39 protein-coding genes and 1 pseudogene (1 of these 40 only partly in view) are annotated in these 44,988 nt (G+C 55.2%); 16 read left to right on the plus strand and 24 right to left on the minus strand.

The window, feature by feature from the left end:
- Nucleotides 1-503, minus strand: partial view of a gamma-glutamylcyclotransferase gene (locus AC5EFR_RS04460; protein ID WP_493574754.1) — the 5' portion only. It extends 28 nt beyond the left edge of the window; 503 of the gene's 531 nt are visible here — the first part of the coding sequence; the start codon lies at nt 501-503; the stop codon falls past the left edge of the window.
- A 64-nt stretch (nt 504-567) separates the two neighbouring features.
- Here AC5EFR_RS04460 and AC5EFR_RS04465 point away from each other — a divergent pair, with 64 nt between their 5' ends.
- Both AC5EFR_RS04465 and AC5EFR_RS04470 read left to right on the plus strand, forming a co-directional pair.
- Nucleotides 568-1,527, plus strand: coding sequence for a DUF2125 domain-containing protein (locus AC5EFR_RS04465; RefSeq protein WP_493574755.1), 960 nt, complete (start codon nt 568-570; stop codon nt 1,525-1,527).
- A 51-nt stretch (nt 1,528-1,578) separates the two neighbouring features.
- The gene (locus tag AC5EFR_RS04470) at nt 1,579-2,856 is read left to right on the plus strand and encodes an acetylornithine deacetylase/succinyl-diaminopimelate desuccinylase family protein (RefSeq protein ID WP_493574756.1); all 1,278 of its coding nucleotides are present in this window, start codon (nt 1,579-1,581) and stop codon (nt 2,854-2,856) included.
- A gap of 81 nt (nt 2,857-2,937) precedes the next feature.
- Here the strand turns inward: AC5EFR_RS04470 and panC are convergent, their stop codons facing one another.
- The 3 genes from panC to AC5EFR_RS04485 all read right to left on the minus strand — a co-directional run bounded on the left by panC (nt 2,938) and on the right by AC5EFR_RS04485 (nt 6,108).
- Nucleotides 2,938-3,780, minus strand: coding sequence for a pantoate--beta-alanine ligase (gene panC / locus AC5EFR_RS04475; RefSeq protein WP_493574757.1), 843 nt, complete (start codon nt 3,778-3,780; stop codon nt 2,938-2,940).
- Nucleotides 3,777-4,622, minus strand: coding sequence for a 3-methyl-2-oxobutanoate hydroxymethyltransferase (gene panB / locus AC5EFR_RS04480; RefSeq protein ID WP_493574758.1), 846 nt, complete (start codon nt 4,620-4,622; stop codon nt 3,777-3,779). Before panB ends, panC begins: the two co-directional genes overlap by 4 nt.
- Nucleotides 4,623-4,710: 88 nt before the next feature.
- Complete coding sequence (locus AC5EFR_RS04485; protein ID WP_493574759.1) at nt 4,711-6,108, minus strand: DMP19 family protein; 1,398 nt, start codon at nt 6,106-6,108, stop codon at nt 4,711-4,713.
- 145 nt (nt 6,109-6,253) lie between these two features.
- Here AC5EFR_RS04485 and AC5EFR_RS04490 point away from each other — a divergent pair, with 145 nt between their 5' ends.
- Nucleotides 6,254-7,726, plus strand: a complete 1,473-nt coding sequence (locus AC5EFR_RS04490; RefSeq protein WP_493574760.1) for an ABC transporter substrate-binding protein — start codon at nt 6,254-6,256, stop codon at nt 7,724-7,726.
- Between the two features lies 1 nt (nt 7,727).
- Here AC5EFR_RS04490 and AC5EFR_RS04495 read toward each other — a convergent pair whose 3' ends face one another.
- Nucleotides 7,728-9,347: a GMC family oxidoreductase gene (locus AC5EFR_RS04495; protein ID WP_493574761.1), complete on the minus strand. Its 1,620-nt coding sequence runs from the start codon at nt 9,345-9,347 to the stop codon at nt 7,728-7,730.
- Between the two features lie 487 nt (nt 9,348-9,834).
- Here AC5EFR_RS04495 and AC5EFR_RS04500 point away from each other — a divergent pair, with 487 nt between their 5' ends.
- Complete coding sequence (locus tag AC5EFR_RS04500; RefSeq protein WP_493574762.1) at nt 9,835-10,536, plus strand: autoinducer binding domain-containing protein; 702 nt, start codon at nt 9,835-9,837, stop codon at nt 10,534-10,536.
- Nucleotides 10,537-10,618: 82 nt separating this feature from the next.
- Nucleotides 10,619-11,479: an acyl-homoserine-lactone synthase gene (locus tag AC5EFR_RS04505; protein ID WP_493574763.1), complete on the plus strand. Its 861-nt coding sequence runs from the start codon at nt 10,619-10,621 to the stop codon at nt 11,477-11,479.
- Nucleotides 11,480-11,611: 132 nt separating this feature from the next.
- Here the strand turns inward: AC5EFR_RS04505 and AC5EFR_RS04510 are convergent, their stop codons facing one another.
- Genes AC5EFR_RS04510 through AC5EFR_RS04520 form a run of 3 tightly spaced genes read right to left on the minus strand, consistent with a single transcriptional unit; the run spans nt 11,612 to nt 16,174 of the window.
- Nucleotides 11,612-14,653 (minus strand): efflux RND transporter permease subunit, encoded by a 3,042-nt coding sequence (locus AC5EFR_RS04510; protein ID WP_493574764.1) that lies wholly within the window; start codon nt 14,651-14,653, stop codon nt 11,612-11,614.
- A gap of 10 nt (nt 14,654-14,663) precedes the next feature.
- Nucleotides 14,664-15,710: an efflux RND transporter periplasmic adaptor subunit gene (locus tag AC5EFR_RS04515; RefSeq protein ID WP_493574765.1), complete on the minus strand. Its 1,047-nt coding sequence runs from the start codon at nt 15,708-15,710 to the stop codon at nt 14,664-14,666.
- On the minus strand, nt 15,707-16,174 hold the full coding sequence (locus AC5EFR_RS04520) for a MarR family winged helix-turn-helix transcriptional regulator (protein WP_493574766.1): 468 nt from the start codon (nt 16,172-16,174) through the stop codon (nt 15,707-15,709). Before AC5EFR_RS04520 ends, AC5EFR_RS04515 begins: the two co-directional genes overlap by 4 nt.
- Before the next feature lie 762 nt (nt 16,175-16,936).
- Here AC5EFR_RS04520 and AC5EFR_RS04525 point away from each other — a divergent pair.
- The 8 genes from AC5EFR_RS04525 (at nt 16,937) to AC5EFR_RS04560 (ending at nt 23,218) form a co-directional block, all read left to right on the plus strand.
- The gene (locus AC5EFR_RS04525) at nt 16,937-17,428 is read left to right on the plus strand and encodes an Arm DNA-binding domain-containing protein (RefSeq protein WP_493574767.1); all 492 of its coding nucleotides are present in this window, start codon (nt 16,937-16,939) and stop codon (nt 17,426-17,428) included.
- 70 nt (nt 17,429-17,498) lie between these two features.
- Complete coding sequence (locus AC5EFR_RS04530) at nt 17,499-18,074, plus strand: tyrosine-type recombinase/integrase (RefSeq protein ID WP_493574768.1); 576 nt, start codon at nt 17,499-17,501, stop codon at nt 18,072-18,074.
- Between the two features lie 193 nt (nt 18,075-18,267).
- The gene (locus tag AC5EFR_RS04535; RefSeq protein ID WP_493574769.1) at nt 18,268-18,516 is read left to right on the plus strand and encodes a helix-turn-helix transcriptional regulator; all 249 of its coding nucleotides are present in this window, start codon (nt 18,268-18,270) and stop codon (nt 18,514-18,516) included.
- 161 nt (nt 18,517-18,677) lie between these two features.
- Entirely contained in the window at nt 18,678-20,231 is a 1,554-nt protein-coding gene (locus AC5EFR_RS04540) for a hypothetical protein (RefSeq protein ID WP_493574770.1), read from the plus strand.
- A 148-nt stretch (nt 20,232-20,379) separates the two neighbouring features.
- Nucleotides 20,380-20,595: a hypothetical protein gene (locus tag AC5EFR_RS04545; protein ID WP_493574771.1), complete on the plus strand. Its 216-nt coding sequence runs from the start codon at nt 20,380-20,382 to the stop codon at nt 20,593-20,595.
- A 5-nt stretch (nt 20,596-20,600) separates the two neighbouring features.
- Nucleotides 20,601-21,437, plus strand: coding sequence for an HNH endonuclease signature motif containing protein (locus AC5EFR_RS04550; RefSeq protein ID WP_493574772.1), 837 nt, complete (start codon nt 20,601-20,603; stop codon nt 21,435-21,437).
- A 145-nt stretch (nt 21,438-21,582) separates the two neighbouring features.
- The gene (locus AC5EFR_RS04555; protein WP_493574773.1) at nt 21,583-22,152 is read left to right on the plus strand and encodes an ImmA/IrrE family metallo-endopeptidase; all 570 of its coding nucleotides are present in this window, start codon (nt 21,583-21,585) and stop codon (nt 22,150-22,152) included.
- A 10-nt stretch (nt 22,153-22,162) separates the two neighbouring features.
- Nucleotides 22,163-23,218, plus strand: a complete 1,056-nt coding sequence (locus AC5EFR_RS04560) for a hypothetical protein (RefSeq protein ID WP_493574774.1) — start codon at nt 22,163-22,165, stop codon at nt 23,216-23,218.
- Between the two features lie 360 nt (nt 23,219-23,578).
- Here the strand turns inward: AC5EFR_RS04560 and AC5EFR_RS04565 are convergent, their stop codons facing one another.
- From AC5EFR_RS04565 to AC5EFR_RS04620, 12 genes are all read right to left on the minus strand, one after another.
- Nucleotides 23,579-25,087, minus strand: a complete 1,509-nt coding sequence (locus AC5EFR_RS04565) for a hypothetical protein (RefSeq protein WP_493574775.1) — start codon at nt 25,085-25,087, stop codon at nt 23,579-23,581.
- 3 nt (nt 25,088-25,090) lie between these two features.
- Nucleotides 25,091-25,483: a hypothetical protein gene (locus tag AC5EFR_RS04570; protein WP_493574776.1), complete on the minus strand. Its 393-nt coding sequence runs from the start codon at nt 25,481-25,483 to the stop codon at nt 25,091-25,093.
- 89 nt (nt 25,484-25,572) lie between these two features.
- Nucleotides 25,573-25,905 carry a hypothetical protein gene (locus AC5EFR_RS04575; protein ID WP_493574777.1) on the minus strand — a complete coding sequence of 111 codons (333 nt, stop codon included), beginning with the start codon at nt 25,903-25,905 and terminating at the stop codon, nt 25,573-25,575.
- Between the two features lie 329 nt (nt 25,906-26,234).
- Nucleotides 26,235-26,651 (minus strand): hypothetical protein, encoded by a 417-nt coding sequence (locus tag AC5EFR_RS04580; protein WP_493574778.1) that lies wholly within the window; start codon nt 26,649-26,651, stop codon nt 26,235-26,237.
- 169 nt (nt 26,652-26,820) lie between these two features.
- The gene (locus AC5EFR_RS04585; protein ID WP_493574779.1) at nt 26,821-27,150 is read right to left on the minus strand and encodes a Rha family transcriptional regulator; all 330 of its coding nucleotides are present in this window, start codon (nt 27,148-27,150) and stop codon (nt 26,821-26,823) included.
- Between the two features lie 170 nt (nt 27,151-27,320).
- Nucleotides 27,321-27,590: a hypothetical protein gene (locus AC5EFR_RS04590; protein ID WP_493574780.1), complete on the minus strand. Its 270-nt coding sequence runs from the start codon at nt 27,588-27,590 to the stop codon at nt 27,321-27,323.
- Between the two features lie 303 nt (nt 27,591-27,893).
- Nucleotides 27,894-28,154: a hypothetical protein gene (locus AC5EFR_RS04595; protein ID WP_493574781.1), complete on the minus strand. Its 261-nt coding sequence runs from the start codon at nt 28,152-28,154 to the stop codon at nt 27,894-27,896.
- A gap of 697 nt (nt 28,155-28,851) precedes the next feature.
- Nucleotides 28,852-31,026: a DEAD/DEAH box helicase gene (locus AC5EFR_RS04600; protein ID WP_493574782.1), complete on the minus strand. Its 2,175-nt coding sequence runs from the start codon at nt 31,024-31,026 to the stop codon at nt 28,852-28,854.
- A 9-nt stretch (nt 31,027-31,035) separates the two neighbouring features.
- Nucleotides 31,036-32,346 carry an ATP-binding protein gene (locus AC5EFR_RS04605; protein WP_493574783.1) on the minus strand — a complete coding sequence of 437 codons (1,311 nt, stop codon included), beginning with the start codon at nt 32,344-32,346 and terminating at the stop codon, nt 31,036-31,038.
- Nucleotides 32,333-34,921, minus strand: a complete 2,589-nt coding sequence (locus AC5EFR_RS04610) for a TerB N-terminal domain-containing protein (RefSeq protein WP_493574784.1) — start codon at nt 34,919-34,921, stop codon at nt 32,333-32,335. The genes AC5EFR_RS04605 and AC5EFR_RS04610 overlap by 14 nt, the downstream gene beginning before the upstream one ends.
- A gap of 221 nt (nt 34,922-35,142) precedes the next feature.
- Nucleotides 35,143-36,111 (minus strand): site-specific integrase, encoded by a 969-nt coding sequence (locus AC5EFR_RS04615; RefSeq protein WP_493574785.1) that lies wholly within the window; start codon nt 36,109-36,111, stop codon nt 35,143-35,145.
- A complete protein-coding gene (locus AC5EFR_RS04620; protein WP_493574786.1) occupies nt 36,108-37,208 on the minus strand; it encodes a hypothetical protein in 1,101 nt (366 codons plus the stop codon). The genes AC5EFR_RS04615 and AC5EFR_RS04620 overlap by 4 nt, the downstream gene beginning before the upstream one ends.
- Before the next feature lie 628 nt (nt 37,209-37,836).
- Here AC5EFR_RS04620 and AC5EFR_RS04625 point away from each other — a divergent pair.
- From AC5EFR_RS04625 to AC5EFR_RS04635, 3 genes are all read left to right on the plus strand, one after another.
- Entirely contained in the window at nt 37,837-39,018 is a 1,182-nt protein-coding gene (locus AC5EFR_RS04625; protein WP_493574787.1) for a hypothetical protein, read from the plus strand.
- A gap of 279 nt (nt 39,019-39,297) precedes the next feature.
- Nucleotides 39,298-39,528 (plus strand): helix-turn-helix domain-containing protein, encoded by a 231-nt coding sequence (locus tag AC5EFR_RS04630; protein WP_493574788.1) that lies wholly within the window; start codon nt 39,298-39,300, stop codon nt 39,526-39,528.
- Nucleotides 39,521-40,828, plus strand: a complete 1,308-nt coding sequence (locus AC5EFR_RS04635) for a reverse transcriptase domain-containing protein (protein ID WP_493574789.1) — start codon at nt 39,521-39,523, stop codon at nt 40,826-40,828. Before AC5EFR_RS04630 ends, AC5EFR_RS04635 begins: the two co-directional genes overlap by 8 nt.
- A 6-nt stretch (nt 40,829-40,834) precedes the next feature.
- Here AC5EFR_RS04635 and AC5EFR_RS04640 read toward each other — a convergent pair whose 3' ends face one another.
- The 4 genes and pseudogenes from AC5EFR_RS04640 to AC5EFR_RS04655 form a co-directional block, all read right to left on the minus strand.
- Complete coding sequence (locus tag AC5EFR_RS04640; RefSeq protein ID WP_493574793.1) at nt 40,835-42,367, minus strand: site-specific integrase; 1,533 nt, start codon at nt 42,365-42,367, stop codon at nt 40,835-40,837.
- Nucleotides 42,368-42,379: 12 nt separating this feature from the next.
- A pseudogene (locus tag AC5EFR_RS04645) lies at nt 42,380-42,562 on the minus strand (DUF6538 domain-containing protein); the annotation flags it as partial.
- Nucleotides 42,563-42,790: 228 nt separating this feature from the next.
- The gene (locus tag AC5EFR_RS04650; protein ID WP_493574790.1) at nt 42,791-43,744 is read right to left on the minus strand and encodes an O-methyltransferase; all 954 of its coding nucleotides are present in this window, start codon (nt 43,742-43,744) and stop codon (nt 42,791-42,793) included.
- The gene (locus AC5EFR_RS04655) at nt 43,744-44,859 is read right to left on the minus strand and encodes an ATP-binding protein (protein WP_493574791.1); all 1,116 of its coding nucleotides are present in this window, start codon (nt 44,857-44,859) and stop codon (nt 43,744-43,746) included. Before AC5EFR_RS04655 ends, AC5EFR_RS04650 begins: the two co-directional genes overlap by 1 nt.
- Nucleotides 44,860-44,988 lie beyond the last annotated feature (129 nt).

The following is a 44,988-nucleotide window of genomic DNA, read 5'->3' on the forward strand; positions in this document are numbered from 1 at the left end:
GACAGCCAGTGCAAATCCGCATCGGGAACACCCAATTCGTCCAAATGGGCGGCAGTATTGTACAGATAGTCACAGTTTGGACCGCGCCCGCCATGGGCATGGGCAATAATCTGGGCCTGTTCTTCCAATGACAGCGCGCCGGTATATTGAACATGGTCCGGGTCGATCACATAAGACACCGCTTCAACCTGACGCCCGTCGCCCAATTGCACCTGCAACATGCGCTCCAAATATGCGGCGGACACCAGCTCGCGTTCACGTAAATACTCCAGAGCGCTTTCCTCGGTACCCGGCGCGGCGCGCAGGGCCAAGCCATCGCATTCCGCGGTGTCATGTTCGTCTAGCGCTAAAACCAGCCCCGGTTTTTCTTCGCTACCGCGATGGTGGATCGAATACATGCAAAAGCTACGCGCATAGCCATTCAACCGGGCCGGTTGGCTTTCCACCACCTCAAACCCAGGGTTCCACAAAAGCGACGCGTATCCAAATACCCAAAGTGTCATGGTCTGGTCCTTATTCACTCCGGGCTGTAAACACCATCAAGCAGGTTAGGAAAAGGGGCCAGCAATGAAACGGCTGATCATGATCGTGATTTTGGCTGCCTTTGGGTGGGCCGGTTGGTGGTTTCTTCAGGCGCAGACCCTACGCGGCCAAGTTGAAACATGGTTTGAAGATCGCCGTCAGGATGGCTGGGTCGCAACATACGCCGACTTTTCGGTCGGTGGGTTTCCCAATCGCTTGGACATGACGTTCGAGGATCTGTCCCTTGCCAATCCCGATACCAACATCCTCTGGGAAGCGCCGTTTTTTCAAATCCTGTCCCTAAGCTACAAGCCGGATCACCGCATTCTGATCTTTCCGGACTTGCAAACCGTTACAACCCGCAACGGCACTCACACCATCACCAGCGAAGGCCTTCGCGCCAGTGTGGTGTTCATGGACGGCGACCGCATTGATCGCGTCAACGCAGAAGCCACTGTTTTGAATTGGGGGGGAACGGCGCTTGCAGACACCAACGCCGCCCTGCTCAGGCAAGAGGATCAGCTCTACCAGTTTGCCTTTGTTGCCAAATCCATCGCCCGCGCCGAAGGCCGATTGACCCCTTTGTCCGAGGGCCGTGTTGACGACACCCAAATCAACTCCCGCATCACGTTTGACAAGGATTGGGCCATGTCGACGCTAAAAGACGGTCGGCCCCAACCCTCAAAAATTGATGTGTCCTTGATGTCTTATCAACTGGCATCACTGAACCTGAACTTGGCGGGACACCTTGATGTCGATACCCAAGGTCGCGCGTCTGGGGAACTCACCCTGCGGGCAGTGAATTGGCAGGATGCCTTGGAACAGGCCCGTGTCGGACAACAATTGCCCGGAAGCGTGACTGAAAAACTGGTCCAAGGCCTGACTGTCGTTGCCGGTCTCAAGGGTCGCTCCGATACGCTCGACTTGCCACTCAGGTTAATTGATGGGCAGATGTCTCTTGGTTTGATCCCACTTGGGTCGGCACCGCTATTGCAAGTGCCCTAACCCCTTGCACAAAACACGCATTGGGTGAACACTCCGCGCACGGAGGCACCTATGGACGATGGTATTTTCAAACGGATTGACGACAAGCGCGATGATTTGATCGCCCTGACTCAGGATTTGATCCGCATTCCGACGCTCAACCCGCCGGGTGAAAACTACCGCGACATCTGTGAATATCTGGCCAAACGCCTTGAAACACGCGGGTTTAGTTGCTCGCTTGTCCGCGCCCAAGGGGCTCCCGGCGATAGCGATCGCTATCCGCGTTGGAACATCATCGCCCGACGCGAAGGGCCGAAAACCGGCGAATGCGTGCACTTTAACTCCCACACCGACGTGGTCGAGGTGGGCCATGGCTGGACCCGTGACCCGTTTGGCGGCGCGCTTGAGGGCGATCTGATTTATGGGCGCGGGGCCTGTGACATGAAAGGCGGCTTGGCATCATCCATCATCGCCGCCGAAGCTTTCATCGAAGAACATCCAAATTACGCTGGGGCCATAGAAATCAGCGGCACCGCCGATGAGGAGTCTGGCGGCTATGGTGGCGTCGCCTATCTCGCAGAAAATGGTTTCTTTGATCCGGCGCGCGTGCAGCACGTTATTATCCCCGAACCTTTAGGTCATGATCGGATTTGCCTTGGACATCGCGGCGGATGGTGGGCCGAAATTGAAACCAAGGGTGAAATTGCCCATGGCTGCATGCCTTTCCTTGGTGATTGCGCCGTCCGTCACATGGGCGCGGTTCTGGATGCCTTTGAAGACAAGCTTTTCCCGGCAATGGCGGCCCGCCACACCGATATGCCGGTTATTCCTGACGGTGCGCGGCAATCAACGATGAACATCAATTCGATTCACGGCGGCCAACCCGAACAACCCGCCGACTACACCGGCCTTCCGGCACATTGCGTGCCTGATAGCTGTCGGATTGTCATAGACCGGCGGTTTTTGATCGAAGAAGGGCTGGAGGCAACACAAACCGAGGTCATTGACCTCCTGGAAGACCTAAAATCAACCCGCCCCGGATTTGACTATGACCTGCGCGAAATCAACCGAGTGATCCCATCCATGACGGCCAAAGATGCACCGGTTGTCACAACGGTTCACGCGGCGATCCGCGACGTTTTGGGGCAAGACCCGGATTATGTCGCCTCACCGGGGAGCTATGACCAAAAGCACATTGATCGGATCGGCAAGCTCAAGAATTGCATCGCCTATGGGCCGGGTGATCTTGAAATGGCCCATAAACCTGATGAATTCATTGCCGTAAAAGACATGCTCGACAGCACACGGGTCATGGCCCGCAGCTTGCAAAAGCTCTTGCTCACATCTTGAACGTGCCGTTTGAACGATCGGTCTGCGGGATGGCGGGTGGGGCGTCTTTCAGCTTGCTGAAACAGCGTCCCCGCCATCCGCTCAAACAGCAATATTGTCGATCAAACGCACCCCGGCCAACCACGCAGCCGCCAGCAATCGCGCCGGGCGTTCGGGTTTGTCCAGCGTCGAAAGATCATCGCAGGCACGCAAATCCAGATATTCAACCTCGGTGAACCCGGCTGCCAAAATCCGCTTGCGCGCCTCTATTCGCAATTCCGAAGCTGACCCTCCGGCCCGCAACCCTTCGGCCATGGCCTCCATCGCGTCTCCCAAGGCGGGGGCCTTGATCCGCGCTCTGTCCGAGAGCAACAAATTTCGCGACGACATCGCCAAACCATCCTCTTCACGAATGGTCGGGCACCCGACAACCTCGGTCATCAAATCGAGATCAGCCGCCAGCCGCGTCACCACCTGCAATTGCTGAAAATCTTTTTCGCCAAAAAACGCCTGATCCGCCCGCGTTTGGGTGAACAACTTGGTCACAACCGTCGCCACACCATCAAAGTGACCGGGCCGATGCGCGCCACATAATACATCCGTCAAGCCAGACACCGACACATTGGTCGCAAAACCATCCGGATAGATTTCCTCGGGGTTTGGCACATAAACCATATCCACACTGTGATGAGACAGCTTCTTGGCATCATCCTCTTCTGTGCGCGGATAGTTTTCCAAATCTTCGGGATTGTTGAACTGCTTCGGGTTCACAAAAATCGTAACGATAACCCGGTCACAGGCCTCTTCCGCGGCGCGCACCAAGCTTAGATGCCCTTGATGCAACGCACCCATCGTCGGCACAACGCCCACGCTCTCCCCGGCCGCTTTCCACTCTGCAACGCGGGATCGAAGTTCGGCTTTGGTACGAATAATCGGCGGGATCATTTGCCTGTCTCACTCTTCTTTTGCGGTGCGTCATCGGCAAAAAGGTGCTCTTGGGCCGGAAACGTCCGGGCGCGCACGTCTGCTGCATATTCTGCAAAAGCGGCCTCGGCTTGCTCACCTAGATTGGCATAGCGTTTAACGAACTTCGCCTTAAAGGCCGTGAACAACCCGATCATGTCATCCACCACCAAGATTTGCCCGTCACATCCCGCCGACGCGCCGATCCCGATTGTAGGGATGTCGATCTCGGCCGTCACTTCATCTGCAAGACTTGCCGGTACTTTTTCCAAGACAACGGCAAAGGCCCCCGCGTCGGCCACCGCTTTGCTATCCGCCATCAAGGCGTCACCGGCGTCGCCGCGCCCTTGAACTTTGTAGCCGCCAAGCGTGTTAATAGACTGTGGCGTCAGCCCAACATGCGCCATCACTGGAATGCCTCGCGCCACCAAAAACGCGATGGTGTCTGCCATGGTTACGCCGCCTTCAAGCTTGACGGCGGCGGCACCGGTCTCTGACATTATACGTGCCGCGTTGCGAAAGGCCTGTTCGGGGCTTTCCTCATAGGACCCAAACGGCATGTCGACGACCATCATGGCGCTGCGAAGCCCGCGGGCCACGGCTTGACCATGCAGGATCATCATCTCCATGGTCACACCCAATGTCGACGGCAACCCGTGCAAAACCATGCCAACACTGTCCCCAACAAGGACAAAGTCGCAATGGGCGTCCATCAGTTCGGCCATTTGCGTTGTATACGCTGTTAGGCTGACCAAAGGCTCGCCGCCTTTGCGGGCCCGAATATCGTCGGGCATTGGGGCCCGTTTCTTTGCTGTCGCGCTCATATCCGCGTCCTCCACGCAAGAATATTTCGCGCGGGTGTATCATTTGCTGCGCTGCAGAACCAGTGCGGATTTGTTTCGGCCCGTTACGTTAGCGCAATACCTCTATCGCATGGCTCTGCGCGTGGAAGGTTATTTCCGCCCGAGAAACCCGCGCAAGTTCCTGAACGTCCTCGCCAGTTAGCTCACAGGTCGCCTCTTGTGCTGTGACTTTATAGACCAACACGCGCCCCTTAACGAAATGCCCACAGATCAACGCGTCTTGCCCGTTTGGCAAACACCCAACCTTTAGAATGGTTAACGCCGGCACTTCATTTTGTCCCAACCGGGTGGAAAGCAAATGGATCGCTTCTCCGGCCCGCAATTGGGTCATCAGGGCGATCGCTTCCAAAAACTCTTCTTGGGGAACATGGGACAGTTGCCGACCGATTTCGGCCGGACGATAGGCTTGGATATCGTCCAAAGTCGCATCAAACCTGTTCTCTGGCAGGTGCGAATTATCGTGCTGAGTGCATTCATACAACGTCACGCCTTGCCCTTCGACCGGAGTCGCAAAACATGTCCCGCTTAACGTTTTGACCGAGAAGGTCATCTTCATTTCACCTTCGACCGACTTGTAGCTGCCATTTTCCAGCCGGACCAAGAAGTCAGGCGGCACAACGCGCCCGCAGGCCATTGAAACGCCAACCTGCAACGGATTGGACAGCTGTCCGGTCACCCCGGCGCAGGTCAAAATTGCCTTGCGATGCTGCAACAGCGGGTGCGCGTCAATCAGGTTTTGCATTTCACCTTGTAGCTCGTCATCCTCAACCACGATCAAATCGGGATGCATGGCCAACCATTCCGCTATTTTTGGACGCAACGGAGATTTTGTATTGAGAAGGTAGAACGGCTTGTCCAATTTCGCCAAAGCCGGATCAATGCCACCGTCAAATCCGGTTTGCTGTTTGGCCAGTTCAGGGTTTTCTTGCACCCACTTTTGCCCGGCGTGCGCCAAAAGAAGGTGATTTTCCTCGCCTATCGCCAACAAAGCCGCAATCACATCATCCCAGGTTTCGCCAATCAACGCCCCCGTGTTTCCGACAAATTGCGCGTGGCCACCATTTAAGACCTGAGCGAGGTAGTAGTCGCAATGAAAGGCCTGTCGAGCAACCGCATGGATCTCGGATCGTTTGAAAAGTCCTTGATTTGACAGTGTATTCACATAGTCAACAATCGCGTCAACCAAGGGGTCCGAATCCTCGGGCCACGCGTCAAAAGCCGACCTTGGAACGATGATGTCGGACGTGGGCTCAACGGGGATATCAACCGACGGCGTCGCGGCATCAGGATCGTTTTTTGCCCATTGTCCATCAGTTGCTGGCGGCACACCTTCGTGAGTGGGCTCCTGTCCACCCGCCGAATAGGGTCGTCCGACACCAGCGCGACGATTTTCAAAAGCATCACTTGCGGCGTCTCGACTGAAGGCGCGCTTGATCAATTCCAACATGAAAATACTCCGAATACTTACCCAACCGTTAACCTGGCATTGGGGCGCAACTTTGACGCGATGAGAACAATGCAAAGGCGGCGCTTGATTACCGCCCCAGTTGCGGCAACACTCTCCCCCATGCCTTACCCAAAGGGAGACACCCATGTCGCATTTTCGCAAAGCTTTATTGGCAGCCACGTTTTTGGCCGGGGCCGCTCAGGCTCAGCAAACTGATCTGACAATTGCCATCCAACTGGAACCGCCGCATCTCGACCCCACCTCCGCCGCAGCCGGTGCCATTGACAGCGTGCTTTACTCCAATGTTTTCGAAGGTCTGACCCGCTTTACGGAAACCGGCGCAGTTGTGCCTGGCCTTGCCGAAAGCTGGACCATTAGCGACGATGGGTTGATCTATACCTTTACCCTGCGCGGCGGTGTCACCTTCCATGATGGCACCGATATGAACGCAGGCGATGTTAAGTTCAGCCTTGATCGCGCCCGCGCCGAAGATAGCGCCAACGCGCAAAAGGCTCTTTTTGCCGGGATAGCCGAGGTCAACGCGGTTGATCCGCTTATTGTTGAGGTGATCCTTTCCAAACCCAATGGCAATTTCCTATTCAACTTGGCCTGGGGCGATGCGGTGATTGTTGCCGAAGACAGCATCGACGGCATCAAACAAACACCAATCGGCACCGGCCCGTTTAAATTTGCCGATTGGAAGCAGGGCGATAGCATTTCCCTTGCCCAGAACGACGCCTATTGGGGCGAAAAACCGGCCCTGACCGAGGCGACGTTCAAGTTTATCTCGGACCCAACCGCCGCCTTTGCGGCTATGATGGCTCAGGACATTGATGCGTTTGCGGGCTATCCCGCGCCCGAAAACCTCCCGCAATTCGAGGCCGATCCAAGGTTTCAGGTGCTTGTCGGATCGACCGAAGGCGAGACAATCTTGTCGACCAACAACCTCATGCCACCGCTGGACAATGTCCTTGTCCGTCAGGCCATTGCCCATGCTATCAACCGCCAAGATATCATTGACGGCGCGATGTTTGGCCTTGGCACCCCAATCGGCAGCCATTTTGCCCCGCATAACCCGGCCTATGTCGATCTGACCGGTAACTCAGCCTACGATCCGGAAAAGGCCAAAGCCCTTTTGGCCGAAGCCGGGTTTGCCGATGGCTTTACCACCACCCTCAAACTCCCGCCGCCAAGCTATGCACGTCGGGGCGGTGAAATCATCGCCGCACAGTTGCGAGAGGTCGGCATTCAGACTGAGATTAGCAACCTTGAATGGGCGCAATGGCTTGAAGAAGTGTTTCGTGGCAAAGATTTTGGTCTCACCATCGTGAGCCACACCGAACCCTTTGACATCGGGATTTACGCACGGCCCGAGTATTACTTCCAATATGACAACGCCGATTTCCAAACGTTGATCTCGGACCTGACCGGCACAACAGATGAGGCCGCCCGCAAAGAGATGATCGCCAAAGCGCAGACGATCATTTCCGAAGATTACGTCAACGGCTACTTGTTTCAGCTCGCTTATCCAACGGTTGCCGATGCGCGGCTTGAGGGGCTTTGGCTAAATCAACCGACCCAAGCCACCGACCTAACAGGCGTGCGCTGGACCGAGTAAACTAGGATTTGGCGGCGGCTTTGATCATATCCGCCGCCTTTTCCGCAATCATGATCACCGGCGACGCCGTGTTGCCCGAGGTGATGCGCGGCATGATCGACGCATCAATCACCCGCAATCCCTCCAGGCCCCGCACCCTAAGTTCGGTATCGACCACAGACATGTCATCGCTACCCATGCGGCAGGTGCTTACCGGGTGAAAAATCGTCGTGGCGATGTCGCCTACCGATTTCAACACCTCGTCTTCACTGGCCACAGAGGGGCCGGGCAAGATTTCTTCGGGCGCATGTGGGGCCAAGGCCTTGGCCGTCATGATTTGCCGCGCCTGTTTCACCGATTTCACCGCAATCGCTTTATCCGCCTCGGCAGAAAGATAGTTCAGGCGAATATCGGGTTGCTGATCCAAATCGGGGCTTTGGATATGACAAGAGCCGACGCTTTCAGGCCGTAAATTACAGACCGACATTGTGATCGCCGGAAACGGATGCAGCGGGTCGCCCAATTTGTCCGTCGACAAGGGTTGGACGTGATATTCGAGGTCAGTTGTGGCCTTGGACGGGTCGGATTTGGTGAAAATACCGAACTGGCTTGGGGCCATCGACATCGGCCCCGATTGCGTCAAGGCATATTGCATCCCGATCTTGGCCTTGCCCCAAAGGCTATTGGCCATAGTGTTCAACGTCTTGGCATTCTTGACCTTGTAAACCGTTCTGATTTGCAAATGATCCTGAAGGTTTTCACCCACCCCCGCGCTTTCATGGCGTGTCTCGATCCCAACCTCAGACAAGACATCGGTGCGACCAATCCCGGATAGCTCAAGTATTTTGGGCGAATTGATTGCCCCCGCTGCCAAAAGCACTTCGCCCTGTGTCCGGGCCTCCATCAATTGGCCCTTGTGGCGGAATTGAACGCCGACCGCGCGCCTGCCCTCAAGCACGAGATGATCCGTTTGCGCATGGGTCATGACCCGCAGATTAGGCCGTTTCATCGCCGGTCGCAAAAAGGCCTTGGCCGCATTCCAACGCACACCAGCCCTTTGGTTCACTTCGAAAAAACCGGACCCTTCGTTGTTGCCGTCGTTGAAATCGTCGCGTGGCATAATGCCAAACTCTTTAGCCCCCTCTTGAACCGCGCGCAGAATGTCCCAGTCCAATCGCTGTTTAGAGACCTTCCATTCGCCGCCACCGCGATGCATCTCACTATCGCCGCCGTGGTGGTCTTCGGATTTGAGGAAATAGGGCAAGACATCGTCCCAGCCCCAACCGGTATTGCCCATCTGCCGCCAGTTGTCGAAATCCGCCGCCTGTCCGCGCATATAGATCATGCCGTTAACCGAGGTGCAGCCGCCCAACACCTTTCCGCGAGGATAGACCAAGGAACGGCCGTTCAGACCCGGTTCCGCGGCGGTTTTCATCATCCAATCGGTGCGTGGATTGCCGATGCAATAGAGGTAGCCCACCGGAATATGGACCCAATGGTAATTGTCCGATCCCCCCGCTTCGAGGAGTAGCACCCGACGCGTTGGATCTTCGGTCAGGCGATTGGCAAGCACACATCCGGCCGTGCCAGCGCCAACAATGATATAGTCGAATTCACCGTCTAACTTTGTCGCCTGTGTCATAGGTCCCCAATGCTCCTCATCCCCTAGGGCAGCCGAGCGATTGAATGCCTTTCTTGCCCAACGTCAACGAGAGAGCAGGCCCGCGACTTGTGATACCCCACCCCCAATTTGAATGAGTTCAAGATCTATTGTTGACGATGCGATGTTTTGAACGCCTACGGTCCCGATCCAGTCGTGCAGATGCTCAAACGGGTGACGCATATCGTCATACGGTGTTTAAGGCGATACATGTCAAACCCCGATGCCAAACCAGACTGGGCGCAAGAAACCTTAACTCACGCAAAGCCACTCTGCGCTGAACTTGTCCAGCTCCTCGAATAAGCGACTTAGCCGGGCAGTGCGCCAAATTGCCCAAAAGTCAAATTTTCATCATTCCTAAACCAATCAGTTTTGCATTTATTGTTGCGTCCCGTGACATTTACGGGGACACTGGCGGAACAATTGGTATTGACGTGCCGGCCAAAGTGCACGGGTCAAGAGGAACCCTTTGTCCGTAATTGATCTCAGCAAGCTTCCCCAAGCCGAAGACAATCTTCGGGATTTTCTGGACTCTGTTTGTGAAACTCATGAACTTGATTTTGCGGCCTATGCCGGTGTTAACCCGGTTGCCCAATCTGTCCACGGCTTTGTGAATTACCCCGATGAATGGCAAACACTCTATGTAGATCAAGGGTTCCAATACAAGGACCCGACTTTGATCATGGCAACGCGCAGCATCGCGCCGGTGGATTGGCATAGGCTACGAAACGAGCAAAGTTTTCAATCGGTCTTTCGCGCAGCGCATGATTTTGGCATTTCCGAACAAGGTTTAACGATACCTGTGCGCGGACCCTTTGGGGATGTTGGTTTGTTTAGCGTGACGCGCGATTGTCCCGACGCAGAATGGAAGCTGCTCAAGAAGAAAATCCTGGGCGAGCTGCAAAACGCCGCTGTGCACCTGCATGACAACGTCGTTCACTCGCACGCTTTGACGCGAACGTTGACACATCCAACTCTCTCTGCGAGAGAATGCGAAATTCTCCAATGGACTGCCGCTGGCAAAACCCAGCAAGATATCGGTGATATTTTGAGCATCTCCAATCGGACTGTAGAAGTCCACTTGCGGTCAAGTCGCTCTAAACTGGGTGCTCTGACCACATCTCAGGCCGTCGGTCGGGCCATCGGAATGGGTCTTATTCATCCAAATTAACCATTCTACGGGATTTCCCCAATAGCGGAGGAAATCGAAAGCATGATCATCTCATACCTGGATAGGGTAGTGGAGAAGAACCATGATAATTGTCGTAGATGGCCTCAACAGAGATCGTTACAGCCGCCTTCTGGATGAGATGTATGCTCTTAGGGCACGGGTTTTTGGTAAACGCCTTGGTTGGGAAGTCGACATCAAGGATGGGAAAGAAATTGATCAGTTTGACGCGCTCGACCCGGCCTATGTGATTGGTGTGAACGATGACGGGCGCGTTGTGTCCTGCGTCAGAGCCCTTCAGACAACAGGGCCGCACATGCTGTCTGATGTATTCTCTGCAATCTTGGACGGAGAGCAACCGCTGCGCAGCCCAACACTTTGGGAATCGACACGGTTTTGTGTCGATACAGAGGCTTTGGATCGAGGAAAGTCTCGTAACTCGGTTGCCTATGCGACCTGTGAGTTGATGGCCGCGTCGCTTGAATATGCGCAAGAGTCGGGGATTTCGGATATTGTGACCGTCATCGACCCCGTGATGGACCGGGTGTTAAAGCGGTCGGATTGCGCCCCATACGGCTATGTGGGCAAAACCACTCCGATGGGCAAAGTTGCCGCCATGGCCGCCTTGTTGGATTGCAGCGACGAACGCATCAACAAAATCAAGGATTTTGCCGGAATTGACGGGAACGTTTTTATGGATGACGCGCAGGCGGCTGCCCTCGCCGATCCAGTGGAACCCACCATTGATCCTAGCATCCTTGAGGCGATTGTAGACGCCCGTGCCATGCCAGAGCAGGACAGCAATGACTTGCTTGAACAATATTGCCGCGACCAGGCGTCGGCCGCAAATTCGCGTGACGAATTGCTCGCTGCGAACCGGTTGGCTGGGGTTCTCTTTGAGGAAGGCATGATTTCGCGCCAGCGGCCAAAGTTCTTTGTTTGCTAAGTGCTAAGTGGTTAACAAGTGCAAACCCCCGGAGGAAACTCCGGGGGGTTTTGTTTTGAGGGCCTTTGATCTCATAGATCATCGCGTTGTTGGGTATTTTCCAAACTCACCCAAGACCCCTTTCGGCCCATTTTACGACTCTGCTGCAAGTCGGCGGCGTTCCTCCCGGCGGAAAAACACCATATAAAACACCGGAGCCGCGATCAAAGTTAAGACCGTCGCGAAGGCCAAGCCCCCCATGATTGTTACCGCCATCGAGACAAAAAATGCATCCGTAAGAAGCGGAGCCATTCCAAGGATTGTCGTGATTGCAGCCAACAAGACAGGACGCAGACGTGACACACAGGCCGTGACAATCGCGTCATTGAGCCCCAGCCCGGCTTCGCGTTGAAGATCAATTTCCTCAACCAGAACAATGCCGTTTTTGATCAACATCCCCGATAGGCTCAACAACCCCAAAAGCGCGGTGAAGGTAAACGGCAAACCAGTGCCAACCAAACCGATCACCACACCATTCACCGACATCGGCACCAAGAGCCAAATCACAATGGGTTGACGCAATGCGTTGAATAGCAAAATCGAAATCAGCACCATGATCAAAAGGCTTACCGGCAGCTGCCCGGCTAGGCTTTCTTGTGCATCACGGGAACTCTCAAACTCTCCGCCCCACTCCATTTTGTATCCTGGAGGGAGATCCATGGCCTCGATAGAGGCCCGGATTTGGCCGTGAATCGCTGCGGCGGTTTGATCCGGTGGAATGTCGGCCGCAACGGTGAGGGTCGTCACACGATTCCGTCTATGCACCAGTGTGTTTTGTACGCTGTAATCAAAACCATCCAAGACCTGTTCAATTGGCAAGACAACATTATTGCTGCTGGAAAACACCAGTTGATCCATCAGTGTTGTGTCCTGATCGCGTGGCGCGCGAACAATGATCGGAATGAGGCGTTCACGTTCCCGGAAGACCCCCGCTGTCGCGCCATCGCTGGCAAATAGCAACGTTCCCGCAACCTCTTCGCGGCTAACACCCGCCGTTTGGGCGCGATTGGTGGCATAGACAGGTCGGAGCGCCAGCTCTTGCTCGCGCCAATTGGTTCTCAGATCAATCAGCTGGTCGGAACTGTCTTGCAGAATTTCAATGGCTTCCTGACCCAATTGACGGAGAACTTTGGGATCACTGCCAGAAAATCGAACCGCAATCGGATCGCCGCCGCCGGGTCCAAAGACCAACCGCTTGGTGCGAAATTCACCTTCGGGAAATGCTGCACGACCAAAGGCTTCGAGCTCTGCTTGAAGGTCGGGAATGGCATCAATCGTTTCGGTGCGAATGATCAAATGCCCATAGCTTGGGTTGGGTTTTTCCGCGGAGTAGGTCAACATAAACCGCGTTGCCCCCTGCCCCACAAAGGTGGTGGTTGAAACGACATCGTCACGCTGAGCCAGCCAGTTTTCGACAACTTTCAGGTGCTCCGACGTGGTTTCAATCGAAGTCCCTTGCGGCAGTTTGTAATGCACAAAGAAAAGCGGCGTGTTCGAGTTGGGAAAGAACTGCTGCTTCATCAGGCCAAAGCCCGCGAAACATGCCACCGTCACCACAATCAACATCGGAATCACCAGCCACCACAGTTTGAGCGCCAATTCCAAACCCCAACGGTACATTCGAAACAGCAACCCACCATAGGCCTCACTGGTTTCATCCCCTTGCTGAAAGAAATAATGCCCCAGCAACGGCGTGGCCGTCAGAGCCAGAACCCAGCTAAGCATCAGGGAAATCCCAATAACCGCAAAAAGCGAGAACAGAAATTCGCCTGTGGCATCCGGTGATAAGCCAATTCCGGCAAAGGCCATGATGCCGATCACCGTCGCCCCAAGAAGGGGGATTTGGGTTTTCGAAGCCGCATCATCCGCCGCTTCGCGTGAGTTCTTGCCGTGCAACATTGAAATCTGCATGCCCTCGGCCACAACAATGGCGTTGTCGACCAACATCCCCATGGCGATGATCAACGCACCCAATGAAATGCGCTCCATCTCGATGGAAAAGAGGTTCATAAACAACAAGGTACCGACGACGGTCAGCAGCAAGGTCGTTCCAACAACCACCGCGGCGCGCCATCCCATAAAGAGGGCCAGAACCAAAACAACAATTGCAACCGACATTGCAAGGTTGACGAGAAAGTCATCAGAGGCGGATTCAACAACGTGATGCTGTTGATAAATCGAGTACTGCTCAACACCATAGGGGATGTCTTGGGTGAGTTCGGCAATCCGGGCATCAACACGGTGGCCAACTTCAACAATGTTTTCCGACGCAAGTCCGGCAATGCCAATCGTGAAAGCTTCTGTACCGTTGTAGCGCACTTTCAAACTTGGGTCGCTTTGCCGGTCTCTGTAAACGTTGGCAATGTCATAGAGATTAACGACAGTTCCCGCCGCACCAATCGACAAACCTGCAATTGCATCAACGCTATCTGACCCTTTGGGGGCCAGGATAATTGATTTAACACCGTCTGCATCCACGCTCCCCGCGTCCGAAACAGAATCCGCGGTGGCAATCGCATTTGAAATCGCTTGAGGCGGGATGTTTTGATGTGCCGTCAACGCCAAGTTCGGCTCGACAAAAATCGCCTCATCCGGCAAGCCCGACACCACAACATCGGCGACACCGTCAACCGCAAGCAATTCTCGCCGCAGATAGGTTGCAAGTTCATGCCGCTCGGCATCGGTGAACCCATCAACGGTGACCGCGTAAAAGATACCAAACACGTCACCAAAAGCGTCGTTCACATAGGGTTCGCTGACACCTTCGGGCAACCGACGCGCCGCATCGCGAACCTTGGCGCGCAACTTGGTCCAAACCTCCGGTAGCTCAGTGCCGTCGAACGTTGGCTTGATCTCTACTTCGATAATCGACAAGCCAGGATAGTTGATCGAGGTGATTTTGTCGACCTCGCCCATTTTTTGGATAGCGGATTCCAGAGGTTCGGAAACCTCAAGCGCCACTTGCTCCGCAGTCGCACCGGGATAGGTGGTCTGAATCGCGGCGACTTTGATGGTAAAGGCCGGGTCTTCTAGTCGCCCGAGCGAATAGAACCCCCAAATGCCCCCAAAGAGACAGATGAGCATGATCAGCCACGTATAAAGTGGCCGTTCGATAGATGCGCGTGCAATGTTCATTGTGCCAGCCTCAGTTCGCAAAACCGGTAAAGCGGCGGACCTTTTGGCCATCCGTTAGCTTGTGGGCACCTGTCGCGACAATTTCAGATCCATCTGCCAAGCCTGATGTCACGATGAACGTACCATTGTCCGTCGGCTGAACAGAAATTGGCGTGCGAGTGACCGTGCCGGTGTCGGCACCGGCCGGGGTGAACACCATAACGGCCACGCTATTGTTTGCGTCGGTCAAAAGTGCGGTCGTTGGCACCGGCATACCGATGGCGCCTTTCGCGTTTGCCCGTGCGCGCACCGTTACCGATGACCCTGGTAGAACTTGCAACCCCTCGGGCAAAGCCATTCCCAGTGTAATGCGAAAGGTCTGTCCGATGTTCGAGGCCTCGGCGTTATACTCGCGAAGCATCAGCGGATACTCTTTGTCGCTAGACGGAAAAATTGCCACGAATTCAACATCGGTGTTTTCAGACGCGCGTTGAAACAACAATTCCGGCACATCAATATCAATCCGCAATTCCGACATATCGTGGAGACGAACCACGGGGGTTCCGGCACTGATCGTGGTGAAATTGTCCATGTTGCGGGTTGCAATCAACGCATTAAAGGGCGCGCTCAATGTGGCATGTTCCAACGCGTAATTCGCATTGCGCACGGCAATCATGGACAAACGCGCTTGGGTTTCGGCGTCGTCTACTGTCACTTGACTAACGGTCGCACCACGCAAAGCCGTCAGACGCGCCAAAGTGCGATCCGCTTGGTCTTTTTGCAAAACCGCTTGATCATATTCTAGTTGAAACGGTTCGGTATCCAGCTTGGCAATCAATCCGCCTTTGGGCACGACACTGCCTTCGACGACCGGAAATTCGACAATTTGGCCGCCAATTTGGAACGCCAAATCTACCGATTGCTTAGCGACAACCTGACCATAGAAATGCCGGGTCAATTTTTGTGCCTGTTCTGTTGCAACGGTGAGCTTAACAGGCCTCACTGGATCGAAGGCGTCCTGGGACAGGCTCGGTGTTGCCAAGCTCATCAAAGCCAGGGCGATTGGAACGATTTTCACTCTTGAGGTCCTCTTGGCAGTCCAGTTTCCATAATTTTCGTTCGGATTTTCAGCGCAATTTCAGCAAACTGATGAATGTCGCCATCCGATAAGCCCGAGATTTCTCGAAAAAGCTCTCCGGCTTTGGCGGCCATTGTATGGCGAAGCTGCTGGCCGTCTTCTGTTAGCCAAAGCAACCAAGCGCGGCGGTCTGAAGGGTCTCGCTCGCGTGTGATAAGGCCTTTGGCCTCCAAAGTATCGGCCATGGCGGTCACAGTCGACGGAAGCGCCTGCATTTCGCGCGCCAAATCCCCCATGCGCCGCGGAACATCCAAGCATACCAACAAATGACGTTCCTGTTTTGACATCGAGGGTTCCAGCGCAATTTTGTCTGCGCATTCCTCGATCTTCCAGTAGAGAAGATAGATTCCCTCTAAAGCATTAATATCAAAAGAGTCTTCTGTGTAAGGTCGCTCGTCTGCCATAGTGATCCAACTTTCGCTGCGCCCCTTTTACTTCATTTTTTGAACCATTCAAGTTTTAAAACATCTGACAACCAAAGCTTTGCAAGAAATAGCAGCCAAGCTAGGCAAAATAGAGCTAACCAATTGTTATTAAATAGATTCAGGAAAATCCGCCCCGATGTGCTCACATCTTCCCCTGAACATATGGACTCCAATTGGCCTATGATTTGGTAAAACTGGTCGAAAAGTCACAGCCTCTTGAGCGGCACGGGCCTGCAAGAGTTAGGTCCAAAGACCTTGCCAGTCTTCGTTTACCACAGCGTCATTACAGTAGATTGGATCAGGAATTGTGTAAAAAAATCGAGTAAATTCCGACAGTCCATGCGTGGAAGTCGGACCAATTTACAATTATAAACTGACTATCAGAGGCTTACCGTCTGGCCCAGTAAAGCGTGGGTGGCGGAGACGAAGGGAGCGCTTAGTTTGTTTCAGGGAATTTCACTAAATCCCAAACTCCAAAATTCGACGTTATCTTTCAGCCGCTTACTTCGCAGAGAGTTTCAGGTGGTCTAAAATTGTTTCTGCCAATCCCGCGTTTTCTGTGGGGCTGAGTGTGGGGCTACGCAACAATCTTGCGCAATTTCGAGTTCGCCCTGCGCTCCGCCACTCAAGGTTCGACGGACACCCCAATTTCTGAGGCGGACACCCCTCATTGAATGGCGGACAGGTCGAATGTTCGACGGAGGCGGCGGGATTAGAACCTTGAATATAGCGGAGCCCCACATGGCTGGAAAACTCACGGCGCGCGGCGTCAGTACCATCAACGAACCGGGACGATATAGCGACGGAAACGGCATGATGCTGATCGTGCGTGCGACCGGGGCCAAAAGCTGGCTGCAACGGATCACCATTCACGGCAAGCGGCGTGACATTGGCCTCGGGGCCTTTCCAGAAGTGTCACTGGCTGATGCCCGTCGCTTGGCAGAGGACAACAAGCGTTTGGCGGCGGCTGGGGGCGATCCCTTGGCGACCAAACGAGGGGCTGCTCAGAAAGCCAGAGAAGAGGCGCAGGAGGGCCTGACATGGGCCGAAGCCTGCAATGAGGTTCACCAACTCAATGCGGGTAGCTGGAAGAACGCCAAGCACAGTCAGCAATTCATCAACACCTTACGCACCTACACTGCCAACATGGCCCGCCCGCCGTGTGTTCCAACGCATTCAGAAGGTGCTGTCTTGGGCCAGAGCGCAAGGGGCTTACCAAGGCTCGCCGCATGACACGATGGATGCAGTAAAGGCGGCTCTGCCAAGTCAGAAGCAGGTCGCTAAAGTATGACACCATCCGGCCATGCCATATATGGAGGTTCCCGAGTTCATCACTACACTGCGTCAGTCCAAGGCCCGTCCCACGACCAAGCTGGGGTTAGAGTTCCTGATCCTCTGTACCGCCCGGTCTGGCGAAATGCGTTTGGCTGAATGGTCTGGGGTCGATCTGGACGCCCGGTTGTGGACGATCCCTGCAGAGCGAATGAAGATGGGCAAACCACATACAGTGCCGCTCACAGAGCGCGCCTGTGCCATTCTCAGGGACGCCAAGCTGTATTCGGATGGTTCACCCTTGATCTTCCCCGGTGCCAAGCGCGGTCGCCCCATGTCCGACATGACACCCCGCAAACTGATGGCCGATCTTGGGTCCGCCTACGTGCCGCACGGGTTCCGCTCGACCTTTCGGGATTGGTGCAACGAGGTCGCAAGAGCGCCGCGTGAGGTTGCCGAAATGTGTTTGGCCCATAACATCGGAAACGCGGTTGAGCGCGCGTATAGCCGGTCTGACTTTCTGGAACGCCGCCGTGAGTTGATCGAGGCTTGGGGGGAATATGTTGAGCCGGAGAAGCCGACCAACGTGTTCAAGATATCGGCCTAGAAACCTAACCGCCCCCTCAACTCATGCACGTTTTGCCTGTGGTACTATGTGACCTAAAAAAACTTGGTGGAAAAATTTGCAATAACAGGGGTCTTGCGGTACCCATACATCATCGGAAATCCGTTCAAAGCCTCGTATCACGTCACTGTGCTACGCGGCTTTTTTTATGACACCTGACATATTGGAGTGTTCCATGTCTCTTGACCTAACCGCCCCGGCGGACCCCTTAAACTCGTTTCCCGCTGAGAAAGTCTTGCTAGATGCAATCGACCTGCAAGCCATTCTGGGGATCAGCAGAACGACCCTCTGGCGCATAACAAAGACTGGCGAGTTCCCCCAACAGATCAAGATCACCAAGAACCTGACACGGTGGCATCGGGCGGAAGTTGACCAGTGGATTGCGGACAAGGCGGCAGAACCACGTCAGGCCTCCATCAACTAAAACCGCAACCAAAAACCTGTGAGCCGCGAAAAGCGCTCGGTCTCTTCGGATGCCGGGCGCTTTCGCGTTTCTGAACCACCCCAAATGAAAAGGCCCGCCTCATTACGAGAGCGGGCTTTTCTTTGGCCGGCGTCGCAAGCGCCAAATCTGGAAGTATTAATATGAGCGTTATAACATCACACCCGCTGATCGGGCAACCCTGTCCGGCAAAAAAGAACCCAATTCCGCAGATAAAAATCCCTGACCATGAAGCGATCAAGCGCATCTGTAAAGAGTTCAAGGCCCAGCCGCCGTGGGTTGCCAAAAGCCCAGAGCGATATGGCTTCACATTAGCTGACAAGAAGGCCGACAGGTGGCGCAAGCTGCTGTGGCACACCAAGCGCCAGATCACCTCAGTGGAAGGTCTCAGCGCCACACAGAGGGCCGTTCTCGCAGTCTACACACACTTCGCCCCGATCCTGCTGAACGAGGCCGGAGCGTTCTTCCGGGGGCCGTCATCCGTAGCCCTGAGCGTGTTGGTAAAGGCGGCTCGGAAATCACCAGCATCGGCGAAACAGGCGCGGGCAGAGCTCGTTGAGCGCGGCCTGATGGCTCCGGTCCGCAGGTCCAAATTCGACGGAAACAAAACAAAGACGGAGTTTGTTGTGAACCACCCGAAACTAAGAACCCTTGGCCACCAGTGGGAAGACCCCACGCTTGACGCCCAGATCGAAGCTGCCCTGAAAGAATGGGATAAGCATGACCCATTCCGAGACATGCACGATAAGGCCAAGCCGCTGTATCTCGCGTTGGTCAAAAATCCCAAACTCACCAACGCCAAACTAACAAAAAAGCTGGGTGTCAGCCCCGCAACGTTAAAACGCATCAAGTCCGAGTTTGTAGCGGTAGGGGCAATGCACCCAGCGAAAGCAGTGGGATTTGCACCCACGATTAACCCTAGCTTCTTCCAGCCAACCAAGCATGAGGTTATCGAAGATTTCAACCCGATCGAGGCCGAAGAAATGGAGCGCGGAGAGGGGGGACAAAGCCCGGATCGCTCCGACCAAATCAAGAGTGAATTGGTGCACTCAGAGGGGGGCTCAAAGGGGGCTCAAAGCCCGGCCAGAAATTGGCCACTAAGATATATAAAGGGCGAGTTACCGGAAAATGCAGGTTTGGCGAATGATCCGAAGGTTGAAAGCCAGCCAGAGGATGGAGGCCAAAAAACTGATTTCTCCAACGACCCAGAGCAGCGCTCCAAACAGAGCCAGGCAGAAGTTGAAGAAACTGACCGCGAGTTATTCGATCTGGATGGCAGCGCCGCCGGCCCTCTGACTTGGGATGAATACAAGGCGCGCTTTGCAGTACGAGGCCGGTCCCTGTTTGCACTCCGGGCGATGGCCGCAAAGGCGGGTGTTGATCTACCACCGCTCAATCTGGCCGATGGAAGCACTCACGACGCAGTGAGCAAGCTTGAGCCAGTTGCCCCCTCCATCACAGCGCACGCCCAGCGCTACGATGATGGGACGCCGGAAGAACAAGAGGCATGGCGCGCGTTCAGAACCTTGCACTGGAATGCCGGCGTTCGTCCTGTTGCCGCGATCAGAGACATGGCACGTGAAGCGGGTTTGTACGTTCCCCCTTTCCGTGAGCCGCGCAAGACGCCAAGCCCGCGTGTGGAGCCGTTCAGTGAGCCTACAATGCAAAGCTGGGGAACTTGCACGGGCCACGTTTGAAGCGCCACAGCCCCGTACTGAGCCGCAGCCTGAGCCGAAAGAGGCCAAGCCAACGCCCAAGGCTGACACATCCCTCCGTGACGCTTGGGACGCTTTCAGAACCAAACACTGGAACGCTGGTGTTCGACCTGTTGCTAAGATCAGAGACATGGCCCGAGCAGAAGGGATAGAGGTTCCCGAGTTTGGCGAACCTGACCCATCCCGAACCCCCACTTGGCTTGCCGCTGACCTTAAGGCAGAACGCGCCGCAATCATCGAATACGAGGGAGGATTGAACCGGTCCGAAGCAGAAGCCCTTGCCTCACCATCCGGCCTTGCGCGCAACGACGCCCAGCGTGACGCCATGCTGGCCGACTTTCGGTGAACGCCATGTATCGTCCTGACCCATTTGCCGGTCTGTCGTTTGAAGAAATCGACAGCTATTTCAACCCTGAGCCGGGGCCGATGCCAAATTGGGTTGGGCGCTGGGACGCAAACAGCCGCCAGCACAGCCCGATGTGCCCTTGTTGGATTTGCGCCAAAGGGCGGGGAACAGAGCGTCACGAGGCACGCTCTCTAGGTGATTCTCACAATTCTCACCAAAAGCGCACACAGCCCCCCTCGCAGCCGGTCTCTGCCTCCTCTAGTGGTGTCCCAACCGAGATAGCGGCAAGGGGCGAGAACGAGCGACGAATTTCGATTGAATACCTGACGGGTTGCCTGAGCTACGATCCGGGAAACGGTGCGCTTGAATGGAAGCGTCGGCCATCCAGTCAATTCAAATCGGAAACCGCCGCCGACCGTTGGAACGATCGGTTTGCAGGGCAGTCCGCAGGGAACCTCAATGACGGTGGATACCTCACCCTTAGCCTCGGCGGGATTGGCCTGCTTGCACATCGTGTGGCATGGGCGCTGACAACTGGCGCTTGGCCCGAGGGGATCATTGACCACATCGACCACAACCGAAGCAACAACAGCGCCCGGAACCTACGGGACGTTTCGCAGGCTGAGAACAATCGCAACCTGAGCAGATTTGTCACCAACACATCGGGTGTGACCGGCGTATCATGGCACAAGGCAAGCGGAAGGTGGCGCGCACAGATCGGTGACGGCAAGCACCTTGGCACATTCGACAGCTTTGGCGGTGCAGTGGCAGCGAGGCAGAGGGCTGAGACGGAATTTGGGTATCACGCGAACCATGGCAAACATATTGAAATGCATAGCTAAAAAGCTCGAAGGTAGCGGCATTCGGCCACAAATCCCTTAAAATGGTGCCTGCCTACTAGAAAGGGGGGACTTATTTCGGTAGACACCAAAGGCACGAGGGACTGATTTGCCCACTATTTCTCCCTCGGCTGGTCGGGAGGATCATATGGCCGGTACTGTTTGTGAAGATCAAATGCATACAAATACCCATAAAGTTCAATATCTTGCACCAATCCCATGTCGAGCCACCAAGAAAGCTGTTATGGCATTTGCGGAGGATGTGCGAGAGAAGGTAGGAATTGCAAATGGGTTTCAGTTGCCCGACCTTATTCGGAGCAACGGTGGAAACATAGAGCAGATCGGGTTTCTCGACGACGATCAAACCGACGCAATCATCATCGAACCTGATGAGAGTTTTGTTATTCGTGTGTCTGCTCATACCGGCGTTTTGCGCGACAACTTCACCATTGCTCACGAGCTGGGCCACAAATTGCTCCATTGGCCTTTGGTTCGTCAATCGAACCCAAACTCTGGCATGAAAGCCACCCGTTGGGTGGACAAAAGAAGTGATGACTTGATCCGGTGCGAGTGGGAGGCAAATTGGTTCGCCTCGGCATTTCTCATGCCTGAAGAGCAGTTTAGGGACGCCTATGCGCGTGGTGTGGCTAGTGAGCAATTTGGTGTGACTGCATCTGCGGTAGAAGTTAGGGCAAAAACTCTTGCCACCATCAACTGACAGCTCGGACTTGAGATTTGAAGCTGCGGAATACCGAGTTCGACTGTTTCTTTCAGTCGATCTTAGTGGATCGACTGCCTTTAAGAATTCCAGTGCAGGAAAAGAAGTCGCAGACGGCGCGGCCCCCAAATGGGTGGGCGTTTTCCGGAAGTTCTACAACGAATTTCCGGTGATGCTTCAGGCTGACTTTCACAAGAACCGCAGTCAGCTAGTTGGTGATGACGAATGCCCGAAACTCTGGAAGGCTGTTGGGGACGAACTGGTGTTTTGCGGGTTAGTATCCAATCGCATGTCCGTCGCGAACGCAGTCAACTCATTTATTAGCACGTTGCATAATTACAGGAAAATTCTCGGGCAGCAGGATGTTCCATTGAACGTGAAGGGCGCAGGGTGGATTGCAGCATTCCCTGAGCCAAATAGAGCCATCCAAATGAGGCGCAATACCAATGGCCGAGAAATGCTCAGTGCATCCGAAGGCCTTGAGCAGGCTGCTGACAAAAATCCTTTTGACTATGATTTTCTTGGCAAGGCAATCGACACAGGGTTTCGGGTCGCCGGCATGGCACAGCCCGATCGTATGGTTCTAAGCGTTCAATTGGGCCAATTGCTCTCCAGCTACGGTGAAGGAGAGGCAAATTTTGGGCACTCAATTCGGATGGATAAACCCGTTTCGTTGAAAGGTGTAAATGGCGGAAGCCCATACCCAGTTTTGTACATTGATACTGTTAAACATCTAAAAACCGAAGGCTTATTACGACTTGAGCGAAGCCTTTTAGCGCAGAATGGAGCACCGGATAGTCGTGAGATGAACTCGTATTTGACCGAATATTGCAGGTCGAATAATACTGACGAAATAGCGTTAAGGGAGTGCGATACAAGTGCTTTAGTACCTGCTCCAACCAGCTACAACGAACACAAGCCTAAGATCCAAGCTCACCTAGAAGCAGAGCGTGATAGGGAAAGCCAATCTGAGGACGAAAACTTCGAAGATGGAACACTACCACAGGTTTCAAGTGGCGATACGCTCACGACAATTGGTACATCTTCCAACGGTTCGGAAACATAAGAGCAGCTCACTTTTCTGGCTCAGCCTTAACCACCCTCCCGTTCCAATCGACCTGAACCCGATACATGCGACCATCGCTGCCTTCTATGACGTGAGTGCCAGGTGCAAGCCTGCCATTGCGGTGAACGACAGACGGGCGCACGGTTTTTTCGTTTGAAGGTGGTGGTTTGGAAGCGTACGAGCGGGCTTCAACCGGGCGTGCCACAGGTGCATTGGGCTTGCCTCCGTTATCCCGCAGCCTTTCGAACTCAGTCATTGCTACTTGCCGTTTTCGAGCGTTGTCCGCGATTTCATCGTTTACTTTGGCCAAAGCGCCCAGAATACCCTGTGTGCCGCGGGCTTTTCTCTGTGCCGCGGTCTCTAGCATGCCGCTCGACGTAGCAGCCAACCAGACGGCAACAGGGTCAATCTCTTGCCCAGATGCGAGGCTCCCCCCACTTCACCGGCTGTGGCCGTGAGGCGCTGTGTGAACTGATCTATGAGCATGTCAGCAACGGGATGCCCAGCAAGATTGCGGGCAACGGCACCCTGTCCAAGCATTTCGAATGCCGCGACCACAAGACCACGCGCAGCACCGCGCTGAGAGGCTTCCCTTAACAGATTGAGATCAGTCAGCACACGACGAGCGTCGGACGGGCTTTCCAGACGAATGCCTTTCTCACGCAAGAGTTGGTCAGTGGTGGATGCATAGGTTGGAGCCAAACCTGTCGCCCCAAGGGCTAGGCTGGTCAACGCAGGGCTTCTTGTTGCCGCAGCAGTGCCAAATGCAGCAAGCACTGAGGGCGCAGCCTCTACGGCACTTTCAGCCGCGTATATTGGCAAGACGGGAAAGTTTTGAACAAGGGTGCTGGCAGTGTCCCGAAAGCCGCCATCGCTCTCTGCTAGATCGCGTTTCAGGTTCTCTGAATAGGCGGACATGGGTAGCTCCTGAGCCTGAGCAGTCAGTTCACCAGCGGCTTGAAGATTATTCAGGAGAGCGCTTTCCAACTTCGGCGTACCAATCTGTTGGTTTCGTTGCTTGACCTGTATCGCGTCTGAAAATGTACTGACCATCGACGCGGGATAACCCAAATCTGACAGTGCTTTGGCCGCTGCTTCGGGTGTGGTCACGTTCAGCCCTTCGGGTATCTCGGGCAGTCCTGAGAATTGCTTGAATGTTTCGGCAATCATTTGGTCGCCCATACGTGCATCTTGCAGCTGACGTGCGTTCAGATCGGCCATCGCGGTTGGCCCAGCTACGCGGGTGTTCAGAATGCCGCGACGCAAAGCCCTCCCAAGCGCTGTACCTTCAGGGTTAACCAAAGACGGATTGAGTTCGGGGAAATTCTCGTTTGGCTCCATCGCTGCCATAATGGCGGCTGATGGTTGATAACCGGGCGGCACAGGCTGACCGACCTTCACCGGAGCTGAAAAGGCGTCAACCTGTTGAACCAACGGGTTAGCTTCGGGGGCTGGCATTACTGCGCTCTTGAAGGCTTCGGCCCGCTGCCTTTCATCTAGTTCTGCGTCCTTTGTAAAAGGCTGGTAGGGCAACTGCTCCGCAGCTTGGCGCATAGCAGCGGTTGGATCATTTGGACCACCTATCGGTGCAGGTCTATTTCCTCCATTCACTGTGCCGGCCGATTGCCCTTGCACTACTCGAATGGCCGCTGACAAGCCCCCCGGCCGCATTTCCGGGCGCACAACCGACCTATCCGGTGCTTGCGCGGTAGGCGCAGACGCAAGACCCAGCTTCTCGTGAAGCATCGCAGGCGTCATACCCAGTTCCGAAAGCTCATTGCGGCTCAACCGATCCACAAATTCAACATCAGATAGTTCTGGCGCTATCTCGGCCTTTATCTCTCGAATGAGGTTGGCGGCAGCAATCATGTCTCAAGGCTCACTCTTTGGGCGCAGATCACGAAAGCGCTTGAGTTTGGCTTTGGGTTGCGACTTGGACTTCCGGCGAGGCTTGACCTTTGGCTGGGCTTTCTCCGGCAATCGCACGTAAACCTCATCCAAGAACTCATGCAGGCCACCGGGGGACATAAGCCATAGCTGATGATGATATGGATGCTGCCAGATGAGGTTTTCTCGCGCCCACTCCAAAGCATTCTCACCTGCCTTAATCACAACACCAATGATTGGGTAATCTTGTGAGAAGGTGCTTACAGCGTACATCAGCAAATAGTCATCGCTGACCACGGCAAAATGACCGGCCTCTGGCTGTAACTGCCGCTCCATATATTCCTGCCGATCTAACATTTGTTGCCTACGAGATTTCATCACCGGTTCCCATATTTGTTGATGCCGAACGGCTGCGACCGCCGCAGCATTTCATCAATGCTGACCTGTGGCGCGTCAGGTGCGTCAGTCTAGGCCACATGCGTTCTACTCTCTCTCAGCACTGCCTCAGCGGCTTTGACTTGCTCAACCATGGCGTCCCGGCGCGCACGATCTCGCGCCTCTCGCTGGGCCTGCTCCAGCGCTGCTTCCAGCTCACGTTGATTGTCCAGCACAGTAATTTCCCGCAGGTGTTCGAGCCGTTTGACCTCCAAAATATCATCCTGAGTAACTGCCTCAGACAGTAAGCCATCCAACCGATTGAGCCTTGAATTTCGCCGCATCGAAGGGGCCTCGGACGCTGGCACAACAACCGTCATGACCTGAAAGCCATTTTCTGACAGGATTTGTCGCTCATTTTGCAAACGCTCCCTGTCAGCTTTGCGCCGATGGGCCGTTGGCGGTCTGCCTCGCGGCTTTTTCTTGCCCGGTTTCTGTTTTCGCAACGACACTTGCCATTCCCTGTGTAAGCCCGTGAATTAATGGATTTGTACCATGAGCAGGCAGCGCAGTGCGCGCGACAATCGAGGGAAATGTCAGTCTAATGGGGGTTTGGAAACCGTTGAAACTTGAGTGAAATACTCTGGTGGCAGTAGGTGCCTCACCCTATGGGTCTCTCTGTGTGTGGGGGGTATGTGACAGTATGAGAGAAACAGCCTATTCCGGCCAAGCCAGATGATCGAGGCTCACGGCTTTAATCCCCGTTTGGGCATTCGCTCTGATCGTCTGTCAGCCCTGAGTGCAGCGCGCGCCACGATTGCTGTAGCATTCTCCTACGCAGCCGCTCTTGCCCCTCTGTGCTTGCATCAACCCGGTAGCTTTTGGTCATTTCACACCACCAGCCATAGACCACCAGCCCATCAACGTTGAACCCTCGAACCTCACCGACATGCAAGCGCCTCTGATAGAGGTGTTCGGCTGTCTTGGCCTCGGTCCAACGATCATCAGACTTGCCCCTGTGGGCCTCTATGCGCCTCTGAAACTCGACCTTGAGGCGTAGCTGCTCACTCCCCCTGGCATCACCAATGCGGGTCAGCAAGGCTTCCAGTGAGCGACGCTCAGAGGCACTTATGAAACGAGGGATTTGCATCCAACCAAACTGGCTAGCCAACCAGACCAAAGCAACTTTGTTTTTCAAAATGTGGTGTCGCCAGAGGACGCAGAGGTAAAAGAATATGGTACCTAAAAAAATCCGGGTCTGACGGGGGGGAGGTCTTTTGAAACCGATGGGGGGGGTGCCCCATTGCATTCACCACATCCCTTGCCAAGCCCATGCCCCCTTACCCCCTCTCAGCGGTGGGGAACTTGCCGGGGTCTCGCTCGGGATATTTCTGTGAGGTTGGTTGCTCTGGCTGGCTTGCAACAGCCGCCTCAAGCTCCTGCCAGCGGTCAACGATCCGGGCCGTGGCCTCGGGCGATAGCTGCGCCACCGTGATCATGCTCGTGCGCTTGTCGCAGAGATAGTAGCCCATTGGCCTGCCGCCGCCGGGAGTTGGCGTTTCCCCCATTGGGGGGATCGCAAAAATCCCGTTATCTGCAAGGCGTTCAATGGATTGCTTCACCTTGTCGTGCCGTTTGTCCAACAGATCGGCAATCTCTTTGCTCGACATGGTGAGCGGTTCGCCTATCACAACACATGGTACAAGCATCCAATACTCTCAGGGAACGCCGACCAAGCGGGTAGCCCAAAATCTAACGCATTCCCGGCCACATGAGGCAGTGGCTGTGTCTGAGCGGTGAGAGGCCAGATTTCACGCTCGGCCTGGCCTCAGGTTGGGCCTTAACCCAAGGTCGCCTCACCCGACGCCAATGCCTTTGCTGTTGGCGCGTCGTCAATCAGCCCGGGTAGATCGTCAGTCATAGCCCATGCTGCATCATCAGCAGCCCAGCGGCTTGCCTGTCGGGCCGCGTCATGGACTTCCTGAACGACATGAGCCGCCGCGGCCAACGCTTCCGTGCGCTCATGTAGAACCACACGCTGGCTGCGTAGAGCGGCCTTGATAGGGGCAGGCGTGTCGCTATCCGCCTCTAAGGCAGCAAGTGTTTCCACGGCTTCTGACAGGGGCATAATAGATGCGTTCGGGATGGTTGTCTGTGATCCTTTTACAGTGCTTGGTTGCGCCGATAAAAGAGCGACGGAAACCCACTCCGTCAACTGCCTTAAACTCAGGCAAGCTATTGGTTTTATGTTTTAAATCTGGAATGATTGAATGTAAGTTGATTTTGAAGTTAACCAGATCCGTGCCCGGTTGCCCCCCAAATCAACTGCCGCCATGCGAGGGTTGTCTTTGTTGCGCTTGCACCTGCGTTACTTACATCCAGTTTGGAGCCGCCCATAGGGTGCGACGATCTGTCAGACCCCACGATTGGACTTGAGGGAGAATGCCGGGGCGATCCGCTCCAGTGCACCCAAGTCTTCGCTCATGTCCTCAATCTGGATGGCCTGAGCCTTCAATCGCTCGTCGCGCTCGTTCAATGTGCGCTCAGCCTCGATCAGCGCCGCCGGCATGAGTGACGATCCACTGAGGGGCTTTGCGACCTCGGCCTCAAGCTCCTGCCAGCGGTCAACGATCCGCGCCGTGGCCTCGGGCGATAGCTGGGCCACGACGATCATGCTGGTGCGATTGTAACAAAGATAGGCGGTTAATGGCTTCCCCCCACCGCGAGTTGGCGGTTCCTCAGTTTGAGGAACCGCAAAACCCCCCCTTATCTGCAAGGGTTTTGATGGTGCGCTTCACATTGTCGTGGCGCAGGTCCACCATTGGCGGGAATGCATAAACCCCCTTATCTGTACCAAAGTTGCACGTCCACAGACTATGGGGTGCGAGAGGTCAGGCAGAGCAACGAGACCGCGCTGCGCTTCTGGATGGCCTAGCACGGGGGAACAGCCCGAGACTGCGTACCGTTCGCCAGCGGGCCAAGCAAGCGCAATCCGCCAGATAGCGTCCATCATGCTCCAACGCACCTATTCGACCTGATTTGCGCGATCTGCATAAATCTGACCTGTGCGATACTGGCAACAGTTCAATGTGTTGCAATGTGTGGGGCTAACCGTGGGGCTGCGTAATGCACCACCACCCTAACACGTTGTTTTGCAACAATATTTCATGGGATAGTGGCGGAGACGAAGGGAAATCCTACTTCAATCTGCCGATGTAACGATATCAGAGGGTTAGCTTGGACCACGCCCGAAGTACTTGCCCGAACTGTACCAGATGACTGTGCCATGGGAAGGGAATGTCGTCTGAAAAGACTCAACCGCCTTCGAGTTCGCAAAAGATACCCCAAAAAAGGAGACCAGACAGGATTCGCTATGTGCGACCCAACAAACCAGCGCATAGCTTTTGCAGACAACCTGTATCTACGCGCATGGAAAGCGCGTCTCGTCTCAATAGTTCGGGCGTCAGGTAAGCGTGATACTTCTCAAAAATCAGGTTCGGCGAATGTGCAAACAGATCGGGGGGCTCCGCGTTGGCCATTGCCGATAGCACCTGCTCCAAAGTGCGATCAGCGTCGCCTGTCTCAACCAGCAAAAACCCATCGTGCTGAGTAATCTGAAAACCTGATGCTCCCAGTGCCATAGCCAGTGTCGTCGTTTTGACTGTGCCGCAGCGCGTTGCAAGAATACATGCGCTTCCGCCCAATTCAACGAAAGACGCTACCGCGAACCCCTGTCGCGCATAGTTGGCGCGAGCCTCGCCAAGCAGGCGCAGAGCCGCTTGATCCATGTAGCTCGGCTTAAAATCCCCTTCGAGAATGTCGAACATCTTCTCGACAACACGATCATGGACCATGCCCGGATCGCCCCCGAATAGCGGCGGAACACCGGCCGTTGCGGGTTTCACGAGGATGACCTTTTCCAGATCGTGGATTTCCTGAACGACCCACCTGCGACCCGAGAATATCAGCAGCATTCCCGGTGTCAGGATATTGTCTATCGGCAATGTGCCCAGTTCTTTGCCATCGGTAACAAGGCGGAATTCCTCGGGCGTCTTGAAAACGGCATAGAAGCTGTAATGCTCGACAATTCGCTCGCCTGCCGCGCCGAGCAACAGCAACCCGTCAGAGGATTGTTCGATCAATTCAGCCTCGGGCCGCCCCATTGCCCGAAGAACGTCCAAAAACACCCCGATGTCTACCTGCCGGAACGGTCCCTCCTGACAAAGAATACGGTACAACCTGTTTGCCTGCGCACCACCGCGCTCGGCAATGACCGACAGGATTTGATGCACCAGTGTAGATAGATGCAGCGCCTCCGGTCTTGGAGGTTCGCACCAGCCCTCCAGCAACAGTTCGATCATGGCAATTGCGCGGATCAGGCCGAGCCGGAGTTGATCGACAAAGCTGCTTTCGCTATCCAATTTGGCCTCAACCGCATATTGGCGCAAGATCGCAGGCTGACCTTCGCGACGTCCCGAACGCCCCAGCCGTTGGCGCAGAGCTGCAACGCTGAACGGAGCACCCACCTGGGCCACACAGGCCACATCCCCGATGTCGATGCCTAGTTCCAGAGTCGAGGTGCACACGGCGGTTGTTGGAAGGTTCGCATCTTTCAGGCGTTTCTCGACAAAGTCCCGATGTTCCCGCGCTAGACTTGCGTGGTGGGGATAGAATTCCTGCGGCAGATGAGCCTTTTCACAGAGATTACGCAATCGGTCGGCATAGATTTCGACCCATTGTCGCGCTCCAGCAAACACCAAGTTGTCACTGCCACGTAGGTGCCTAAATAAGTGCTCCGATACCGCATCTGTGGCAGATGGCGCATTTTCATCCTCCCCGCCTGACACATAACCGCGCAACTGCAAGAGCAGTTCGGCCTCTCCACCTTTGGCCTCGATCAGCTTCACAGCCTCTGCACTGTCAGGCCGTAGGTATGCGCTCGCCATATTCATGTCGCCGAGCGTGGCCGACAGCCCGACACGCCGGATCGGACGCTTCACGGCTATCTCTAGTCGCGTCAGCAATGACCGCATCTGAACTCCGCGCTCGCTATCCAGAACACTGTGCAACTCGTCGATCACGACCGCGCGCGTGGCCCCAAACAGGCGCGGGATTTCCAAACCCCGGCGCACGAACAGGGCTTCGAGGGATTCCGGCGTGATCAACAAGATGCCCTTCGGCGCCTTTGTCGCCCGCGCCTTCACGCTGCCCGACACGTCGCCATGCCAAGGATAGACGGGTAAACTGGCCTCTCGGCAGATGTCTTCGAGCCGCATCGCTTGATCGGTGATTAAGGCTTTGAGAGGTCCGACATAAACCAAATCGAAACCGCTGCACTCCGCCGGATCATCCAGAACCTGCGAGATAAGCGGCAAGAAAGCAGCCTCAGTCTTGCCCCCAGCGGTCGAGGCCGAAACGATCAGGTCTGCTTTGCCATCCATGATAGCATGAACAGCATCCGCCTGTATCTGGCGTAATTCCCGCCAGCCTTTTGAGCGCACCCATTTCTGAACCGGACGCGCCAACTTGTCGAAGGCAGAACTCATGACACCAGATCAAAGCTTGAAACTGACCAAATCGTCATCGCCCTCGTCTGGCTGCGACCCGGTTGCCTCGTCAATATCGCTCATATCGTCGCCCTGATCGTCAGCCACATCCAGATCATCAATCAGGTCCGACCATTCTACACCGGGGTTTTGCTCAAGCACCGCAAGCAGGTTGACGAAAGCTGTCACGGTGTTGCGCGGAGTACGAAAATACGCTTCGCCTATCCGCTCAGAACAATGAGACATGAAGGCTTCCAGCGCGGAATCCGGTAAAGCCGCCTCTTCTCCCTGCATTACCCGGCGCACGTTTGCCAGCAGAACGAACAGATCTTCGGGGGTCAGGCTAGCCAGTCGAATGACCGGGCCGGAGAGGTCCACAAGGCCCTCTCGGGCAAACGTGTTTTCCGCCAGTCGTGATTGCAGCGCCTCATAACTGTAAAGTCCCCGGCGCGTGTTCATCAGAAACTCGGGCGTTCCGCCCATCAGGAAGCCAAGATTCTCGGCACTGCCTTGCAGAACATCGTTCAAGATGCGCAGGATTTGCTCGTAATTGGCATTGCGGGCCTGCGATGAGGTCAGTTTGTAGAGGTTCACCATCTCATCCATGCCCACAAGCAGCCCTTTATACCCGGCCTCTACCACAAAGGCAGACATCAGCTTGAGATGGTCATAAACACTGGCGTCATTGATGATCGTGCGCACCCCAAGCGCTTTGCGGGCGTCAGTACGGGTGGCAAACTCACCTCGCAACCAGCGCAGGGCCGAGGATTTCAACTCTTCATCCCCGTTTTCATGCCCCTCCCAATAGCGACGGATAACCTCCGCAAACTCGAACCCGCCGGTCATTTCCTCGAAATGGGCCAGCTTCTCACGGATCACATTGCCGGTAGGGAGATCGCGGGCTTCTGCCTCTCGATGGGCGGTTGATACAAATCGCTCCACAACACTTGCCAATGCCCCGCTATCAGGCTTGGTTCGGGTCGAAAGGTTCCGCGCCATTTCGGCGTAAAGCCCTCGGGCCTGCCCGCCGGTCGCGTGAATGCGGCGATCCGGGGCAAGGTCAGCGAACATCACCACCAGCCCTTTTTCCAGCGCAACAAGGCGGATCAGGTTCATAAAGAATGTCTTGCCCGAGCCATACTCGCCAATGATGAAACGGATCGCAGACCCACCATCAGCAAGGCGATCCATGTCCTTGACCAATTCCTCGATCTCGCGCACCCGTCCGACTTGGATATGCCGCAGCCCCAGCTTGGGCACGACACCCGCCCGCAGGGCCTGAACAATTGCATCGCGTTCACGGGGTTTAAGCCTCGACATGGGGCATCTCCTCTTCAAATTTCTTTTTCAATTGCGCGGCCAGATCGGGCGAAACGTCGTAACCATCATATTCATCCAGCAGGGTCTCATCATAGGTTTCATAGGCCCATTCATTGATGTCCTCGATGGCACCGGAGGCCAGAAGCCCCGCATCACGGCATAATTCCTCGAACGCCTCTTCCGTCCAATGATCCTGTGCGATCAGGGCTTTCACCAAATGCGAATGCTTGGCATTCAAGCCACCAAGAACCGTTTCATCTGGCTCGGCCACCTCCGACACTTCCGGTGTGTCGTCGAAAATATTCCCCAACACCGAAGAGACACGCGCAGTGTCGGATTGGATGGCAGCGATCCGAGCAGCATCCAGCTTTGGCGGCCCAGATGGGGCGTCATCAGGAATGGTCTCTCCCGCAACACCGGGCTGAGCGGCGCGAACACGTACGGGGCCGTCACTGACATCCCCGGTATGAAGGTCAGAATACACCAAAGCCGGGTCCAGCCCCAACGCCTTGTAAACCTTCTCAATCCCTGCAACCTCCTCGGATTGGATCACACCATCCGCATGGGCTGCTGCAATCAATGCCGACCTGACTCCCGCCATGGCCTCTGGCCCGGTGTCCTTGAGCTTGCGCCGGAGCAAGGTCAAGTCCGGTGCAACTGCCAGCATCCATTCCACATTCGCAGCAAGACGACGGCATTCCTGCCCACTCAACCCATCCACGTCCGTGGCCTTTGCCAGTAGCGATTTTCTTTCGCTCTCAGTGATCTGCCCGTCTGCATGAGCAACAAACGATCCTAGCGCAGCCTCGATCAGCGCAGCACGGTACTCGTCGGACACGTCCTCCAATTGGCCGACAGCTTCGCCCAGCTCAAACAGCACGACAGGCTCATCCAGCTTTGGTGAGCGCAGAGCGAAACGGGGGTCCGGGGCAAAACCATACCCGATCCGTGCCAGCGCATCCGCCACGCCTGTGAGGATTCGTTTGTTCAGTTTCTCTGGCCGCGAACCTTCGAGGCGTTCAACAACGTCCAAAACAGGGATCAAGCCGCCACTGCCAACACGATCCGCAGCCCAAGCCTTGAGGCTTTCCAGTTCTTCACTGGGAAACAGCTCCCACAACTCCTGAGGCAATAGGGCTTGTGCCTCTACGCTGCCCCGTCCATCGGGATTGCGGCCCAGATAGCGGCTGAGCTTGTCGAGATCGTCCATCGCCTCATCTGCGATCTCCTGTGCGATCTCGACAGGCTTCCTCAGGCCAGAGATGTCTGGCACCGTGGCCCCATTCACCATCGGTTCTAGCTGCCCCTGAAACTCGCTTGATGCGGCCTGATAGGTGGGCTTAAGCATCTTGCGCGGCTTGCTTACTTTTAGACCTTCAGGAAAACGTTCGTCGAAGCGCAGCCTGAAAAGTGCGCGAAACTCTTCGGCACAGCGAGTTGCCGGGGTGCGCAGGCGGCGTTCAGGATGGCACATCAACCAGCTCAGAACCCAATCCGCCGAAAGCAAGTCGCCGCGTCCCACACGCGCCCCGATGGCGACTTTGAGCGACAGCGGTAGATCCCAACCACGATAATCGAAAACCGGCTCATAAACCGCCTCATCATTCAACGAGATTTGCGCAAGCTGAATGAACTCCCCCAGATACCTCTGCACCGATCCGTTATCCGGGTAGAGTTTCATCAAACGCCGGACTTCCTGCAAAATCTCCTGCTTTTCAGATTCTGAGGGTTGGTCCAGAACGAAACGGCGCTCCAATCCATAGAAATAGAGAAACATGTAGCCCTGATCGTATGATGGATCGGAACGTCCACCTGCCAGCCAATCCAAATAGGTCGCCCGACACTGCGAGGGGATTTCCGAATAGCCGGGCCAATAGGGCATGTAGTTGCCTACCTTGTCGGTGCCATCACGGGCGACAGACAGTGAGGGGTCAATGTAGGCCCGGCACTTGTCCCGATAACCGTAGTCGTTCAAGCGCGGCGGTGTGCCGACATAGACCATTCCGCCAATATTTCTTCCGCCGACATCAACTGATTCCGATGACGGCACCCATCCGGTACGTCGCGTGGCTTTAACCGGCCTTGCTCTCTCGTGTTCTTTCCGGTCGGCTATCTGTGAGAGTTCCGATGACGACGCCCTACTTGCCTCTACAATGGCTGCATAGTCCTGTTTGGGCGGCTGATATTGTGGGTTAGTTTCATTCTCCACTTTATTTAGGATACGAGAGGACCCAGAAAGCATGGCATCCCGATTGCGTTGCCTCAATGCTTGTTCTCGTCTCTCGATCTGCTCATTTAGGTCTGGTCGGTCACGGGGCGCGGACCTCTTTTTTGGCTTCGGTGATCCTCGTTTCAGTTCGGTGTCTGGTTGAGAAAATTCACCTTCTAGTTTAGCCAGCCTATTTGCCCTTCTTTTCTCGCCCCACCAAACCAGCGCAATTGGAACCCCGAACGAAAACAATATTTGAGCGCCATCCGGCCAGCTTTGAAGAATGGTCGTGACAGCAATCATGCAAAGCATGAAATATAAAACGAGAAAGAAAACTATTCTGAAAAATTTTACTATCGTCGACATCTAACACCGCCTTTTTGATGACCCTACGACGCATGGGATGGTTTGCAACAGCTATCGCCTGGGTTGTCCGGCATTTCTTCGAAGGCGTCTTGTGTTACTCAACATAAAAAGTTCCTACAAATCCCGGACAAATTTCGTGCGCATAGCAAGGCTGTTGCGTGGGCGGTCCCCAACCTCTCTGAAGATTCATGACGATCAGCGTCAGGTTATCAACCTAAATCTCACAACAACGCCCCTGCTGCATTCCCGTCGAACAACCCGGCATCACGCACGTAGCGTGACAGCATCAGGTCCGAGGCATGGCCTGTCTGTGCTCGCACTTTGAAGCTCGGCACCCCGGCCTTAATGGCGCTGGTGGCGAGGCCAGCGCGGAGGCTGTGGCCGCTGTAGCCTTCGGGGTCGATCCCCGCCCCAGCGAGACGGTCGCGCAGGATGGTGGACACGGCGTCGGAGCGTAGGCGGTTGGGCCGCACATTGCCGTGGCGGTCAACTGGGCGGAAGATTGGGCCTTCGTCCTTGTTCAGGACACCCAGCCAAGCTGACAGTGCGGTCACGGGGCAATGGCGGGTGCGACCAAGGGGAATGCCGATCTTGCGTCCTTGGCCTGTTTGGTCGGTCTTGGAACGGCGAAGGTGCAGGACCAGACCTTCGCGGACCTCTTCGATGTCAGCCATATCAAGCCCCACCAGTTCCGAGGACCGGAAACCGCCTGCCCAGCCAATCAGCAACAACGCCCGGTCACGTTTTCCACGGGCATCATTCCCAAGCCCATCCAGCAGGATGAACAAGTCTTCGCGCAACAGAGGGCGGGCCTGATCCTGAGCGGTGCCTTTCACTCGTTTGATCCCCCGCATGGTGGCCCGCACGATCTCGCTGCGGCACGGGTTCGGCCAGCCGTTTGCTTCGTGGAGCTTGCTTAGGGTGGCCACGCGCCGCGCGAGGCTGGACGGAGCCAGTGTGTCGGCGTGATCTGCCAGATAGCGGGCGACCAGATCAGCAGACGCAGGTAGCACCCCGCCCCAATCAGAGAAATGCGCCAGATCGGCCCGGTAGGCTTTTCGCGTGTTTGCAGACAGGCTTTCGCGAATGAAATGCTCAACGGCTTCATCTGCCGTCAGATCGGTGCTTCCTCCGCCCTTTGTGAACCGGGATAAGAAAGGATTATGCAGGGTTAGAATGAGATCGCTCATGCCACGCCCTCCCGCACAACCTCGGCCCGGATCGCGTTCAGCTCGGGCATCGCATCCTTGAGGGCGGCCAGCCCGAATTCGAGAGCTTCGCGCGGCAGACCTGAGCATTCCCACTGCCACCTGTCCCGCAGGCTGGCGCTCAGCGGCCCGACCGCGTGGCGGCGCAGGCACTGACCTTCGACCCGAAACAGCAGCTCCCCGGCAACCTGCACTCGGTTCGTTCGTGGCAGGAACGCCCCGGCCCATGACGCCATGCCTGCATTTCGCAGGAGCAGCCGACCAAGGGCCGCACGACCGGGCCGCGTGTACATGTCAAAGGCATAGGACGGCACCCCATTGATCCGTGTTTCAACCGGGGTTGGATCATCTTGAACCCCGGTTGCGACCACCCCGTTTTCGAGGGACAACAGAGCGACAAACGGCGACAGCATGGCCGAAGTCTTGGTGAAGTTGGCCCGCGCGATCTGCACCATCGTGGGCGCGACGCCCAATTCAGCCAGGGTATCGAAGGCCAAGTTCGGATTGCCTTTGCGTGTCGGCAGGTGATCGCTCTGGCAACGTGCCGTGCCGACCAGATACCAGAGCGCGAGGGCCTTGCGGTCGAGCGACGGGCAACCCAGAACAATCTGGCGCAGGCGGTCATCTGACATCGCGCCGAAGCGGGTGCGGTCCTCAGCCAGATCAGGCAGCCGTTCGAGGCTCATGAGCAGATCATCGGCAGCGCGGGATTTGCGGGCATCCACCATGCGCCGGATCAAGTATTCTGTGACAACCGCATCCCCGCCCAGATCACGCCGCACCTTTGCGCTGGCCAGACACGCGGCGGTGATCGCCACGGTTTTGATATCCGCTATGCCGATGTCTTCGGCGGCGATGATATTGAGGCGGCGCAAGAGGTATTCCCTTTTGGCCTCCAGCAAAAACCGTCCGGCTTGACGCGCCGCATACAGATCGCCACGGCGGATGGCTTTCTGCAAGAGCGAGCTAGCGACCCACTGGGTGCTGGTGAACGGGGCGATCCTTGGTCCCGGATCAACTGCGGCAATCCCTTGTGCGGCGATGGTCTGAAATCTGGTGAGTTTGGATGTGTCTGTCACGTCGTGCCCTCCTTGGCTTTGTGGAGGGGGGCGAGATCGTCTCACCCACATTTAGCGTACCCTGTAACACCGACAGGGGAAGGGAAATCGGGGGAACAGGTCGGGTTTCCCCCCAAAAACACCACCCCATATCGCGTGCAGTTAATTGCAATTTCGCTAGGTATCCACATTGGCACAACATCTGGACTTGCGGGTTGGCTGGTTTTGTCCCCCCGGAAAACCACGCTGAATTTCCACTTTTGCCACCCCACATCCAGCCAACCAGCATTGGCTGAACCCGGAATATTGGAATGTCTTCAAAACTGTCTCTGGGACATTTTTCTGACCGGCGAACACGACGCGTCATCCCTTTCAACTCGACCGGGTGCCAGCCATCCGCTAAAAGCCAAGCTGAGCGGTACGTGCCGCTTGGGGCTTAGAACACCCCGAAGCAAGAGGTTGGTGCAGACCTGAACTGCGCCGACGACCCTGACTTCTTAGGTCCGGGAGCCTGTGGCGTATGTCCAGGGCTCCCGCCTAAAGGCCGTGGGGACCGGGCTTGCTTCGGTTGTTCTAACTCCCGGATCAGGGAATTTCAGAGTGTCAGCAACCCTGCGGGGACGTACCGCAGCCGTTGCCCGGAGTTAGGATGAAAGCCATTGGAACACCCGTCATCGTGAGTGCGGACGGCGCAAGCCAGCTTGAGCAGATTTCGCTGACACAGAACGAGCTTTATGATGAGCGCTGGCTGCAAGAACTGATTTTCAAGAACCCCTCCCTTCTACCAATGGATCAGATCGAACCGGGGCTGGGCGAGTTGATCCCGGCTTGCATGGAATTGCCGCTGCGCTGCGGGTATCTCGACAACCTGTTCCTGACGCCTGATGGCGATGTCGTCATCGTAGAGGTCAAACTCTGGCGGAACCCTGAAATGCGGCGGGCAGTTCTGGCCCAGGCATTGGACTATGCGTCAGCTTTGTTCTCCATGAGCTATGAGGAGCTGGATGCTGCGGTCAGGAAGGCCGATGGCGCGAATGGCCGCACGATGTTCGAGATCGCCGATGGCCCGGAGACGCTGGAAGAACCGGAATTCGTCGACGCACTGATCAACCGACTGAAAACTGGCCGGATCGTGGTCATCGTGGCCGGGGATGGCATTCGCGGTGAGCTGGAAAAACTGGTCGAACAGTTGCAGACCCACGCGGGTTTCCGATTTACCTTCGCGCTGGTCGAGCTGGCCCTTTTCCACGCTCACGATGAACGCTGGCTTGTCGTGCCCCGTACGCTGGCCAAGACCTATCGAATAGAGCGCGGCGTGATCAGGCTGGAGGGCGATAGCGTTTCGGCCTCGTTCGAACCGGCCCCAGCGCCCCGCGCTTCGTCGTCAGCGCGTTCGGTATCGCCCGAGGCAAAAACCATCTCGTCCGATATTTTCTATGACGCCATGCGCGGCATTGATGCGGACCTGCCAAGGCAGATCAACGACATGCTGGGCAAGGTCGAGACCTACGGCGTATATCCTGAGTTCTCGAAATCCCTGCTCATCAGGATGGCGCTGCCAAATGGAGATGTCGCCCATCTCGGCTTCATAGAGCGCAACGGCAACGTCTGGTTTAGCACGCCTAGTGAAACCAAGCTGCCGAACCGTGACGCAGAGAACATTTTCTTTGCCGAGCTGTCGGCACGATATGGCTGGGCGCGGGAGGGCATCCTCGGCAAAGAAAAGCTTACCTTAAAAGGCACACGCCCAAAGGTGGCGGAGTTGGTTCAAGGATCGGCCGGTTTCGTTGCTGCTGTAAAGAGTCTCGCCGACCACGTTCGCTCAGATTAAGACAACTACCAGGCGGCAACTGCTCATGCCGCTGCTGACAATGACTGAATAACTGTGCAACGGCTGTGCTTCGGGGCAGTGCAACCCAATCTGCCATAAGAATGCAATTGGGTGATTTGAAGGTTTTCCTATCAAGCCTCTGCGCGAAAACGCTTTTTCTGAGCATACGCATGTTTCCTGAGGGAAGGGCCGGTGCAGATCCTACACCACCCAACTGTGCAAAGGATTGCTCGACAAGCCAGATTACCACATCTTCGGCGGCAATCTGGAGATATCGACATGACAGCCGTTGATCGCGCCCTCGCACAACTTTCACATTCGCCCCTCAACCGAGCCGAATTCATCTCGGTAACGGAGGCGGCCAATATCTTGAACAGGTCGCTACGGACCGTCCGATATTGGGAGAAGGACGGCCACATGCCCCCGCGCAAACGGTTCGGCAAGAAGCTGATGTACCGGCGACAGGACGTGGAAGAACTCGCGCAGCTACTGGGGGGCCATGATGCTTGACATCAATCAATCGCCCGGACAGCTGGAAATACTTCACAACGAAAAAGCATACAAACGCGCCATTCATAGGGATCGGGTCCGATACAACCAGCACATGGTGACGCTGAGAGAGTCTATTGTAGCGGGGGATGCGAATTCTGCCGCCTTGGCGCGAGACTGGCTTCTGACATCACCCAGTTCCAAACGAACGGCCATCGCCCAACTCCTGATTGCAGGAAAAGACATCGACGTTTGGACCTATCAGGACGTGAAAGCTCTGGCAGACACCGTGACGCTTTTCGAGCCGATGGCCGAGCCCGTTACGGTCTTCGCGAAAGAAAAGACGTCAAAACGTGGGTTTCGAGCGATCTTCTCTTTCGGGGACCGACATCGTGTTGGACAGCGTATGTTGGCAAACTTGATCGAATCCCACACCTTCAAGCGCAGCTACCAGCATTTTGATGACGGTGTTCCAAAAGCGATCAAGCGGGTTCTGGCCCAGATAGATGCGGGCGAAGTCTGGCTCGCTCATCTAGATATCAAAGACTTCTTCCCCTCATTCACAATTGAGGGGCTCACTGACTTCTTACCGCTGCCGCAAACAGTGGTAGAAGCCGCCCTGACCGGGCGGAACATGATGCTGGAGTGTGCATCATCACCACAGGGGTTATCCCCTCAACACCTCATCGAGGAAGCCCGCCGGGGCTTGCCACGAGGAGCGGCGTCATCGCCTGCAATCTCTCATCTGTGCGTATCACATTTGGCGCTGGATGTCGCGATCCTTGAGCATCTATTCAACTACGAGGACGACTTTCTGATCTTGGCCAAGTCCAAGGCCGGATTGGCAAGCCGGATCGAGGCCTTGACGGATGCGGTTGGCAATCTCCCCGGCGGGCAATTCGAACTTTCGGTCAAAACCGTCGCACACGCCTCAGAGGGGCTGGATTTTCTAGGACACCGGCTTTTCCGCAGCAATGGCCAGGCGCGGGCGGAGCCAAGTGTGGGCAACACGATGCGGCTCGCCAAACGGTTGCATGAGATCGACGAGAAACATGCGGCGTTTTCGAAATTGCCAGGAAAGATCGACAAATCAGCGCTCTTGCACAGTTGTGCAGACAAATTCGCGGTTATTTCAGGGTGGAAGGCAGCGTTCGCGACATGTCACCCTGAAACCGAAGGCTGGCAACACCTATTGGCGATCGAAGAAGGCGTCCACGCGGACTTGAAGGCGCACGGGTTATGCCCCTCTGACCTCCCGGCGGCGGCAGAGCCACTGAAACGACAGAACCGAAAATTCTACTATTACAAGTGGTTCGCCTAACGGCGTTCACCAGTCCGCTCCAGGAATCGACACTGGATAGCAAACTTTCTCAATCTCCTCTTTCAGCCGCGCTATGGAAGCCCCTTTGCCGTAGCCCCAATGCGCGGCGTCATCAGAATGGCCACAGAGCTGCATAGCGATGGCGTCCGTCACGTTGGCGTCATGCAGGGCGTCCACGAAATTGTGCCGAAAGCTGTGGAATACATGCAGAGGGGTTCGAAACTTCCATTTGTTCCCGAGATTATACCAGAACTTGGACCAGGGTTGGCTGTAAGTCCCATCGCTGCCGAGTTTCAAATCTGGGAACAGGCGACCGTCAGGTCGATTTTCCACAAAGTCGAGAAACCCAAGGTTCAAAATGGCGGAGTGGATCGGCACCCGGCGATAGCTGGACCCGGTCTTGAGATTCTTGACCTCGTCCTCTGGCTCGTCCTCCCATTTCGAAATGTCAAAGTACGCGATCCCATCTTCGGAACGGATGTCTGATTTCAGAAGCTGGATGATCTCGCCAGCCCGCATCCCTGCGAACAGCGCGATCACAGGCACCCAATACCGCCCGTCTTTCATCAGCAAATTACCCTTCACGCCGGATCGGGCAACGCTGCTCCGTCCGGTGTAGATCGGGGTCTGGAATATCTGATGCAGCTGCTCAGGGCTGTAGGGGAGCCGTTTGGGCTTGCCCTTGGGCGGTTTCTTCACCAGCAGCTTGATGTCGGCCCCCGGCACCTTCGGCAGGTATTCTTCGGCCACCATCCATGCGACGAACCGCTTGAAAAAATCGAACCGCTTTTTCTGGGTCTCATAGCCCATTTTGGGCAGCAGCTTGCCTGCTTCCACCGCCGCAACCGGGTCCAGGTCGCGGGTTTCGGGCTTTTTTTGATAGTGGGCGGGTATCTGGCCGATCAGATCGCGCAGCGATTTCATGTCATTCGTATCGAGCAGGGATGCGGGCTTGTCGAAGTCGATCACGGCACGGGCGAGATCGAAGGACAGCCTTAGGTCGCCAAGGGTCTTGTCCTTGATTTTCTGCGCGGCGAGCACGCCTTCGTATTTCTTGGCCAGCTCGCGCAAGGGCGGGGCGACAGGAATTGAAGGGGCTTGGACTGTTGGAATAACCTGCACCGCCGCCGGGATTGTGCCATCTGACGAAGGCTCAACGCCTTCAAACAACGGATCAGCAATCTGCGTCTGGGCGTAATCACCGTGGAGCTTCGCCAACAGTAGGCGGTCCGCCTCGATCTTGGCTCTGAGCAGGCCCGTCTGGGCGCGCTGGAGCGCCTGAAAACGGCTTGATAGGGTATCCGGGGGGATTGCCCCCACAAGAGTGGTTGCGTCGCTCTGCACGTCGCTGGGGAAGTCCCTGACCGCAAGACGCCGACGAAGGAGGGCGAGCCGGGTCTCAAGGGTGGCGATGCAATCCTCGACATCCACCTCAGCTTCGGGCGCGAAGATGTCGGCAAACTCCTGCCCCCAGTCCAGCGCCTCGCGGAAATAGTCGCGGATCGCCTGATCTATTGCTGTATCCTGACCCTGAGCCATCCTCCGCGCCTCCGTCACCACGAGATCAACATGATTGCTGATCGCGCGGCATCGCATGAGAGCCAATGATCGCTCAGCAGTCCTTAACGAAATCTTAACCTCTTTTCGGCCCGCCACATCCCAAAAATTCTGCGGAACCGAGGCGCGAAAATAGAAGGTTCGCCCGCGTGTAACCAGCCTTGGTATCGTGGCCATCCTTGCCCTCACTGTACCAGTTGACTGTACCAGGGCGCGGATTTCGGCCTTCCCGAAAATCAGTATCGTTTTATATCAGCAGGTTAGCCGTGAAATGGCGGAGACGAAGTCTTACCAACAAAATCCATAACAGATTGTTTTAATGTAATAAAAATTTACATCCCACTTAGCATACCACATAAAGCACCACACAGGGCGCGCGCACTTGCTAGCCAGGGCGGATGCCCGTCACAACATGGCCTCGATATATCGAGGGTGATACCTGACGATCTCCCCATATTTTTGAATGTCAGTATCGGAAAAGCCCATCTTCTTTAGACTATTGATCTCGCGTGCGTTGGTGCGCCCAGCAGTGACTGCAAGATCGAAAAGCCCTCGCTCTTTCTCTGTGATGTCGAACTTCCGAATCTTGTAACATTCGTCCGGCGACAAATCCAAAACTGGCACCCTGCTCTTGAGTGTTTCAACCAGTGCTTGGCATTTGTCACTTTCAGACATTACACCACCTACAGTTAACATTTTCATTCCGTCCGCATACTGGACCCTGAAGAACGAGCTAAAAACGCCATCCGACCGAGCCGCGAAGGCATTCTGAAATGCTGCGATCAGGATTTTTTGAACCGCTTGGTGAAAATTGGCATTCTCTAGGTCCGTCCGTTGGACGGTAAGCGCCAGGTCACCTAGACTATCTTGCAATATCGCCAACCGCTCCAATGAGCTCTTTCTCTCAAGAACTTTTGTCGGTTCTGCCGCAACAGTGACGAACAAGAAACTATCTAGTTTTATCCTGGGAGCGATTGCTTGAATGTCCCTTGTTATGTGAGGTCCAACTCCACCATCGTAGTCGAGCCAATAGAGTGTATCTTTCTCATATTGGTCAGCCGCAATAAAGCTGGTCGCATTCTCGTTTTTTACCTTAATAAAGCCATAGGGCTTATTGAAACTCGCGCGTTTGAACATCACCTTGTCATGCTCAAGGCTGATCATATTGGTCATTCCAAAGTACTTGTGTAACAACATATAGTCATAGAACCGGTTCGCCCCCATGCCTACGTAGCGATAGTCGGGAATCTTGAACCCACATTCCGTAGCCGCGCGAAAGCACTCTAACATCAACTTCCGTTCACACTGCTTCGAGGGCCTCAGATCGTATGAGACAAATTTTGCTGACGACTGAACCATCAATCTTCACCAACTTCATTTTTCAGAAAGAAGTTGAACGTATGGCGGCCAACTTCCGAGCCCGACATGCTCGGCTTCATCAAGTAGTCGGTAATGGCCTGAACATCATCAATTTTGGCATCAAATTGTATTCTGGTGGTTGTTTTAGGTGGGCGCTTAGGAACTTCAAATGTCGTTTTTTTGCTCGTAGAAACCGTGATGGCCGACACTTTTCCCTGCGACACCTCAGACAGCTCCTTCATGTCGATCGATGTACCATCCTCTGAGTATCGACTATCCAAGAACGACGTTACTGGCCGCCCAACAGAAACCATAAGCCGTTTTGCCTCCTGCCAGATTTCGCTATCTTCATTGATACGCGACTTCGTCGTGTCCCATGGAAGCTGCTCGGCATGCTTTGAAACGAAGAACACTGTACCTAAGAATGGGCGATGCTTAGGTTGAAAGGTGGGCAATCCGTTGTTGTTCCAACCTGTCAAAGAAGACTTATCGGCGTGAATTACTGCCCTGCCGTTACAAAAAACATGCCAACCTGCACCAGCCTCCTTGAAGCGGCCGGCTTCAGGAACCCCCAACCCAGCAGCGATGGCACACGATACATCGCCCTTCACGAGCCGGTCTTGTTCGATGTTCTTCCCGGACTGCAAATTTGCAGGAAGTACTGCTTCGTTGCCTACGAAAATATTGACGAACTTTGACAGAAAGAACGAATATGTGCGTGAAATACTTTCCTGAAGTTGCTTAAGAAAAAGGCCATCGGTTATACGTTTGACCGTCTCCGAGTACAACTCAGTGACAGATATGCTTGTGCCGCAGTCCTTCTCGGGAGCGGGGTCTCTTTTAGTGAGGTCGAATTTCCAAGGCACTCGTGGATCCTTAGCCCAGTCGGCAACATCCAACAGTAACTCAAATCCGCCTTCGACATGGTCTGATACTATGTGAACCTTATTGCCCAACTTGAAGATTGCTCGCTTCAATCCAAGGCCATAAACCGACAAGCGATCTGAATCGTTTTCTTCATCTTCAGATCGCCCAAACTTGAACACATGTTTTTGCGCGGTTTCCGATGAAATTCCAGGTGCTGTGTCGATGACTTCGATTTTTTCCGGAGACAAATTTAGACGGATATCGGCCGAAGGTAAGAGCGATTTGTCGTTGAGGGCTTTGACATATCCATCAGCGGTTTCGAGTGTCCGTCGTCAGAGTTTTTGGAACCAATGGCGGCCTAAACTAAGAGAGAGTTT

It is taken from the genome of Pelagimonas sp., from assembly GCF_058892305.1.

Coding starts and splice junctions, on each gene's coding strand:
- AC5EFR_RS04630 (WP_493574788.1), top strand. CDS start 39,298: ATGACAGCCGTTGATCGCGCCCTCGCACAACTTTCACATTCGCCCCTC.
- AC5EFR_RS04625 (WP_493574787.1), top strand. CDS start 37,837: ATGAAAGCCATTGGAACACCCGTCATCGTGAGTGCGGACGGCGCAAGC.
- AC5EFR_RS04550 (WP_493574772.1), top strand. CDS start 20,601: ATGTATCGTCCTGACCCATTTGCCGGTCTGTCGTTTGAAGAAATCGAC.
- AC5EFR_RS04530 (WP_493574768.1), top strand. CDS start 17,499: ATGCCATATATGGAGGTTCCCGAGTTCATCACTACACTGCGTCAGTCC.
- AC5EFR_RS04600 (WP_493574782.1), bottom strand. CDS start 31,026: ATGAGTTCTGCCTTCGACAAGTTGGCGCGTCCGGTTCAGAAATGGGTG.
- AC5EFR_RS04595 (WP_493574781.1), bottom strand. CDS start 28,154: ATGATCGTCGTGGCCCAGCTATCGCCCGAGGCCACGGCGCGGATCGTT.
- AC5EFR_RS04555 (WP_493574773.1), top strand. CDS start 21,583: ATGGCCGGTACTGTTTGTGAAGATCAAATGCATACAAATACCCATAAA.
- AC5EFR_RS04605 (WP_493574783.1), bottom strand. CDS start 32,346: ATGTCGAGGCTTAAACCCCGTGAACGCGATGCAATTGTTCAGGCCCTG.
- AC5EFR_RS04520 (WP_493574766.1), bottom strand. CDS start 16,174: ATGGCAGACGAGCGACCTTACACAGAAGACTCTTTTGATATTAATGCT.
- AC5EFR_RS04545 (WP_493574771.1), top strand. CDS start 20,380: ATGGCCCGAGCAGAAGGGATAGAGGTTCCCGAGTTTGGCGAACCTGAC.
- panB (WP_493574758.1), bottom strand. CDS start 4,622: ATGAGCGCGACAGCAAAGAAACGGGCCCCAATGCCCGACGATATTCGG.
- AC5EFR_RS04485 (WP_493574759.1), bottom strand. CDS start 6,108: ATGTTGGAATTGATCAAGCGCGCCTTCAGTCGAGACGCCGCAAGTGAT.
- AC5EFR_RS04505 (WP_493574763.1), top strand. CDS start 10,619: ATGATAATTGTCGTAGATGGCCTCAACAGAGATCGTTACAGCCGCCTT.
- AC5EFR_RS04540 (WP_493574770.1), top strand. CDS start 18,678: ATGAGCGTTATAACATCACACCCGCTGATCGGGCAACCCTGTCCGGCA.
- AC5EFR_RS04610 (WP_493574784.1), bottom strand. CDS start 34,921: ATGTCGACGATAGTAAAATTTTTCAGAATAGTTTTCTTTCTCGTTTTA.
- AC5EFR_RS04585 (WP_493574779.1), bottom strand. CDS start 27,150: ATGTCGAGCAAAGAGATTGCCGATCTGTTGGACAAACGGCACGACAAG.
- AC5EFR_RS04535 (WP_493574769.1), top strand. CDS start 18,268: ATGTCTCTTGACCTAACCGCCCCGGCGGACCCCTTAAACTCGTTTCCC.
- AC5EFR_RS04490 (WP_493574760.1), top strand. CDS start 6,254: ATGTCGCATTTTCGCAAAGCTTTATTGGCAGCCACGTTTTTGGCCGGG.
- panC (WP_493574757.1), bottom strand. CDS start 3,780: ATGATCCCGCCGATTATTCGTACCAAAGCCGAACTTCGATCCCGCGTT.
- AC5EFR_RS04570 (WP_493574776.1), bottom strand. CDS start 25,483: ATGAAATCTCGTAGGCAACAAATGTTAGATCGGCAGGAATATATGGAG.
- AC5EFR_RS04635 (WP_493574789.1), top strand. CDS start 39,521: ATGCTTGACATCAATCAATCGCCCGGACAGCTGGAAATACTTCACAAC.
- AC5EFR_RS04470 (WP_493574756.1), top strand. CDS start 1,579: ATGGACGATGGTATTTTCAAACGGATTGACGACAAGCGCGATGATTTG.
- AC5EFR_RS04615 (WP_493574785.1), bottom strand. CDS start 36,111: ATGAGCGATCTCATTCTAACCCTGCATAATCCTTTCTTATCCCGGTTC.
- AC5EFR_RS04650 (WP_493574790.1), bottom strand. CDS start 43,744: ATGGTTCAGTCGTCAGCAAAATTTGTCTCATACGATCTGAGGCCCTCG.
- AC5EFR_RS04465 (WP_493574755.1), top strand. CDS start 568: ATGAAACGGCTGATCATGATCGTGATTTTGGCTGCCTTTGGGTGGGCC.
- AC5EFR_RS04510 (WP_493574764.1), bottom strand. CDS start 14,653: ATGAACATTGCACGCGCATCTATCGAACGGCCACTTTATACGTGGCTG.
- AC5EFR_RS04495 (WP_493574761.1), bottom strand. CDS start 9,347: ATGACACAGGCGACAAAGTTAGACGGTGAATTCGACTATATCATTGTT.
- AC5EFR_RS04525 (WP_493574767.1), top strand. CDS start 16,937: ATGGCTGGAAAACTCACGGCGCGCGGCGTCAGTACCATCAACGAACCG.
- AC5EFR_RS04640 (WP_493574793.1), bottom strand. CDS start 42,367: ATGGCTCAGGGTCAGGATACAGCAATAGATCAGGCGATCCGCGACTAT.
- AC5EFR_RS04565 (WP_493574775.1), bottom strand. CDS start 25,087: ATGATTGCTGCCGCCAACCTCATTCGAGAGATAAAGGCCGAGATAGCG.